Raw genomic sequence first — 55249 nt, 5'->3', positions numbered from 1 at the left:
TGCCCGCTGGCGGGGTAGCTACCGTGAATCCGCTGGTGACAGCACCGGTGGTCCGCCCCCGCCGCGGCGCCGACCGGTTCTTCGCAGCAGCCGTGGCAGTCGGCGATGAGGTGCGGGTTTGGTGTTGACGAGTGCGATGTCACCGCCGTAGAGGGCGAGCACCCTGTGGTCCATGACGGCACGCCAGAGCGGGGGAACGGCGGCGAGCAGGATCATGGAGGCGTAGCCGCCGGGGAGTTGTGGCGCCTGCTCGTAGCCACGCAGCGTCTGATAGCGGCGACCGGGGTTGATGTGGTGGTCGCTGTGTCGCTGGAGGTGGAACAGGAATACGTTCGTGACCAGGCGATCGCTGTTCCAGCTGTCGCGTGGTGAGCAGCGGGCGAACCGGCCGTCGGGTCGGCGTGGGCGCAGCAACCCGTAGTGCTCGATGTAGTTGACGGCTTCGACCAGCACGATCCCGATCAGCGCTTGCAGCAGGAGGAACGGGATGATCACGTAGCCGAAGGCCAGGATCATGGTCGCGAACAATGCGAAGGTCATCGACCAGGCCTGGAGGATGTGGTTGTCGGGGCTGAACCAGGGTTTGTCCTTGCGGGACAGGCGTTCGCGCTCCAGTGTCAGCGCCGAGCGCAAGCCTCCGAATATGGTGCGCGGCAAGAACTCCCACAGCGACTCGCCGAAGCGGCCGCTCGCCGGATCGGCGGGGGTCGCGACGCGGACGTGGTGTCCGCGGTTGTGTTCGACGAAGAAGTGGCCGTATCCGGATTGTGCCAAGGCCAGCTTCGCCATCCGGCGTTCGAGGTGTTCGGATCGGTGGCCGAGTTCGTGAGCGGCGTTGATACCGATACCCGAGACGACGCCCAGCGTCGCCGCCAACCCGATTTTGTCGAGCAGGTTCAGGCCGATGTCGGACCAGAGGTATCCCGCGACGATGAGACCGGTCAACTGGAGCGGCAGGAACAGATAGGTACACCACCTGTAGTACCGATCCTCGGACAGGGATTCATAGTCTTCGTCGCGCACGTTGCTGTGGTCCTCGCCTATCGCCAGATCCAGCAGCGGTATCAGCAGGAAGATGATGATCGGGCCGATCCACCAGAACAATTGCAAACCGGTGACGGTAACCAAAATAACTGGAAGCAGTGCGCAACCCGGAGCTATCGTGCCCATGATCCAGAGATAGCGCTTCGGGTCGCGAGAGTCCGAATCCTCGAAGACCATAACAGCCATCCATGTGAGTCGAATTACGTCCGTCGAAGTCTTTCCGCCGCCCGATCCGCTCACCGGCGACCTTCATGACGACCTGGTACTGGTGTCGTACCCGCTACGCGACCGGTCTTTTTCGTTGTCGACATTCGGCGGGTGGTTATTTCAGATGCCGAATGGACCGTCCTGCAACAATTTTAGTGTCCGCAAATGTACCCGGGTGCTCCGTAAACTGTCAATGAAGTATTCATTGAAGTAAACTGTTTCGAACCGCACCGGGCATGGTACGACCGCTCCGGGTCCGAGAAAAGCGGTGATGTCTCGATCGTAATGGGATCGATGATCGGGAACCGGTTTACCCGCGTCGAAACGGTGAAGCCCCAGGTTATGGGCGGGACAGCGTTCGAAGGAGAATTGTCATGCCGGATAGTGAAACGCAACGTACCCACGACCGGGGCGCGGCTCCCGAGGGTTATGTGAATTTCCCGGATCACGCGCGTACCTCGCGTAGCCACGCCGGTGAAGGCATCCAGGACGGTTACAACATTCCCGGGATCGTATTGTGGGCGATCGGGATCGTCGCTCTGGGGCTCACCCTGACCGCGGCAGCGTACGGCTTCAACGGGTGGGCGATCATCGCCGCGATCGTGTGCGCCGTCGGCATCCTGGGCGGTTCGGGCTGGCTGATCCTCGAGCACCGTCGGATCAAAGCCAAAGAGGGTCTCGCCCTGACCGATCAAGTAGGGCATTGACAGTGACGGTATGAACAAAAGTCATACGGTGTCGGTTCGAAGGCGCAGATCGTAGCGCCGTTCCGCGTAGGCCATATCGTCGCGCCACAGCCGAGTCGTCGCGTAGTTCATCAGGGGGCGCAGCAGCGGTAAGACCCTGCGCGCGTGCCGAAACCCCGGCCGGTCGGAGTCCGCGATCACCGCTTCGATCACCGCCGTACGTGCCCTGCCGTCGTGGCCGCGGCCGATCGGCGTGGCATGTGTTTCGACGACACTGCCCACACCTTCGCCGGAGAGAATGCGCATGACGATGGTGCGCGGGTCGGGGCAGCTGAACTCGGCTTCCACGGGCACCCCGTAGCGGCGCGTCACCCGGAAGGTCACCTCGACCACGAAGGGGTGGGTGTCGACGGTGATCCCCTTCCGTGGCGGAGTCCTGGTGACCCGTAGCCGGGCGAAGGAATAGGGGTGGAACCAGGCGCCGTGCCAGGGGTCGAGGCGGTTGGCGATGATGTCGCGCGGTTCGCACACGCCGACCACGCGCGTCACGGCGTGCACCGTCGTGTCCGATGGTCGAATGCCCAGAATCGGCGTTTCCGTCGGTGTTTCGCCGCCGAGCGCGTCCAACCGAACCCAGGCGAGGACGCCGTCGTCGAAGGCCGGGTACGGACACCAGCGGCTTGATTCGTCCGCACCGACGCGCATGCCGTGCCAGCGGCAGATCAACGCGGTGTCCTCGATCGCGGCGAGGGACAGCGGCGCGCCCAGATGCGGACACGCGCCCGGTCCGACACGGAGGGTACCCGCGGCGTCTCGCCACGCGACGATCTCGGTGCCGCCGACCTCCGTGCCGAAGGGACGGTCACCGCGGATCTCGGTGTCCGCGGCGAAGGCGAACCAGTTGCCGGAGGGGCGTTGCTGGGACCAGTGCAGCGCGGCCGCGATCAGAGCGGGGTCGGCGTCGCGATAGGTGGGCTCCTGCTTCGACCACCGCTCGGGGGAGAAACGCTGTAGTGGATTCGGACGTATCGGACGATCGCGACCGGGGCTCATCGGGGTCCACCCCCGCGGGTGGCCAATGTGCGCAACAGCGCCGAGCGACCGTCGGCGGGGACGGTCTGTACGGTGTGCTCGGCCGCGCCCCATTGCCGCAGCAGAGCATTGGCGGCGAGCCATCCGGTGGTGGCGGCGCGTTCCATGAGGGCGACGGGCAGGTCGACGCGAATGCCGTCGCCCGCCAGCATCAGCCGAGGATGCGGTGTCGCTATGCCGGGGCGTCGAGCGAAATCACCGGGGCCGAATCGTGGACAGTCCCGGCGCCATACCGAGCACTCTCCCACGATGTCGGCGTCGACGGTTTCGGGGTAGATCTCGTGCAAACGCGCCAAGAGACGGCCCCGCAGCGCGTCTCGTGCGCCGTCGGCCACGGCGTAGGCGTGCAACTCGACGACGCTTCCGCCATTGCGGCGCGCCCACGCGGCCGCCTGGTTCTCGTAGCGGTCGAGCACGCTGATGTTGTCGAGCGGTGCGAGGTCTCCGGTCGCCAGGAACGCGGGCCGGTCGGGGTGCACCGGCCGGTCGAGCCACAAACGCAGCACCGCGAAGGCGGGCGCGACTCCCGCTGCCGCGACACGCGAGCGCCAGTCGGCATCGCCGAGCGCCGGTGACGCGGAGACGATGTCACGTAGACCCGCGATGTCGGTGGCGATGACGACGGCGTCCGCGTCGAGAGCGGAGCCGTCGTCGACGCTCACCCGGAAGGTGTCGTCATCGCGGTTGTCGATACCCGTGACGCCGACGCCCGTACGGAATTCGACGCGCCCAGGCCGACCCGCCACGCCGGGGACGGTGAGATATTCCGCCAGCGGAATCCACAGACCGACATCGAAATTGTCCTGTGCCACATCGAATATCAGTCCCTCACTCGATCCGAGGAAGTAGATGTGGAACATCGTCGCGAGTTCGGCGGCCGACATCCGGTGTGGCTCGAGGAAGAAGCTGCGGGAGAAGACGTCGAAGGCGAGATGGCGCGCCGCGCGGGGGAAATTGATGTCGCGCAGGAATGTCTCGGCGTCGAGATGATCGAGTTGCTCGTAGATCCTGGGGACCGACACCGCGGCGAGAGGTGCGGCGGCACGCGCGTTCACGCGGATCAGATCACGCAACTGGAAGGTCGGGCTACGGAAGGCGAAGGCCAGCGCGTTCCACGGGGGTGTGCGAGGCAGATCGCGGAAGGTGTCGCGGCGCCCCTGCGAGTCGACGAGCGGATAGTCGCGCACGCGACGCAATCGGTTCAGTTCCGGATCGCTGCGCACCAACAACTTTCGGAGATTGTAGTACTGGGCGAAGAAGGCGTGGAAGCCGCGGTTCATCGCCACCTCGGTGCCGTCGGGCAGTCGCTCGGTCCAGCCGCCCACTCGTCCGCCGAGATATCGTTCGCGCTCGATCACCTCGACGTGGAAACCGCGTTCGGCGAGTCCGGTCGCGGCCGCCAGACCGGCGATCCCGGCTCCGATCACCACCGCGCGCGGCCGGACTCCGTCCACGGCCACGTCGGCGAGTCCGGGCGCACCCGGGTAGCGCACCCTCCGCTCGTCGGTGCCGTAGACGGTGGGTGCGGTCCTCACCGCATCGTCCCTGTTCCGGTCGACCGGGAATCCGCGTGAGATGTCGTGGAAGGACGGGGATCGCGCGCACCGTGGCGCGCCCACCATGCCCTCAGCAGCCCCTCGGCCCCGACTCTGACGCGCCGCCGGTTTCCGACGGTGGCGCGGCGTCCGAACACGTCGAAGTCGCGGTCCTCGATGCAGCCCAGGATGTCGGAGTACAGCAGCAGCGCCGTCGATACGCACGGCCGAGACCTCGGCGCGAGGCATCGGATGCCTTCGCGGGCGAATTCATATATGCGCCTTGTTGTCTCGTGCTGGGCGGCGAGCGCGCGACGAACCTTCGGGACTACTCTGCCGTTCGCTCGGCACCACCCGAGCAGTTCGCGATCCACACCGAAGGCGGCCAGTTCGTCGGCGGGCAGATAGACACGGTCGCGTGCCAGATCCTCGTCGATGTCGCGCAGGAAGTTCGTGAGCTGGAATGCTTTGCCCAGCGCCGCCGCGTACGGTGCCGCCTCGGACTCAGGGCAGGCCGTTCCCAGGATCGGCAGTAGTTGCAACCCGATCACCTCGGCCGATCCGTACACGTAGACATCGAGTGCGGCACGATCCGGATAGTCGGTGACCGAGAGGTCCATCCGCATCGAGGTCAGAAAGGCATCGAAGAGGTCGTCGCCGATGCGATAGCTCTCCGCGGTGTGCAGGACCGCCGCCAGCACCGGGTCGCCGTCCGCGTCGCCCTGTGCGAATTGTGCTGCGAGAGTGCCGAGCCGAGCGGCGCGATCGCCGGTGGTGAGCCGAGGATCGAATTCGTCGAGTATGTCGTCGGCACGGCGGGCGAAACCGTAGAGCGCGTGCACGGCGGGACGCTGATCCGGTGCGAGCAGCCGGGTCGCCAGGAAGAAGGTCTTGCCGTGGCGGGCATTGAGTTCGCGGCAGATTCGGTAGGAATCGCGGAGCGAGGGATCGGTGATCCCCGCCGCGTCGAGTTCGGTGCGCGTCATCTCGGCTCCGATCGGCTATAAGGGCGGATGGGTGAGTCAGGGACGGTGCGTACCGGGCCGGTGATACGGTCCGCTGCCAGGCGTCCGGAGATCAGTACCGGGGGGATTCCGACGCCGGGCACCGTGGAACCGCCGGCGAGTACGGCATTGTCGATGCCGCGAATCATGTTGGCGGGCCGGAACGGACCGGTCTGGGACAGCGTGTGCGCCAAGGCGAACGGACTGCCTGCCAGCATGTCCTGGGCGGCCCAATCGGCGGGGGTGACCACGCGCAGGATTTCGGGATCGGCGAGCGCGGCGGTTCCGAGGCGCTGCCCGACGGTGGCGAGAATCCGTTCGGCGTACTCGGCGGCGAAATTCGGCCAGTCGATCTCGCCTCGCTCGAGATTCGGGGCCGGGGCGAGTATGTAGAGGAGTTCGCGCCCCTCGGGGGCCAGCGTCGGATCGCTCGCGGTGGGGCGGGTGACGAGCAGCGAAGGATCGGACATGACCCGGCCGTCGCCGATGATCTCTCGGAAGGTCGATTCCCAGGCGGCGCCGAACAGCAGCGAGTGGTGGGGGAGGTCGAGCGAGCCGCGATCACACCCCACATGCAGCACCACCGCCGAGGGGGCGGCCCGAACCGGGATCGGGCGACGCGAACGATGGCCGAGCAGCGTGTGGGCGCGATGCCGCTCGGTGGTCAGCACCACGGCGTCGCAGTCGATTCGCTCGTCGTGATCGGTGTGCACGGCGCGGATACTCGATCCTTCGCGCACCAGGCCCGTCACGGTGGTGTCGTAGCGGAACCGCACCCCGGCGGCTTCGGCCGCGGCGGCGAGCGCGTCGGGTAACGCCCGCATCCCGCCACGCGGAAAGTACACACCCGCCATGGTGTCCATATAGGCGATGACCGCGTAGATCGCCAGCGCTTTGTCGGGGGCGACGCCGGCGTACAGCGATTGAAAGGTGAAGACGCGTCGTAGATCCGGTTCGGTGATGAACTCGGCGATGCGGCGATCCCAGCCGCGGAAGCCGCCCAGCGCTGTCAGTCGGGCGAGGTCGGGGGTCAGCATCGAGAGCGGTGAATCGAAATTGGCGGCGATGAAACGATCGAATTCGACGTGGTAGAGCCGGGTCAGCCAGTCGCGCAGCCGCCGATAGCCGTCCGCCTGGCCGGGACCGGCGAATTCGGCGACCGACCGCAGCATCGTGTCCCGGTCGCTGTGTACATCGAGGGTGCGCCCGTCGGCGTAGTGCGCGCGATAGGCGGGCGCGACCGGCATCAGTTCGAGGCGATCGGCGGTCCGTTCCCCGACCGCCAGGAAGACGTCATCGACCAGATCCGGCATGGTCAGCACGGTCGGGCCGGTATCGATCCGGTAGCCGTCCACGTCGAGGCGGCCCATGCGACCACCGGGCACCGAGGCTCGCTCCACCACCGTCACGGCCCGTCCGCGGCCTGCCAGGTGCATGGCGGCCGACAGTCCCGCCAACCCGGCGCCCACGACGACGACATGCTCCGCATTGCGTTCGACTACGCGCACAACCGGCTCCTCACTGCTGCCGTGCGGTGCACAGCAGCGCCATCTGTTCGAGTGCGGTCCGCCGCCCGGGGGCCAGCGGACCATCGTCGAGGGCGTGGAGCGCCTCGTCGACCCGATCGGTGATCATCGCCTCGACGCGTTCGGGCGCGCCCGAGGCGTCTATCAGGTCCCGGCAACGCTCGAGCGCGGCGTGGTCGAGAACGGGGCGGCCGACCAGTTCGGAGAGTTCTCGCTGAATCGCCGGGGTTGCCGCGTCGAGTGCCGCCACCACGACGGTGGTGGCCTTGTGCTGCCCGAGGTCGCTGTCCTCGGGCTTGCCCGTGACCGCGGCGGAACCGAATATCCCGAGCAGGTCGTCCCGTAGCTGGAACGCCTCGCCGATGCGAGTTCCGTAGCGGGTCAACATGTTCAGTACGTCATCGCCGCATCCGGCCATCGCCGCGCCGAGCTGCAACGGCCGCGCGACGGTGTAGTTGCCGGATTTCGCCCGCGCGATCGCCAGTACATCGTCCATCGTCGGGCGACGACGAACATCGTTGGTCAGATCCGTGTACTGACCGATCGCCAGTTCGATCCGCATGGCGTCGTAGCGCGGCCACACCCGTGCCGACGCGCTCGCCTCCAACCCGCTCTGCCGAAGCATCTGCTCGGACCACACCAGGCACATATCGCCGAGCAGGATCGCCGCGGATTCACCGAAACGCAGTGCGGCCGCGGCGTCGTCGTGCCGATAGCCGCGGGAGAAGCGGACGTGCGCCGCCGGTTCACCACGGCGCAGGACAGCGTCGTCCATGACGTCGTCCTGGAGCAGGGCGAAGGCGTGCACCAGTTCCAGACTGGCCGCGGCGCGCAGAGCGGCGACGTCCGGCTCGGCGCCGCACAGCCATCCCAGGTACATGAAGGTCGATCGCAGGCCCTTGCCGCCGGTGGCGTACTGCCGGAGTACGTCCTCGGCGCCGGGCCAGAGCGATCCATCGATCCGCACGCCGCGGAGGAAGTCGACGACTTCGCCGAGTACGCGGCCGCGCACCTCCGCGCGCCAATCGTCGAATCCGATAGCGTCGGAGGCGGCCACCGTGGGTGTCGGTGGCCACGCCGGGCCCGGAGGTGCGATGCTCACCGGAGTCTCTCTTTCCGTGTAGTCCGCTCACTTGTTCGCGGCCGCGCGGGCCGTGTCAGGGAGGCCAGAACATCCGAAATCGTCCGGAACGGCGTGTGTTCGGCCATTTCGTCGGCCATTCGCCGCGCCGGTGCGCGGAAGTCGTCGGTTGCCAGTACGCGATCGAGCGCCGCGGCGATTCTCGCGGCGCTCGGGCGCGCTGTTCCGAGATCGATCCCGACGCCGAAATACGCTGTTCTGGCGGCAGTTTCGGGTTTGTCGGCGGTATCTCCGGCGATGATGACGGGGATGCCGTGGCCGAGGGCCTGTTGTACACCGCCGTACCCACCGTTGGTGATCATGACGTCCACATGGGGCAACAGCCTCGCGTACGACACATAGTCGAGGACCAGTGTGTTCGACGGCACCGGGCCGAGCGGGGCCGACGACCCGCCGGTGGTGGCCACGACGACCAGATCGTCGCGTCCGCCGAGTGCCGACAGGGTGGGCCGGATCAGCCGACCGAAATCGTCGTTGTCCCACGTCCCCTGTGTCACGTGCACCACCGTCCGCCCGCTCGCGAACACCTCCCATCCCTCGGGCAGTGTCATCCCGGTGTCCGGCGGCGGGAGGGGGCCGGTGAACACCACCGAGGGCGGCAGATCGCGACGCGGATACTCGAAAGCGGGGGAGCCGAACTGTAGGAGACGGTCGGCGAGTACCGGCCAATCGAGAAAGAAGACCGGCGCGCGCCCCACCCCGAGCTCACCGAGGATCGTGTCCAGTCGCGCCTGCTCCGCACGGAAGAGCACCTCGTGCACGAATCTGTTCATCATCGTGTGATCGCGACCTCGGCGTGGCGACCACCCGACACCGAAGGGCGTCGTATCCACGCTGGACAACATCAGCGGCACGACACCGCATGCCAGCAGTGGCGGTCGTGGCCAGGCGGAGAGCAGCAGCGGAATCGCTCCGGTGAACATCACATCGACCAGGACGGCGTCGTAGCGATCGTGGTCGATCGCCGCGCTCAGCGCCCGGTACTGCGATGCGAGCGGTGCGAGGAAGGCCGCCCGCAATTCCGAACGGCCGATCAGCCAGCGGCGGACCATCCCGGGCAGCGGACCACGCCGGGACGACATCGGAGCGGGTTGCGCCGCCGAGGGTAGCGGGAGCGGCGTGACGCCGACCCGCGTCGCCGCCCGGTGGAATGCCGCGCCCGTGAGCAGCGCGACCTCGTGCCCGCGACGACGGAGGTCGGCGGCGACCGCGAGCATGGGCGTCACATGTCCGGGGACCGGGGTGGCGGCGAGCAGATACCGGGCCACGGCGTCAATCCCGCACTCGGCGGATCGGTCGATATTTCGCTGCCCGTGACATCCGCACCGCGGTCCGCGACGGCCCTGGTGAGGATGGCCGAGCGAGTCGGGCACGCGCGCGGAGATCTGTGCCGGTGCTGTTCACGACGACCCCTTTCCGAAGCGGATTCGTTCATCCTACGCGAAACGATGCAGTTTCGATGCAGCTGGCGAAGTGCGCGGAGATGGTGGTCGCTGTTGCCCGGGTCAGTCGGACAACAGGGACGTCGCATTCGAAGCCACGCGCTGATCCGCGGTGCCGACGATTGGCATCGCGCGTCGTCCGGCATCGGATGCCCGAGCGCCCTGGTGATCGCGCACCGGCTGTCCATCGTCGGCGCCGCCGACGTCGGCGCACCCTCCTCTGTGCGGTGAGGTGCGCTTTACCGCCGGTCGACCACTGTCGTCGGTCGGTCGGGCGATGGAGATCCGGTGGGATCTACGCGATGCCCTACCCGCAGGCAATGACCTCAAACACCTCGCCTCGGTGCTCGAGCGCGGCGATTCCGCAGGTCCGTGATTCGCCGACGGTGTGTGAGTGCCCGGTGTTATCGAGTGCGCGGTGGTCTCGAGTGCGTGGCAGCGGATCATGAGGAGGCTGTCGCGACTTCGCGGATTCGTCCTGCACGAAGAAGCGGCTCAGTGGAACAGTCGAATTCGAGGAGAGGCAGTCGTCCCGATCCATCACGCGGGCTTCATCGGAAACGGCGAGCGACAACTTCCGTGCTCGGTGACCGGGCGCCCCAAGGGTTTTGGGCGGACTCGGGGCGCGTGAGACGGAGATGCCGAACGGCTCTTGACTTGTCGATCGCTGGATCACGGTAGACGCAGCATATTTTCTGAATCTTCGCAGGCAGAACCATCGACCCGTGAGGTAACTAGGCATACGCTGAAGTGCGGCCATATGCAGTGTGGTCTAACTCCACATCGGGGTGTCACAGCTCGACCGACCTGGACCGGACCGGTGCCGCGGCAGTCGAACGAGCAAGGAGTGAACATGCAGGGTGGAACAAGAATCGCGATAGGGGTGGGCATCGGCTACGTCCTGGGTCGTACCCGCAAGATGCGTTTCGCGCTCGGTTTGGCCGGTGCGGCGATGGCGCGGCGGTCCTCGGGTACGAAGGGGGACCTGTTGGAGTTGGGGACGTCGCTGGTGAAATCGTCGCCTGAGTTGACCCAGCTCACCGACACAGTACGAGGGGAGTTGCTGGGGGCGATCCGGTCGGCCGCGGTCGCCGCCGCGAGCAACCGCATCGACGCGCTCAACCATCGGTTGCAGCAGGGGACGACGCTCGTCGCGGACGAGGACCGCGATGAATCGGAAGAAACCGAATCCGACGAAGACGACTACGACGAACAGCTCCGAGACGATGAGCGAGGCTCCGCCGAGGAGGACGAGGAATTCGACGACGAAGACGAGGAGGAGGCCGGACGGCCCGCCGCGAAGCGGAGGCCGGCTCGGCGGTCTGGAACTTCGACCGCTGGGAAATCCGGCTCGCGCACCTCGGCCCGCAGGGCAGGGCCCGCGGATCGGACGTCGTCCTCGGCCGCCCGCCGTCGTAGTCGTGCCGACGCCGACGAAGCGCCGGTACGACGCACGAGGAGGTGAGGGCGATGACGAAGACGTTGCGTGACACGGCAACTGGAGTCGGCAAGGTGGCGACCGAGACCGCGGGCCGGGCCACAGGAGCCGCTACCCGGGCCGGATCGACAGCCAAGAAGACCGCGGAGGCCGCCACCCCGACGAGCACATTGCAGCAGTCGGTGCAGAACCTCGCGGGCACACTGGCCGAGCGGGCGGTGTCGAAGCTGTCGGATCGAGTATCGAACACCGCCGGACGGCTGACGGAGTACTCCGACGGCGGCGAAGGGAATCTGCTGGCGGCGGTGACCGGTGCGGAGAAGTTGGCCGGAGGCGCCTCGCCTGTGAAGGCGGCAGTCAGCGGTGGTGTGAGCAAGCTCGGGCACTCGGTCCGCGAAAAGTTCGCGTCGGTGAAGGAATCGTTGACCGGCGGTAAGGGAAAGGGAAAAGGCGGCAAGAAGCTGAAGCTGACCAATATCGTCGAGTACATCGACGTGGGTGTCCCGCTCGAACTGGCTTATGACCAGTGGACCCAGTTCGGGGATTTCCCGAAGTTCACCAAGAAACTCGAACAGGTCGAACAGGTGTCCGACGAGAAGATGACCTGGACCGGCAAGGTGTTCTGGTCGAGACGGACGTGGGAATCCACGATCGTCGAGCAGGTGCCGTTCGAGCGGATCATCTGGCGTTCCAAAGGCGCCAAGGGCTATATCGACGGCGCGGTCACCTTCCACGAACTCACGCCGGGTCTCACCCGCATCCTCGTGGTGCTCGAGTACCACCCCCAGGGAGTGTTCGAGAAGACCGCCAATCTCTGGCGCGCTGCGGGTCGCCGGTGTCGTCTTGAACTCAAGCAGTTCCAGCGGCAGGTCATGACGGACGCGGTGCTGCACAGCGACGACATCGTGGGCTGGCACGGCGAGATCCACGACGGCGAAGTGGTCGAGGACGACGAAACAGCACGGCGTGCGGAAGAGGAAGACTCCGCCCACGAGCGTGCTGAGGAGAATGTCGACGACGAGCGTGCTGAGGAGAATGTCGACGACGAGCGTGCTGAGGAGAATGTCGACGACGAGCGTGCCGAGGAAGCGTCCGTGGAGGAAGAACCGGAGGACGACGAGCCGGACGAGACGGAGACCGACGAGACCGAGGACGGCGAGACCGACGAGCACGAGGCGGACCAGCCGGAGCCGGACGCGGAGGAAGAACCGGCACGGGCTCGCCGCCGACCGGCCGCGCGGCGGAAGAGCCCGGTGACCCGCCGCCCGAGCGAGAGTAGAGGTGCGAGCCGATGAGTATCGAACCCGCGGGAGGCGCAGGTGGTGGCGGGACCGGCACGATGGCGAAGCCGAACTCCTCCAGTCTGGCCGATGTCATCGACACCATTCTCGACAAGGGCCTGGTCATCGACGCGTACGCCCGCGTATCGCTGGTCGGCATCGAACTGGTGACCATCGACGCGCGTGTCGTGGTGGCAAGTGTCGACACGTATCTGCGTTTCGCCGAGGCGGTCAACCGGCTCGAGATATCGAGCAGTGAACCGAAGGGCCTGACCGATATCGTCGGCGGTGTCACCGAAGGCGCGGCAAAACACAAGACGAAAGGCGCGCTGGAAGCGGCCGGTGAGAAGGTCAGCGAATTCCTCGGCGACGTGCAGGACGAACGCCGAACCGCGCCGAGGCAATCCGGGCGTGGGGAACGATGATGGCGACCGACACGACCGGGGTGTATGTCTACGGCATCGTGCCCGCCGACGTCGAGCCCGAGCCGCACGCCACCGGCGTCGGTGATCCCCCGGGGGAAGTCGCGGTGGTCCGGCACGGCGAGGTCGCCGCGCTGATCAGCACGCTCACCTCCACCCGGCCTCTCGGCACGCCCGAGGACCTCACCGTCCACGCCGAATTGCTCGACGGGTCCGCCACCGTGGCACCGGTGCTGCCCCTGCGGTTCGGTGCGGTCATGACCGACACCGCGGCGGTGGAGAACGAATTACTCGAGGCGAACGAGACCGAATTCCAGGCAGCTCTTGCCCAACTCGAGGGCCGCGCGCAATTCGTGATCAGGGGCCGTTATGTCGAGGACACCGTCCTGCGGGAACTGCTCGACGAGAACGCCGAGGCGGCTCGACTCCGAGAGGAGATCCGAGACAAATCCGAGGACGCCACCCGCAACGCCCGGATCGCGTTGGGCGAGTTGATCAATCAGGCGATCGAGGCCAAACGAGCCGAGGACACCCGCAGGACGGTTTCCGAGCTGGAGAGGTTCGAACCGCTGATCAACTACCGCGAACCGAGCAGCGAGGAGGACGCCGTCCACATCGCGGTGCTGGTCGAGTTGTCCCGGCAACACGAGCTGGAGGAAACATTGCGCGGACTCGCCGATGACTGGGACGACCGCGTGGAGTTGGACCTGCTCGGACCGATGGCGGCCTACGACTTCGTGACCAAGCAAGAACCCGAGGGGTGAGGCTATGGGTCTGCTCTCATCGATATTGGGGTTGCCTCTCGCGCCGGTGCGCGGAGTGATCTGGCTCAGCGAAGTGATCCAGGACCAGGTCGAGCAGCAGATGCATGATCCCGCGGCGCTACGCGGCGAACTCGAGGAGATCGATCGCGCTGCCGCGGCCGGGCACATCTCCGATGCGGAGGCCAGGGATGCCCAGCAGGCGGTCCTGGAACGTATGACCGGAGCCGCGGATGACGTGACCGGCTTCGACCGGAAGGAGTGACTCGCGTGACCAACAAGAGCGCTTCCGACAATGCCGACGTCTCGGCATCCGAGGTACAGCCCGCCCTGACCGCGTCCCGAGCCGCCGCGGCGGCGTGCGAACGACTCGAGGAATTGACCTCGAAACCCATGCAAGGTGTGACCTGCATGGAGCCGACGGAGGACGGCTGGCTGGTGGAGATCGAGGTACTCGAAGATCGCCACATCCCCTCGTCGGCGGACATCCTGGCGCTCTACGAGGTGGAGATCGATCTCGACGGGAACCTGCTGGCCTATCGCCGGATCAACCGCTACAACCGCAGCAGCACCGACATCGGCGGGAGGGGGCGGCGATGACGGTGGTGGGAGGCGGATCCTCGGCGCCGCAGCCCTACGGCGGGGGGCATCAGTCGACGAATCTCGCCGACATCCTGGAGCGAGTTCTCGACAAGGGGTTGGTGATCGCGGGCGACATCCAGGTCAACTTGCTCGACATCGAACTGCTCACCATCAAACTGCGATTGGTGATCGCCTCCTTGGAGACAGCGAAGTCGGTGGGTATCGACTGGTGGGAGACCGATCCCTGGCTGAACAGCAACGCCCGCATGCTGGAGAAGCAGGATCGGGATCTCGAACTGGAGAATCGGGAACTGCGTGACCGGATCGCCCGACTGGAAGCGGCGACCGAACACAGCCGACTCATCGAACGCGGTCACGAACGCGAGGAGGAACGATCGTGACCGGCGGTCTCGGCGTCTGGCTCTACGCGGTCACATCCAGCCGTGATGCCGGGCAGGAACTACCCGGCGGGTTGACCGGCGTCGCGGGCGAGCCGGTGCGGACGGTGGTGTCCGACGACCTGACGGCAGTCGTCGGCTCGGTGCCGCTCGAGGTTTTCGGGGAGCAACCGCTGCGCGGGCACCTGGAGGATCTCGACTGGTTGGAGACCACGGCCCGGGCACACGACGCGGTTGTCTCCGTCCTGGTGCGGCGAGGTCCTACCGTTCCGTTGCGACTGGCCACCGTCTTCCACGACGAAGACCGGCTGTGCGAATCGCTCGAGGAGCGTCGCACGGATTTCGGTGCCGCATTGGCCCTGGTCAGCGGTCGCACCGAGTGGGGAGTCAAGGCCTACGGCGACCGTGCCGCGCTGACAGCCGCCGTGACCGAGGCCAGAACCGCGAAAACAGGTGGTACGACAGGAGCCGGCGCCGCGTACCTGGCCCGGCGTCGCGCGCAACTGTCCGCCCAGGAGACCATCGAGCGCGACGCCGCCGAGCGGGCCGAACAGATCCATACGAGGCTGGTGCGCCACGCGGCGGCGGGCCGACGCCAAGCGCTGACCGATCCCGCGGTGAGCGGCCGTCGGGACTGGATGGTGCTCAACGGAACCTACCTCGTCGACGATTCGAGCACCGAGGACTTCGCCGAGACGGTGAGCGGCCTCGGCGTCGAATTCCCCGGCATCAGACTGGAACTCACCGGTCCCTGGCCGCCGTACTCGTTCGCGGGCACCGAACGAGACCCGCCGTGAGCCGACCCGACCCGACGACCGACGGCGAGCGTCGCGTCGCTCTGGTCGATCTGCTCGACCGCGTGCTCGCCGGGGGTGTGGTGATCTCCGGTGACATCAAACTCGCCATCGCCGACGTCGACCTGGTTCAGATCTCGTTGCGCGCCCTCATCTCCTCCATCAGCGCACTGTCGGCGCCCCCGCGCGCCGTGGAGCCGAATCGGCGCGGCGATGACTGAATTCGGCGGCATCCCACCGCGTATCGACGCCGATCCGGAATCCGTCGAGCGCGGGTTGGTCACGCTCGTCCTCACCCTGGTGGAGCTGCTACGCCAGCTGATGGAGCGTCAAGCGCTGCGCCGCGTCGACGCGGGCGACCTGACAGACACCCAGATCGAACGCGTCGGCACCACCCTGATGCTGCTCGAACAGCGCATGGCAGAACTACGCGACCACTTCGGGCTCACTCCGCAAGACCTCAACATCGACCTCGGTCCGCTCGGCACCCTGCTGCCGCGTGACCCGACCGACTATTGAGGCTCGCGAACTCGCGACACTATGCCGGGGTCGGGGCTGATTCGCCGAGCTGTTCGGCTTCGCGGGCGTAGTCGTCGAGCAGCGAGCAGACCGTCCTCCGGGAATCGGCACCGATACCGGCTGCGGTGAGAAGCGGCACGAGCGCGCGACGGGATTGCCGGTAGCACTGACGGTTGTACTGCTGGTCGATGCCGTGGGCGATATTGTCGAAGGCGAGTGCGGCGTTCTGTACCGCGTTGAGCAGGTCGTGTTCGGTGGTCGCGTCGAGGTGCTCGGTCGGGCCGAGTACGACGCCGAGTTGCGCCGCGCGCGAGACCGCCATCCGGGTGACCCTTCGATGGTGGTGGTCGGCAGTGGCGTGATGGGTGGTGTCGGCGTGAATGGTCTCGTCGGAGCGAATGGTGGCGGTCATGGCGTCCTCGAATACAACAGAGCTGGCAGGCGGCAGAACCGTAGGCTGGGCGGCCACGGTAGCGGCGCCGTCGGCATACCCTGCCCCGCAGATTCGAAACCGATCCGGCTCGAGCATTCGGCAGCGGATGCCGGATGCCACCGATACCCGCTGCGCTGGAACGGATCTCGGGTCTCGTCGAGTGAACGTCTAGGGAGCCGGTGGCAGCGTCTCGGCCATCGATAGCCCTGTGGGACGTGACAGTGCGCTACCGGGAGGGACGGCACCCGCCCGCGACGACCGGCCGGAGCGCGCCACGGGTTCGATGACCCACCAGGCGATCGCTGTCCATATCGAGGACAGCAGGACCGCGCCGACGATGTCGGTCGGGTAGTGCGCACCCGCGTAGAGACGCTGCGCCGCCACGAGGACGGGAATCAGCATCGCCGCTGCGGCGACGAGCCGATAGGGCCATCGCCGGGTGGTCGCCCAGACGAGTGCGGCGGTGGCGGCGTAGAGCGTCAGGGAGGCGGCGACGTGCCCGGAAGGGAAACTCGAGGTGGGGGGAAGATCGGGGTTGAGGTGCGGGACCTGTGGTCGGGAACGGTCGACGATCGCCGCGGTGGTCAGAAATACGGTGATCTCACCGAGCAGTGCGACACCCAGGAACAGCACCGGTCGCAGGCTGCGGAGGACGGCCACCGCCAGTACGGCGACGACGAGCGCGGCGACGATGATCGCGGTGGTGTTGCCGAGTTCGCCGAACACATTCAGGACGGAAGTGAGTGCGGGGGTACGGTGTTCGGCGAGAGTCGCCACCGCGGTGTGATCCCACCGCAGCGCGGGGGTGTGGCCCTGCGGGCCGCGGACCAGCATGCCGAGACCGATGAGCGCTCCGACGAGCAGGACCCAGGCGACCGCGAGTTCACCCACCTCGCGCCACGGGTGGGCAGCCAGGGGTGGATGCCGATCGGGGACCGGCCGAAGGTCGTCTCGATCGGCGGGCGGCACGTCACCGGGCAGCGGACCGGCGCCTTCGACGTGGGCGTCACCACGCCATCGGTGGAACGCGACCGTGGCCAGCACGAGCCACAGCGTTCCGAGTAGCCAACCGGCGAGGACATCGGTGAGGTAGTGCACGCCGAGCGCGATCCGGCTGAGACCGACGGCGGTCACGATCAGGACCGCGAACCCGACCGTGACACGGCGGGTGTTCGTTCGCAGGGCGGGTGCGAAAACCAGCAGGACGATGCCGTAACACACCAGGGAACTCATGGCATGCCCGCTGGGAAAGCTCCAGCCGTCCGTGCGGTAGACGGGTGTCTCGACCACCGGACGCAGCCGCGCGACGAGCTCTTTGACGACCGGGTTGAGTATCAGGCCGCCCGTCGCCGTGAGTACGACGTAGGCGGCGAGGCGTGGTTGTCGGCGCAGCAGCAGCCAGAGTGTGCTGACAGCGAGCACCAGGACCAGCGTGCCTGTCGCTCCGAGATCGGTGACGCCGGAAAGGATCTCGCGGAGAATCGTGTTGCGTGCGACCATCGCGACCACCGAGTCGGTCACCGCCTGATCCGCGGACAACAGCGGCTCCCAGCGCGCCCTGACGAGTGCTGTCAGCACGCCGAACCCGATTCCGACGGCCGCGACACCCACCAGTGCGACGCCGCCGCGGGCCACGAACCGTTCGGCGGCGGCGACCTCACTCGGGTGCTCCGCGCTCGGCCGGTCGGCGTCGATCACGACATTCGGGTCGTGCCGGTCGACAGACAAATGCAATACCTCCTGCGTTCGCGTGACACCCGCCGTGCGGCCGAGACCGCAACGGGTCACCGGAGAACCGGGGCCGGATATCGTTCGTCGTCCACGATTGCCCACTATGAGCGGGCGCAATCAATCGAGGCGTTCGGCCCTTGGGAATCCGTACATCCAGCTGTGGTCGAGCGCGGACTGGTTCGCGGGAATTTCCGATCGCGGTCAGGCGATGAGCGCGGTACCGGGATCCTCGCCGTCGCACTGGTTTTCGGTATGCACCGTCGGTGCCACATTCGGCGACGGCAAGGCGGTAACGCTCTGTCGTTCGGTGACCCGTACCGTACCGCTCCATCCGCAGGGTTGTGCGCAGGTGGGGTGAAACAGCGTCACCACGCGTCCGCTGTCGTATCGGCGCACCGTCGATGTCGCCTGCGCCGCGTACCCGCACTGCGGGCACTTCTCGAAGAAGTCGAGGACATCGGTGACGCTGGAGGCGAGGCAACGGTCCGTCGGCTGTCGCTCGGTGGATCGGCCTGCGCGCGTGGTTGTTTCAGATCCGGGCGTGCTACTCATGCGAATGCGCTACCCGGTCCGTCGCGACTCAACCACGAAAACCATCGACACCGTCGGTGGGAGCTCTACCCGGTCGCTCAGCCGTCGATCATGGGGACCGGACCGCCCGAACCGCCCTGGTTCGGGTGGCGGGGACGGGGTAGTCGCCCGGCGAAGTCCCCACGACAGGAAGGGGAGACCCCCGATGACCGACGACCATGCCATGGATCCCGACCCGGCCCGCACGCCCGACCTGGAACACGGAGGCGGCGTGCCACCGGGCGCGACACCTCCCGATACAGCGCAGACCAGCGGTTTGTCCGCACCGGAGCCGCGGACGAGCAATCGGTTCCCGCCGACCGGAATCATCGCCACCCTGCTGGCGCTCGCCCTCGTGGCACTGTTCGCGGTCATCGCGATCGGGCTGATCGTGATGATCATCGACTGATCGAGCGGGAGCCGAACCGGATTACGCCGATCATTCGCGTTCGGCTTGCCGTCGAAGCTGGTCAAGCGTCCGAGAGAGGACGCGGGAGATGTGCATCTGGGAGACGTCGAGTTCGTCGGCGATCTGGCTCTGGGTGCGATCGTCGAAGAAACGCAGGTGCAGGACTCGGGCTTCGAAGGCAGGCAGTCGGGCGAGTAGCGGAGCGATCGCGAGCGCCTCGTCGGTGAGGTCGTAGGCGGGCTCGACACGGCCGAGTCGGGCGAGATGATCGGTCGCGCGTTGATCGTCGCTGTTCTCGCTCAGTGTGTCGATCGAGTCGGTGCGATAGCCGTTGTCGGCGATCAGAGCCTGGGTGACCTCGTTGAGGTCGACACCCAGCTCGGTGGCGATGTCCAAGGCCGTGGGGGCCCGGCCGAGGTCCTGATACAGCCGGTTGATGGTGGGACCGATGCTCTGCTGGAGTTCCTTGATCCGGCGCGGTACCCGCACCGCCCAGGTGTGGTCGCGGAAATGGCGCCGGATCTCGCCCATGATGGTGGGAATCGCGAAGGCCAGGAACGACGAGCCCTTGTCGGCGTCGAATCTGTCGATCGCCAGGACCAGTCCGAGCGAGGCGATCTGGTAGAGGTCATCGTGGCGTTCGCCGCGTCCGGTGAAGCGGCGCGCGATGTGATCGGCCAACGGCAGGCATCGTCGGACGATGTCCTCGCGCAATCGGCTCCGATCGGGAGACCGCGGTTCGAGCGCCGTCAAGCGTTGGAAGAGATCTTCGATGCCGTCATACGAGTCGGCGTGCTGTCCGCGACGTCGTGGATTGGCATCGGTGTGCGAGTATCGGCTGGTCATAGCAACCTCGAACGGCTCCTGTGGGGAGCGGACACGGAACGGGCTCTTGTGACTGAACCGGCTCCGTGCGCGAGCCGTCATACCAGTCTCGCACACTTGTGAACGACGGTGCCGGGCCGAAGTAGGATCTCGCCGCGATCCCGGCGGCCTGGTCCCCGCGTCAGTTCTGCTCCCCGCGGCCCTCCCTGCTGCCTTCGTAGGCGAACTCGCGAAGGCGGGTGACGACTCCGGGTTCGAGCGCGATATCGCCCGGATGGTTGAGTATCGGGTCGAAGAAGTCGGTCCGATGTTCATGGGGATGGGCGTGGTGCAACGTCAGCTCACCCACCGGTCGCGGTGCCGCGCCCAGACCGCTCGCGGTGATCTCGAATCGCACATCGTGGTCACGCAGATGCTCGCTCATGGCCTGCAACGAGGCGGAGCCGGGCTGCTGTACGACGGGTTCGGCGAACAGCCAGGTGAGCCCGGCATCGCCGAAGCGGTAGGGGAGCAGACTGCCGTAACGGGCGCTGGACCAGCCGCGCGCTGCGGTGATCACGAACCGCCCGACGGTACCGGTCCCCGTGGTCGCGAGTGCGAGATCCCAGGGGTTCTCGTCGCGATCCAGGACGCGGAAGGCGAGGCCCATGACATCAGGGAGGGCTCCCGGCGTTCCGATTCCTTTGGAGAGCCTGGCGATGACCGCACGTTCTCCCGTCCCGAACCAGGGCTCGAATTCGGTGTCGGCGTGGAAACGTCCCGACAGTTCGATGCCCCGAGGGTGGAAGACACGCGCGTGGCGAACCCGCGCGCCGGCGTCGAAGACGGATTTCACGAAGGTGGAGGTGAGATCGGTCAAGGTCTGCTCCTTCGGCGTGATCGAGGTAGATCCTCGGCCCGTTCACGCGGACGTGCCGAGGCGGCGATCGGTCGGTCGACGATTCTCGGCCTGCGACAAGCGCCCGCCGGGTTCGGTCGAGCCAGGCAGGACGACACCCGGGCGATCATGATGAATCCCCCGGAGCCGGTCGTTCTGCTGCACGGCACAAGACCGTTTCCATGTCGGCTGCCTACCCGTCGATGACGAGGCGAAACCGGGCGTGCCCGGCAGTGGGGCCGAGTCGCGGCGAAACGGGGGATCCCGGCCTGGTTCGAACCGGGTGAGGCGGGTAGCTGCACACCATGCAGAAGAAGGCAGCGGTCGATGAAGCAGTGGTCGCCGCCGCGCGCGAGACCATCGAGCAGGCCAAAGGTGTGGTGATGCTGGTGTACAGCGTGGACGCCGAGCAGGCGTTCACGATTCTGCGCGCGGCCTCCCAGGACACCAATGTGAAGGTTCGTGAGATCGCCACCTCGGTCGTAGCGGAACTTCCCGATCTCGGCATCACTCCGGACCTGGAATCCGTTCGAGAGGCGTTGGAGGACTTACTGTTCGGCACGCGGGCGGACACACCGCGAAAGTGACGGTCGGACCCGGCGGCCTCGACCACGAAGGCGCGGCCGGGTCGGCCGCGCCTTCGTGAGCGGTCTGTCGCGGTCCGCTCGATGGAAAGGGCTATCGGTCAGCCGTTTTCGGTCACTGTGGTATCCGGATGACGCCGACTGGTGTCGGGTTCGACGAAATGGCCGGTGATCGCCGAACGGTCTCTCCGATCGGTACCCTCGTGTGGTTCGTCCTCTCCGAGGGTCGTTCTGGGATTGTCGGCAGCCGTCTCCTCGGACACGTACTCACCGGTCTCGGCAGAGCGATAACTCTTCTCGGCCATGAAATCCTCCTACAGATGGTCCCGCGAGTCCCGAAGCGGTACCTCGCTGTTCTCCGAGTACCACGTGGTTCGCGGGCAAACCTGTGGGTGGCCCCGGCGTAGGCCCACGATCAGGCGACCGCGTCGGCTCGCGGATCGAGGAGGATCTTGACCGCGCCATCGGATTTCTCCTGGAACGTGCGATAGGCCTCGGGCGCGGAGGCCAGCGGAAGCCTGTGGGTCGCGAAATCGTCCACGCCCAGCGGATCGCCGTCGTCGAGCAGCGGCATGATGGGATCGATCCAGCGTTTGACGTTCGCCTGCCCCATACGCAATTGGATCTGCTTGTCGAAGAGCACGCGCATCGGGAGTGGATCGGCCATTCCGCCGTAGACCCCGATGACCGAGATGGTGCCACCGCGACGCACGATGTCGACGGCGGCCTCGAGCGCGGCGAGACGGTCGATTCCGGCGAAGTCCATGACGCGGTGCGCGACAGCGTCCGGCAACAGCGCCGCGGCGCGTTGAGCGAACGACGCCACCGGCGAGCCGTGCGCCTCCATCCCTACCGCGTCGATCACCGCGTCGGTGCCCCGACCGTCGGTCCGGTCACGGATGACGTCGCCCAGGCCGTTGCCGACGGCGCCGACATCGATCACCTCGATTCCCCGTCGCGCCACCCGATCGAGGCGCTCCGGCACCAGGTCGACCCCGATGACGCGGTAGCCGTGGTGGGCGGCGATCCGGCACGCCATATCCCCGATCGGGCCGAGCCCCAGCACCGTCAGCGAACCGCCGGGCGGGACCGCCGCGTACTCGACGGCCTGCCACGCGGTGGGCAGCACATCGGAGAGGTACACGAAACGGTCGTCGTCGGGGCCTTCTGGAACTTTGATGTGGGTGAAGTCGGCATGCGGCACCCGCAGGTATTCGGCTTGGCCGCCCGGCACCCGGCCGTACAGCTCGGAGTATCCGAAAAGTGCGGCACCACAGCCATATTCGCGAACCTGCGTGGTCTCGCACTGGGTGCTGAGGCCGTCGCGACACATGGCGCAGTCACCGCAGCTGATCTGGAACGGGATCACGACGCGGTCGCCGCGCGACAGATTGGTCACCGCCGAACCCGTCTCGACGATTCGTCCCATCGGCTCGTGGCCGAGCACGTCACCGGCGTGCATGTAGGGGCCGAGCACCTCGTACAGGTGCAGATCGGAACCGCAGATCCCCGTGGAAGTGACTTCGATGATCGCGTCGGTGGGTTTCTCGATGCGTGGATCCGGCACGGATTCCACCGCGACCTTACGTCTGCCCTGCCATGTCACAGCCTGCATGGGAACTCCTCCCTCGGATTTTCGACCGGCTGTGGCGCCCTACCCGTGAGCGGGTGGGCGAAACAGCCACCGCGTGCGCACCCCGGTTTCGGCATTCGGGGCCCGGGTAGGCGACAGGGGTCCGGGGCCCGGACCTCGCGACGAAACATGTGCACCGTCTACGAGGAGGAATGATGGCTGCCCGAGATCTGATCGCGCAATTGCACCAGGACATCACCACCGCAGACGACGCCGGTGACCGCGCGACCGCCGATCGTCTGCGCGCCGAACTGGCCGTCGCCGTCGAGAGCGACCAGGACCGGGAAACTCCCTACGTGACCGGTGTCGCGCCGCAGGCCCAGGATCCGGCCGACACGGACGCGGCGTTCGTCCGGCGCGGACCCGAGGATTTGGGTCCGGGCAGTTACGAACAGAGCGAGGGCATCGCCACCGATGTGCCCGGCGCGGTCGCGGGTCGCCCCGCGGAACCCCCCGACTGACCGGCGACGATTATCGCGCGGCTCCGTATTTGCCGAGTTCGATGCGCGCGACCACCCCGCGGTGGACTTCGTCGGGACCGTCGGCCAAGCGGATCGCGCGGGCGACCGTCCACGCGGACGCGAGCGGGAAATCACTGCTCAGACCGCCGCCGCCGTGGATCTGCATGGCGAAGTCGATGACCTGCTGCGCCATGTTCGGCACCGCGACCTTGATCTGGGAGACCTCCGAGAGCGCGTTGAGCGCACCGCCTTCGTCGAGTTTCCACGCGGCGTCGAGAACGAGCAGTCGCATGGCGTTGATCGCGATACGCGCGTCGGCGACCCGTTCCCGGTTGCCACCGAGGTTCATCAGCGGCTTGCCGAAGGCGGTGCGCTCGAGCCCGCGTCGACAGGCCAGTTCCAGGGCGTGCTCGGCCAGACCGATCAGCCGCATGCAGTGGTGCACGCGGCCGGGCCCGAGGCGGCCCTGCGCGATCTCGAACGCCCGGCCGGGGCCCGCGATGATGTTCTCGGCGGGAACCCTGACATCGGTGAAGTCGACCTCGCCGTGCCCGTACGGTTCGTCCTGCCACCCCATGGTGTCGAGCATCCGCTCCACCCGAACACCGGGAGTCTCGCGCGGCACCAGCACCATCGAGTGGCGGTGATACCGGTCGGCGTCGGGATCGCTCACGCCCATCACGATCAAGATCCGGCAATCGGGATGCCCGACACCCGTCGACCACCATTTGCGGCCGTTGAGGACGACCTCGTCGCCGTCGAGGATCGCGGTGAGTTCCATATTCGTGGCGTCGGAGGAAGCCACCGCAGGTTCGGTCATGCAGAACGCGCTGCGGATATCTCCCGCCAAGAGCGGGTCGAGCCACTGTCGCTGCTGCTGTTCCGACCCGTATTTCAGCAGCACTTCGGCGTTGCCCGTATCGGGGGCGTTGCAGTTGAACACGTACGGGGCCATCAACGATCGGCCCATCACCTCCGCGATCGGCGCGTAGTCGACATTGCTCAACCCGAAGCCGCCACGAGTGCCGTAACGCTCGGCATAGGGGCCCTCGTGCCCGACCGGCAGAAACAGATTCCACAGGCCCTCGGCCCGCGCCCGCGCACGCAATTCGCCCAGGATCGGCAGTGGCTGCCACGGGTCCGCGCCTTCGGCGCGCAGTCGGCTCACCCGATGGTGATAGTCCTCCTCGACCGGCGCGATGTGCTCGTCGATGAATGTGCGGACTGCTTCGGTGAGCTCGGCGGCTCGCGGTGACGCGGAAAACTCCATGCGACCACCCTACGAAGCGGACGGCTCGGATCGTCGCACAATCAGGCGCGGCCGCGATTCGTCACGCCATCAGATGGTGCGACGGAATTGCTCCTGCCATCGTGAATGACCCGTGTGGGAGCGGGTAGGCAGGCCGCCCCGGCGGTCGTTTGTGTCACCGCGTATCAGTGGGTGCGCCGTTCGGGTGTCGGCTGGTCGCGGGCCGTGGGCTCGAACCGAGATCACGGTGTGTCGCTGACATTTCGGTCGACACCCGAACGGCGGCCGGTCACAACTGCGGCACCATGCTCGTGGAGGACGCCAGTGCCGCAGGGCGTAGCCGAGCGAGGATGCCGTCGAGGTCCAGGGTGAACATATCGGGCCGGAAAGTGTGACCGCCGGGCAATTCGTGCCATTCGTGCGGGATATTCGCGTCGCGCAGGCGTGCCCGGAATTCTCGCTGGCCGGCGAGCACCTGGGTCTCGTTCACGCTGTCGAACCAGTTGACCGGATCCGGGCTGGTTCCCGCGGCCAGGAAGATCCGCTTGTTGCGGTAGCGTTCGATATTTTCGATCGGATTGTCCGCGCTGACTCTGGCTTGGTTCCAGAACGGTGCGCCGTAGATCGTGCCGCCCGCCAGGTCCATCGCCGCCGACGACAGGTTCGCCCAATGTGCGACCAGGCCGAAGTCGCGGCGCAGACTCGCCGGGCCGGAATGGCTACTGACCGAGGCGAAGTGGCCGTAGTACTTGGCGGTGTATTTCAGCGCGCCGAAGCCCCCCATGGAGAATCCGGCGACCGCGCGTCCGTCGTATTCGGCGTAGGTTCGGAAGTTCGCGTCGATCCAGGGGAGCAACTGGGCGATGTGGAATGTCTCCCAATTGCGCGGGCCGACGAACGAACTGACCGGGTTGGAGAACCAGCCCGCGTGTCCGCCGTCGGGCATCACGACGATGATCGGCTTACCGGCGGTCAGCTCGCGGATACCGAGTTGGTCGAAGGTGCGGAAGTCCTGGTCGCTGCCTCCGCCGTGGTGCAGGTAGAGGACGGGATAGGTGTCGGTGCTGGTGCGGTAGTCCTCCGGCAGCAGGACGTTGACTCCGGGATTCCAGCCGATCGCCGAGGTGTGGAAGCGGTAGTACCACAGGCGAGAATCGTTCTCGTTGCGGTCCACGATCGACAGCCCGAAACCGTCGCTGCGCCCGACGAATATGGCCAGTGTGTGGCCAGGTTCGATGTGGTCGGGGTCGGTGATGGCATTGGCGGTGGCGATCAGTGGTGAGAGTGCGGGGTCGCCGTAGTAGCGGAGTGCGATCTGCGACAACGTGTCTCCGGCGAGGACTTCGTATCTCGTGAGATCGGGAATGATCAGTTGTCGGCCCGCGTCGATGTGGTCGGGGTCGGGGATGCCGCTGGCGGTGGCGATCAGTGGTGAGAGTGCGGGGTCGCCGTAGTAGCGGAGTGCGATCTGCGACAACGTGTCTCCGGGCAGGACTTCGTACCTCGAGTAATCGGGAACGATCAGTTGTCGGCCCGCGCCCACACTGTCGGAGCCGGAGATCCCGCTGGCGGTGGCGATCAGGGTATGTAGTTCAGGGTCTCCGTAGAAGCGCAACGCCAACATCGGCAGTGTCTCCCCGGCGACCACGGTGTGTGTTCTGACCATTCGACTCACCCCTTTGATAGCAATTCGCTCTAGTGTCCGCCGCTGGGGATTCGTTGTCCAGTACTTCAGCCGACTGCGGGAGGTGAAAGTCGTTGCGGCGGAGTGTCGTCTCGCGCTCGATTCGGTCCGACCGGTCGGATACGATCGGTTCGGGGATACTTCGGCCGCCCGGTGTTGCGGTCGTCGGTGAGCACCAACTCGAAAGGGCCGCTCCGAGCGATCCCGCTCTGCGAATGGGCCCCTGCTCGCTGCACGACTCTTACGGGTCGACAACCGCTGAGTGAGCTGGCAGTACAGGAAAGGCGCCCCGGCATGCCGTGGCGGTCTCTGCTGCTGACCAGCTCTGCCGGATGCGACGGGTCGAGGCGTTTTGACACAGGCCGAGGTGTCGGCATGCAGGTGGGTGATCGCGACGGTGTCGATGCTGTTCAGGTCGACACCGTCGTACGGATCGACCTGTGCCTGACCGATTTCGCCGAAGACCATGTCCATGGCGACAGTGGACGTCGCGGGCGAAGTGCAGCGTTTCGACACCGATCAGCAGGTTTCAGATCTCCCCTTGGTCGACGACCTCTACTCGCGTGTCGCACCTGTCGGCCAGATAATGGTCACCGGCACACCGCCGGTTCGGGCCAGCTCCACAACCGAACCCGTGCCGCCTCCCCGGCCGGCTTCACCGTCCCACACCGCCACCAGTTCAGCGATGCTTCCCGGGACTGCTTCGTTGGCGGCTTCGTAGGCTCGGCGACCGGCATCGTCGAAGTCCATCACGCGTACCTCCGCCGCTCGGGCGATGAGATCGTCGAACTCCACGGCGTGGCCGGGCTTCACCTTCACGGCCCGGTAGTTCCGCGATGGCAACACCACCTCGAGTTGGCCTCCCACGTCGAGCACTGCCCGCGCGAACACGCTGTCGGCTCCGCGGGCGAGGCATGACACCCCTGTCAGCTCGTCGGCTCCGTAGGAGGTCACCAATTCGCGCACCGCCGCATACACCAGAACCGCCGTGGGATCAGTGATGTTCATGTGTCCGGTGACACCGATGCGCACCATGCTGTCTGCTCCTCTATGCCCTGGCTGCGACCAGTGGCCGCATTCTTTCCCTGAGTTCGGCGACCGCGGATATTTTGACGAAGTCGCCGGTGCGGTTGTACACCGTAGTGAGTTTCTTGGCGACGCGGTCGGAGGCGGTTTGCTCGGCGACAGTCAACGCGGCGTGCCCGATACGGCACGCTTCTACGGGTTCGCCTTGGATCAATCGGGCTTCGACCATGTTGAGTTGGTCCAGTGCGGCACTGCGTCGCCGGTCCGGGGGCCGCAGCGCGATGGCCTGGTCGATGTGCTCGGCCGCCTCGCCCGCGACGCTGGAGTCGCTGGTTCGGGTCGCTGCGGAAAGCCGTTCGTTCGCCCAATGCCGCTGCGGTCAGCGCAGCACAGCGAAGACCACCGTCGCGCAACAGGTTCGCCGCTCGGTCGACGGGGAGCTCGGATTCGATTGAGCCCGACCTACGCACGACAGACACCGGACTCTGGTGCACCCGGTCACCGGCCGATGCACTTGAGCACCGCAATCCCTGGGAGACCGGGGTCCCGCGTCTATGGATCCAGCTCACATCCGCCGCAGTTACAGCGAGCGTGGAACTTGCTGGTGCGGCCCCGCTCAACGGGGGTAGAGTTTCCGGCATCGGACGAGGGGATTCGACATGAAAACCGTTGGCGCAGTGCTGTCCACCGCTGCGGTGGCCGCAGTCATAGCTGGATGTGGCAGTGGTACCGAATCGAGCGCGCCGGCTACGACGCCGACCATCACCGCGACGGGGGCGCTCGCCTCCGGTATGAGTGTGAAGAAGCAGACATGCGAGGGCATGTTGGTGTTTCTCGAAGGCATGCGTGGGCTCGGCGCCGACGTCGACGCCGAGATCCAGAACGCGCTCGAGCAGATACCGCTGCGCCCGGAATGGGCGACCGCCAGCGAAGCCGAACGCACGGCGACCCTGGAAGGCATCCAAGACGCAGCCGACGGCCAATGCTCCTGAACGCGCTGTCGGTTCACTCAGCGTCCTCGCGCGAGGGGCAACACATCGCAAATGAGGCCGACCGTGTCCATGGTTATGAGCTCAGCCCGGTCGACGTTCCAGATTCGCCGACGCCCCGGTAAGCAGTCTTCGTGCGGCGTCGGCGCTGACCTCGGCGAAATCGTCTGCTGGGGAACACAGTTTGGCGAAACCCACATTCCACCACCCTCGACGATCAATCCCGCTACCCGCGCCCCGGTTGCATCCAAGAGGGGTGCGGATTGACACCGGGGCGCGTACTCTGCCATGTGGACTCTGCGGGAAGTCACGAGCCCGGGGGCGCACCGATGAAATCCTTTGCATTCGCAATGTTTAACCTGGCCATGGTGCTAGCACTGTGGGGTGGGATCGGGTTCTCGGTGATCGGCCTCGACGATCTGGCCTCCGATCCGAAAGCCACCCCGACATGCGACGGGAAGATTATGTCCCCGGGTGATTTCTGCCTTGTGACGGGCGCCAGCAGCTATACCTACAGCTCAAAACTGGTCGATCAGCGCGCCGCCAAAGACCGTGCGTACCAGACAATCGGTATCGGCGTGGTGCTGCTGGTCAGCGCCGTGCTTTGGTTCATCACCAAGGGCGCGCTGAAGCGCCGCGGCGTGGAATTGTAGCCAACCACGCCGTCGTCGTCGGCCGGTACGTGGCACGTGCCGAGCCCCAGGGCGGGGGCCGGGGTGCCGTTCAGCTGACCGCGCGGGCCGTGACGAAGGAACGCGGGCGACAACGTCGATCGCCCCGGGCGGGATCGCGATGCTGTGGTCCCGCCGCCAGTTCAGTTGCCGCCGGTCGCGGCGGTCGCGACGAGGTAGATAACCGCCCCTACGACCGCGATCAAGTAGGGGATGGAAGCCACAGTGGCCCAGATCTTCGTTTTGCGGGACGCGGCGGCGGCGCCCTCGAAATCGCCCGCCCTCCATTTCGGCAGGACCTGACTCGAGTACACGAGTGCCGCGGCGCCCGCGCCGATACTGATGGGGCTACAGAGGATGACGCCGAGGAATGTGACGATGTACGCCCACTCGACGTAGCGTGGCGGTGGCCCTTCCCCTGGAGGGGGTCGATACGCGCCGGCAGGCGGAGGCGGTGGTCCGTCATCGCGGGTTTGTCGATGGCCGCTCGGCGGCCGGCCCGCGCGGTTGTGCAGACTCGCCGCAAGAGCAGCCATGGCATCGGTGTTGCCCGCGTCGGCGGCGTTGCGGTACCAGGACTCGGCCGCGACGAACTCACCCCTTCCAGCGAGGATCCCAGCGAGGTCGTACATCGCATCGGCGATGCCCTCCGCGGCGGCCCTGCGGTACCAGAGCTCCGCGGCGAAGAGATGGTCTCGACCGGTGAGGATCACAGCCAGACGGTGCATGGCGTGAGGATCGCCCGCCTCAGCAGCTGCCCTGCAAAAGACTTCTGCCTCAGCGAGCTGGGGCGAACGGGTAACGGTTTCGAGCTCATCTCCACCGGAAGTGTGTTCGGCCGTTCCCCCTTGCGGCGCGCCCGGCGTCGGGCTCTGATCTCCCAGGAATCGGTACATCGAAACCACACCGTAGATCGAGAAGCCACCCTCGGCGGCGCGTGAGAACCGCACCGCACAGAAGCCCCCAGCGGTGAAAAACGACAGTTGTACTGCCTGCTGCTCCAGCGTCCGCACCTGGGCTCTGGTAACACCTTCGGCGAAAAATCCGCCGATGATCCTGCTCAGGGCATCCTGAAACTCGCTCGCGGAGATATAGCGCATACCAAGGCAGCCCCACACCTGGCGCACCTCGTCGTAGTCCCGCTGCTGCTCGGACCGCGACAGCGCCGGTAACAGCCCAGCACGGCGCATCGCGTCGTGCAACGTCGCGGAAATTCGCGGAGGTGCCATCTCGGACTGCGCCATCAACCTCTTGTACGCAACCGCAACGTCGCCGTTCACATCGTCATTGATGAGCGTGCCGCAGGCAGCGCAGTTGATCAGCGTCACGGTGAAATCGAGCGCGACACTGCGCCGCTCGTCGAGCCGCAATTCTGCTCGGGACGCCCCCTGCTGCGACAGCACACGCGAGGAACCGCAGACAGGACACGTTCGCTGCTCAGGTCGGATCGGCGTGTTCGATTGCACTTCGGAAGACGAACCGGAAGGGCGCTGCAACACACCACCCGGGGCGATCCGCCACACGACAGCCACGATGACCGGCCCTTTCACGGTCTCGAACGGCCGAGTACTCGTCCGGGCAAGCGCGTCGGCGCTCACCGTGCCATCGGACTCGAACTTGGCAACCACCGCATACGCCATAGATCCGGTCGGCTCAAGCACATGGCTCGAAGTAACCGGCACGTCAACGAAACCGGGGCCGATCGCGGCTTCGACGAGCTGAAGGAGCTCATTCGGGTCAGGTGCAACGTCCCGGTAGAGAACAAGGACTTGTTCCACACCCGCCGTGCCCGACCCGGCAACGATGGCCGAGGTCGCCGCTGCGGCGGTCTTCTTGATGAACACGAATCTTTCCTCCTGGGTAGAGGGTCCGGCGCGAGCCGACGAGTGGAACGACCGCGATCGCCGAACCCCACAACGCAGCAGGCCCTCGGGTCACTACCTCGCGTGGTTCACGCTGTCTGGCCCAGCGCGCTGGACAGCCCCGATTCGTGCGTGTCCTTGTCTCGGGTGTGCCGTCTTGTCGGTAGCGCACGCACCGGACAGTGACAGTGGCCCCAGCCTGCCGGTCGATATGCGACCAGCAGATTTTGTGACAGACGGGTTCTTGCGAGCGGTACAGCAGGCACAAGGCCAGGCCCCCGCCGAGCAAGGTCACGCCCAGCAGGATTGCGATCCTTGGCACGGGGGCAGCGATAGCCCCTTACGAGATCGCGCAATCGACACACCCCCAGGGCAATCCGGCCTCTTCCCTGGATACTGTAGCCCGGGGGCGCCTGGCGTCGCCAGGTCAGTTCCCACTGAAACATCATGCGCCACAGTCGGAACCAGCAACTACATCGATCAGCGGCTACCCACACGCTCGCCCGACTCCATCCCGCTACCACCGCTGCCATCCCGATTCCCCGACGAGAACTCGCTACGTGCGGTCACCACCAGCAACCGGACCTCCACGCGTGGACGGAATGTACAAAGCCGACGCCGCTGCTGTTTCCCGACACCGATACCGGCACCTCCACCGCCGCAGCGGCGCGGTTCCACCTCGAACACATCATCGAGGCCGCCAACGGCGTACTGCACCTGCTCACCGGCCGCCCCTGAACAGGGATCGGCGCGAAAGTTCCTCTCCGACTACAGCGAGGGCAGGACTTGGCATGATCACCGTCCAGGAACTACGCACATGGGCCGCCGGTCTGGACCTGGGGACCATCTCGTAATCCACAGTCCCCAGCAGTCCCATCTGATGTGTTTGATGTCGGCGGTGACACGCTGTGTCGCGCAGCTGGGTAGCGGCATCGCTACTCGCCCTGGGGGCATTGTTGTAGGAGCGTGGAGGTGAGTTCGGAGAGCCGTTGTGCCGCGGCGGGGTCGAACGGTTCGCCGTGTACCTCGATACGGTTGTCCTGCATGAATGCCGTGAGCGATTCGCGGGGCGGTGTGTCGAGGTGACGTCTGATCCGGGTGAGTGCGGCGTGGATCGGTTGACCGCGTTCTCGCATTCGGGCAACGGCTTCGGCGCTGGCGGTGTCGTATTCGCCGGTGAATCCGGTCGCGGTCAGACCGGGGTGTAGTAGGACGTAGCGGACCCGTGACTGAGGGTAGCGTTGGATGAAGGCCACAGCGAGCAGGTCGCTGAGTTTGCCGCACTGTGCCATCACTTGGCCGGGGTCGTAGGAGTGCTCGAACTGGATGTCGTCCCAGTGGATCGCTGACAGCGGACCTCCGGGGCCGGCCAGGTCGAGGATCACGGGTGTTTCGGCTCGATCCAGCTGTGCGACGAGCCCGTGTCCGAGCAGGTACCGGCTCAGATAGAACAGCGCGAAGGTGGCTTCGAAGCCTTCCATGGTGACGAATCGGCGCGCACGGAAGAAGCGCGCACCGAGGACGAGCACGTCCACCACCGAGTAGAGCGAGGTGATGTGTTCGATTACTCGCCGGGTCTCGGTCACCAGGCTCAGATCCGCCTGGATGAAATCGACACGTTCGCCCGCACCGAATTTCGTTGCGGCGTCGAGTACCGACTGTGCTTTGCGTGTGTCGGTGCCGATGATGACTACCTGCTCGCCGCGTTCCAGGTACGACAACGCGAGTGCTTTGCCCATCCCATCGGTTCCGCCGGTGATGACCACGGTGCCCACAGCTACCTCCCAAATTGCAAGTCATATGAGTCTACGAAATTGGACTCATCAGTCTAAGCAGACTGATGAGTCCAAGTAAACAGGACCATGAACTCAGACTGGCGGACCGGCGGTAACATGGGCCGATGACAGCGGCCCGGAAGTCGTCTCCGCCTGGTGCGGTCGTGTATCGCGGGCGTATCGACAAGCAGCGGGCCGTGCTGGCCGCGGCGTTCACCGTGTTCGCTCGCGCGGGATACGCACAGGCTCGGATGGACGAGATCGCAGCGGAGGCCGAGGTGGCCAAGGCGACCGTGTACAACCACTTCGGTGACAAGGAGACGGTGTTCCGTCAAGTGGTGCAAGCTCTTTCGGAGTCTGCGCTCGCAGCCAACCTGGCCGCGGTCGAACTGCTCGTGCACGACAGCGACGATCTCGAATACACGTTCGGGCAGGTGGGTCGACACTTGGTCGACTGCTACTGCGGCGAGGAATCCCGTGCGCTGCGTCGACTGCTCTGTGCTGAGGCGGCGCAGTTCCCTGATCTGCTCGACCTCGTCGATGAGGTCTCGCGCCGTGTCACCCGTACCCTCGCGGACCGACTGGCCAGACTGGCATTGGCCGGACGGCTGCGCATCGGTGACCCGGAAACGGCGGCTATCCAGTTCGCCGCATTGCTTGCGGGCAGTGTCGACATACGATCTCGGCTCGGCACCCGGTCGATCTCGGACACGGAACGTCAGGCCATCGCCGATGCCGCTGCCGCCACATTCTCGAGAGCCTTCGGCGTCGAACCGTTTCAGCCCGGGGTGCCCCGAGCAACCTGATCCTCGAACGTATCGAGGCAGACCTGGATCTGTGCGATATCCCCGTGGTCGTGCCAACCGTCTCCTCGGCCGACGAACCGGTCGGGACCGGCGGCGGGACCCACGAGTCGGGACGGTGAGCTCCTTCGGATCGAATCGATTCGGCGCCGATCCCAGTAGGCCACCTCGTCGACACGAGGGTCCGTCGAGTTATGGCCGTTGCAGCATCTCCGGTCGCCGCGAAAGCTCCCCAGGTCGTGCGCATCTGCGCCGACAGCTCGCGGGCCTCGGCGGGCGGCTCGAAACCGAGCAGGAGCGGGCCCAGATGTCTGTCGTAGGTGCCGAACAGCAGTGGCGCTTCGAAACCGTGACATGCGCCGAGCGCACCGCCGTTGTTCGGCGAGTTCCAGGTCAGTCAGTACATGTGCACCCGGCCGCTGCCGGCCGCCCGGGCGTCGGCGAGATGCAGCGCGGGCATGTGGAACATCTGATCGAACTGCACCAGCTCGCACAGCCGCGTCGGGGGAGGCGTCGGGGAAGGCCGCGCGGTAGGCGCCCTCGCTGTCCGGGCCGGGCCCGAACACTTCCAGATCTGCGCTCGCACGGCGTCGTCGATCGTCGCCAGCGTTCCGCTGAGCGCGAGGAACAGTCGGCATTCGTCTCGGTTGCGCCCGATGAGTACGGCGATATCGCGCGCCGCTCCCGCCCGCACCGCATGCCACGGTGTCGTCGGCAGCCCCTCGCCGTCGACCACAGGGGCGAAGGGGGCGAACAGGTGGGCACCGACTCCGACTCACCAGGTTCGGGTGTATCGGCGCATCTCGGCGTTGAGTGTGACACCAGCTTCCGGCAGCCGACGCGGATCCACACAGTTCTGCGACCGTGGGCCGCAGGCCGATTGTCGCGGTGATCGCTCCTGCGACGTCGGCAGCCAGCTCGTCGGAGTGATACTTGCCGGGCATACTCTGGACGATCGCTCGCTGGAAAAGTCTTGCGGGCCAGGCATTACCAGCAGTGCTGCCACAGATCCGGCACCGGCGGGACTCGCCGCAGACGGCGACTCGGTCGGTGTCGCCGCCGAAGGCCGCGATGTTCTCCCGCACTCAGTGCAGTGCCGCGATCTGATCGAGCAGACCTCGGTTCGCCAGCGCCCCATCGATCCGGGTGAATCCCCTCACGCCGACTCGATAGTTCAACGTGACGACGACATCGCTGTCGCGGCGATCCGGAACGCGTCGTAACCGGGGCTGCCCGCGAAGCCCAGTTTGTACGCGCCGCCGTAGATCCACACCAGGACGGCCCGCTTCGCAGCCGAATCCGGTTCGGGCGTCCAGGCATTCACGGTGAGCCAGTCGTCACGATCGCAAATGTCCGTCATGCCGGTCAGCCCGGCGATCCCCGGATCCTGCGGTGGCTGTGTTCCGAACTCGAGAGCGGTTTGGACACCGTCCCAGGAGTGGGGCGGGCGCGGTGCCAGGAAGCGGGCCGCACCCACCGGTGGCCGCGCGAAGGGAATTCCGCGGAAGACGGCCACGCCTGCTGATAGATCCCTTCGTCGCGCGGCGACTCGGCGGTGCGGAACAGTCGATCACCTCTCTGGATGAAGGTGATCGGAACAGCGGGTCGTATGGTGCCTCAGGTCGTAGTGGGCGCCGCACTCGAATCGCTGGGCGCCGGGCGGAGGTCGTCATCCAGGTCGAGTTCGAAAGATCGCGACATTCTGGCGAGCCCGTCGTAGGCGGTGACGGTAAAGAGGATGTCGAGAATCTGCTGAGTATCGAAGTCGGCTCGGAGTCCGTCCCAGGTGTTCTGACCGATGGCACCGTCGCTGATCAGGTCGTCGACGGCCTGCAACAGCGCCGCGTCGAGGTCACTCCAGAATGGCGCTTCGGGGCCGAAAGCGATACGTGCGATCTCCTCGTCGGTCAGACCCGCATCGTGTGCCATGCAAAGGTGCTGTGCCCATTCATAATTGGAGGTGCGAACCGCGGCGACGCGCAGCACGATCATTTCGCGTTGCCGCTCGGTGAGCGTGGTCGCTCTGAGTATATGGCCGTTGAAAGTGAAGAACGCGCGTGCCAGTGCGGGATGATGGGCGAAAGTGCCGAGTATGTTTCGGGCCGCGGGACGGTTCTCCTGTACCGGCTGCGGATAGCGAGGTTCCGGGGGAACCATGGCTGCCATCGCCGCGCGCATCGTTTTCGGCCACTCGGCCAAGGGGAGGGGCTCGATTCGGGCCATGTCAGATCGGATTCCTTCTGTGAAATATGGCGCCTGCGCGGCGACTCGCCATGCTCGACGTCGCGACGATGGCCGGAGTCAGATGAGCAGACCGCTTACATCGACATTCAGGGGAATGCCTGTGACATAGGCGGATTCGTTCGACGCCAGGAAGACGACGGCGTCGCTGATGGCGGGTACGCAGTTCCAGCCGACGAGCATCCTGTTCACCGACTGAGTGATCGCTTCGAGGTCGGCAGAGTCAGGATCGCCCAGATCCGGACGGGATGTCGACTCGGCTTCGTCGTCTGCGAAGATCGGAGCGCCCGGGTCGGCCGGATGGATCGAATTGCAGCGGATGGAGTGTGGCGCCAACTCGATCGCGAAACTCCGCATCATCCTGACCATGCCGGGCTTGGAGGCGCTGTACAGGCCCGTGTCCGAGCGTGCCGCGAGTCCGTTCAACGGGCTGGTGAGCACGATGCTGCCTTTTCCGGTCGCGAGCAGTTGGGGGACAGCGGCTTTCAGCGTCTTCCATACCCCCGAGCGGTTGAGGTCGATCCGGGGTGGTGGTTTCCCGTTCTGTCGACTGCGCTCGTCAGCGGTTCGGCTGCCATTCCCTATACCGGCGTTGGCCACGACGATGTCGAGCCCGCCCAGCTCTTTCACAGCGCCGTCCACCGCACGCTCGAGCGCGTCGCCGTCGCGGATATCGACCTGCACGGTCACGACGCGCCGTCCGTGCTGCTTCACGAACTCGGCAGTGGCTGCCAGGTCTGCGGGCGTGGAAGGCATTGAGGCGCCAGCGGTTTCTTCGGCCTGACCGCAGATGTCGATGGCGATGATGTCTGCGCCCTCCTTCGCCAGTCGCACCGCGTGAGTGCGTCCTTGTCCCCGCGCCGCGCCCGTGATCAAAGCGACCTTGCCGTCAACCCGTCCACTCATGGATTACCTCGTTCGATTCGATGGCACGCATAGATACTCACTCTCGATCAACACGAAACTGATCGATCGATCAAACCTTCACATATCGAGGTGGTCGTGTCAACGGTCACATCGCAGTGGCATCGTCCGGATCCGTATTCGGGGCCGACAGGCGGAACTGCGCGATCATGCCCTCCATGAAGGCGCGCAACTCTTCGTGTCCTTGCCGCATTCCCACCGCGCCCTCGTTGCAGATGATGCGCGCCGCTCCGGTCAGGAGCATGGACATCACGACCGGTGGGAATCGGTGCGGATCCAGCCCGTGAGAGCGCATCACGAGGGCGACCGCCGTCGTCTCGATGTCGCGGACCCTCTCGGCGTAGGACTTCAATTCCTCGGCGATCACTTTGCGATGGTTGGCCAAGGCCATGAACTCGGTATTGAGCGCGGTGTATCGGGCATCGGTATTGATCAGCCACAATGCCTGCAGGGGATCGTCATCGGTGATCGCTTGACGCATGCGGGCGAGTGAAAGTTCCGCGCCGTTTCGCATCACCGCGACGAGCAGGTCTTCCAGCGTTGGGTAGTAGTAGTACAACAGCGCGGAGCGCACCCCCACCTCCGTGGCGATCCGTCGCGTGGTGACGGCGGCGTACCCCTCGGTGCGCATGATCTCGGCGGTCGCCTCCATGAGACGCTGGCGTGTGTCGGCTTTGACGCCCTTGGGGGTGCTCTGGTCGGTCATATGTCACACCGATCGTCGGCGACGACGCTGGGCTGCGCGACACGCGAGGGGGAGTGCCATCCGACAGAAGTCATGAGCCACTCTAACATTGATCGAATGATCAAAATGGCAGCGACGGCAAGTGCGGTTCGGACAGTGGTCGCATCGCGGTCGATGCCGAACTTGCAGGGTAACTCATCTGATGTCGAGGACCGCGGGTTGTGGGTCGGTTCGGGACCGCGTCGTCGAGTTCGTTGTCCAGAAATCCTCGGTCGAATCTGAGGTCGCGTCCAAATCGCCGGTGACCACGAGGGCGCATTTTCGTCGAAGACGAGGCGCGAACAGCCAAATGTCGGAGCCGGATTGCGGCGGGGGAGAAAGTCGGTCGGGTCCCCGCGATGCTTCGTACTCGGCATCCGCTATCGGGATCCGGCTGTTGCTTCGTAGCCGGTGGTCAACCAGTACACGGCGCGGTCGACGGCGGGCACTATCGCTCGCGCTTCGATCTCCCCGCGTGCGACACGTCCGAAAAGCCCGTAGACCAGGCTGGTCAGGATCGTGTCCAGGTCCTGGATGAATTCGACATCGACGTCGACCAGTACTGTCATCGCGGCGGGAACGACTGCGTCTAGTCCGTGGCTGACCAGTGTTTCGCCGCCCGTCGCGGATCGTGCGCGAAAGTAGGCGGCCAACAAGCCGGGGTGGTCTTCCCAGGGTTCGAAGATCGGGCGCAGCACTCGCATGAGGGCGGTGTGCAGAGAATCTCCAGGGCCCGGTGTCGATGTGGGTAGCCCCGCGTAACGATTCTCCTTCGTCCACCAGTCCAGCGCGGCGAGGATGAGTTCGTCGCGGGTGCCGTACAGCTTGTAGATCTTGGCCAGCGACACGCGAGCACGCCGGGCGACCACTCGCACCTGCACCGCGTCGTATCCCTCGGTCTCGAGTATGTCGATGACCGATTCGCGAATGCGCTGTTCGCCTTCCCCGACGGCAGACTCCATGACCGCGTCGTAGCGTTCACTCAATCCGACCGATTCCTTCCCTCCGGGCGGCGGACCTGCTAGTCTCGCTGCTGGTATCCAAGATACCACAGGTCAAGCGCAGATTTGCGTTCAATGTTGTCGCGTTCTCCTCGTGAATCAACCGGGGTGACGCGAATCTACTCGGCACCGAAACGAGGAACGATGGGTTCGTTAGATGGCAAAGTCGCCTTCATCACCGGAGTAGCGCGAGGGCAGGGCAGAAGCCACGCCGTTCGCCTCGCCGGTGAGGGAGCCGACATCATCGGTGTGGACATCTGCGCCGATATCGCGTCCAACAGCTACCCCATGGCTAGCCGTGAGGAGCTCGATGAGACGATCGCGCTCGTCGAGGGACAGGGACGCAAGATGATCGGCACGGTCGCCGATGTACGCGACTTCCTCCAGATCCGCGACGCGCTGAACGCCGGAGTGGCCCAGCTCGGTCGTCTCGACATCGTGTGCGCGAACGCGGGCATCGCGCCGCTGTCGCTCGAGGAAGTTCCGATCGAGACCGAACTCGCGCAGTGGGCCGATGTGGTGGGTGTGAACATGACCGGCGCGTTCAACACCGCTCGCGCCGCCATCCCGCACCTCATCGCGGGTGGCCGCGGCGGTTCGATCACCTTCACCAGCTCGACGGCAGGCCTGGTGGGCATGGGCGGCATGGACGGGGGCGGCCTCGGTTACGCCGCCTCCAAGCACGGCATGGTCGGGATCATGCGCTGTTTGGCGAATGGTCTGGCGCAGTACAGCATTCGCGTCAACACCGTCCACCCGACGGCGGTGAACACCATGATGGCGGTCAATCCGCAGATGATGGAATGGGCGGCGAACAACCCCGACGGCGGTCCGCATCTGATGAACCCGATGCCCGTCGCGATGCTCGAACCGCAGGACATCAGTTCGGCGATCGCATTCCTGGCTTCCGACGAAGCCAAATACATCACCGGTGTGACCCTGCCGGTCGACGCCGGCTTCACCAACAAGCTCTGAGGACGCGATGACCGAGAACACGCGACCGCCCGGACGTGTGGCGGGCAAACGCGTCCTGATCACCGGCGCCGCCCGTGGAATGGGCCGCAGCCATGCCGTCCGGCTCGCCGAACAGGGCGCCGACGTGATCCTGATCGATATCTGCCGGTCGCTCCCGGAACTCGAATATCCGCTGGCCACACCGGAGGATCTCGCCGAAACAGCGCAGCTGGTGGAGAAACACGGGCGTCGGGCGGTCACCGCGCAGGTCGACATCCGTGACGCCGAGGCGCTGATGAGCGCCGTCGACGCAGGGGTCGCTCAGCTCGGCGGGTTGGACGCGGTCGTGTCCAACGCGGGGGTACTGACGGCGGGGACCTGGGACATGACGACGTCGCAACAGTGGCGCACGGTTGTCGACATCAATCTCATCGGCACCTGGAACACCTGTGCCGCCGCGCTTCCGTATCTGGTCGATCACGGTGGCAGCATTGTCAACATCAGCTCGGCGGCGGGTCTGAAAGGCACGCCGCTGCACACTCCGTACACGGCCTCCAAACACGGCGTCGTCGGGTTGAGTCGTGCGTTGGCCAATGAGCTTGCCGCGCAGAGTGTTCGGGTCAATACCGTGCATCCGACCGGGGTGCCGACCGGCATGTCACCGGAATCGCTGTTCGGTCTGCTCTCGCAGGTGCGCCCGGACCTGGCGCCTCTGTTCGGCAACGCGCTGCCGGTCGTGATGACCGAGGCCATCGATATCAGCAACGCCGTGCTCTATTTGATCTCCGACGAGGCCCGGCACGTAACCGGGATGGAGTTCAAGGTCGACGCCGGGGTCACGCTCAAATGAAAGCGAATGATATGGGAACCATCGATACTGCCGCGGCAGACGCCGCGCAGCGTTCGGAACGAGGACGACGTGAGTTCGCCGACGTCATGACCTTCGAGCCGCCGACGGATTCGAGTCCGACGGCGACCAGCGGCCTGATCGATTTCGTCTTCGCCGAGGTGTGGACTCGTCCGGTGCTCAGCCGCCGCGATCGCCGGTTCATCACGCTGTCGTGCGTGGCCGATTCCGACTCCGAACAGGACCTGGTCGACCACGTCTACGCCGCGCTGAACAGCGGTGACATCACGATCACCGAAATGCGGGAAACAGTACTGCATTTCGCGGTCTACGCGGGATGGCCGAAGGCCTCACGGTTCAACATCGTCGTCGACATCCAGTGGGACCGGATCCATCGCGAGCGTGGCCTACCCCTGCCCCCACCGGAGCCGCTACTGCCGCTGGTCACTCCGAGTGACCCGGAGGAGCGCCTGGTGCGGGGCACGGCAACCTTCAAGGACATCAACTGCATGCCCTTCGCGCCCGACCGGGACAACCCCTACCAGGGGGCGGGCATTCTCAATTTCGTCTTCGGTGAGATGTGGGTTCGGCCGGGACTGGATATGAGAGCGCGCCGCTTGATCACCGTGGCGTGCGTGGGATTCCAGGACGCGCCACTGCCGATCCTGTCCCATGTCTACGCGGCGCTGAAGAGCCGCGACATCTCCTTCGAGGAGATGGACGAACTCGCTCTGCAATTCGGCGCGTACTCCGGATTGCCCAAGGCGGCCTATCTCGGTCATGTGATCGGTGAGCAGAAAGCCCGGGTCCTCCGGGAGTGGCGTGATGAAGCCGCAACGACTTCCTAGGAGCAGACGTGGTCTCCACCACTGACAATCATCAGCCCGCACCGTCGCTGCCGGGCGGGCTGTTCATCGGCGGCGATCGGATCGATCGATCCTCCGGTGGCACCCACGAGCACATCTTCCCCGGCACCGGCCGCTCGAACGGGACGATTGCGCTGGCCGGATCCGAGGAGATCGACCTGGCGGTCGCGTCCGGTAAACATGCTCAGCGGGAATGGATGTCGTTCACCGCCGACCGTCGTCGCGACCTGCTGATCGATCTCGCCGATGCCGTTCGCGACCACATGGGCGAATTCTCCCAGCTCAATGTGCACGACTACGGTGTCCCGGTGTCGCTGGCGATCAATACGATTCTTGTCGAACGTTTTCTGCGCCACTTCGCCGGATATGTCGACAAGCCGCACGGTCTCAGCAGTCCGGTGGCCGGGTCGTTCGATCTCAACCTGATCGAACGCGAACCCTACGGCGTCGTCGGCGTCATCGCCCCGTGGAACGGTTCGATGGTCGTCGCGGCCGCCTGCGTGGCACCGGCGTTGGCCGCGGGAAACGCCGTTGTCTTCAAGCCGTCGGCGCTGGCGCCGTTCGCGGCGCTGCGCTTCGGTGAGTTGTGCGTCGAGGTGGGATTGCCCGTGGGGCTGGTGAACATCGTGCCCGCGCGCACCGAGGGCGGCGACGCGCTCGTGCGGCATCGCGGGATCAGCAAGATCCACTTCACCGGTGGGGGAGAGACCGCGCGCAAAATCTTGACCGCCGCCGCGCAGAACCTCACTCCGGTGGTCGCCGAACTCGGGGGCAAATCCGCCAATATCGTGTTCGCCGACGCGGACCTCGACGCCGCGGCGCAGTTGTCGGCGTACCAGGGCCCCATTGTCCAGTCCGGACAGAGTTGTGCCAGTGCGAGCCGCGTCTTGGTCCAGGAATCGGTGTACGACGCATTCCTGGAGAAGTTCGTCGGGGCCGTCGAGGCCGCAAGGGTCGGAGACCCCTTCGACCCGAGCGTCGTCTTCGGTCCGGTGGTGAGCCAGCACGACACCGACCGCATCCTGGGCGTGATCGACGAAGCTGTCGCCAGCCGCTCGGGCGAACTGGTCACCGGCGGAAAACGGATCGGTGGCGATCTGGCCGAGGGCTTCTACATCGAGCCGACCGTATTCGCCGACGTCGACAACCGGTCGGCGCTGGCCCAGGTCGAAACCTTCGGACCGGTGGTGTCTGTCATCAAGTTCACCGACGAAGCCGACGCGATTCGGATCGCCAACGACAGCCCCTACGGTCTGAACGCCTTCATCCAAACCACCAACCTCACTCGTGCGCACCGTGTCTCGAGGCAGTTGGAAGCGGGGTCGATCTGGATCAATCAGATCAGCGACATCTCACCACAGGGCCCGTACGGCGGCTACAAGCAGAGCGGTTTCGGCCGCACCGGCGGACTCGACGGCCTGAACGAATTCTTGCAGGTGAAGAACATTCGGATCGGAATGGGCTGACACGCATACAACTGAGAAGGTGGTTGGGCTACTGCCCGCACGCGGTGACACACCGTGTGTGGGCCTCAGGCCGCACAGTGTGGGCGACCTCGACCCGGTGATCATGTGATGCCCCGATCAGCTTCGGGGCGCGCCTCGCCATCGACGCAGCGACAGCCACCAGCAGCGTGCGTATATTCTCACACTTCGAAAGGGGCCCGGTGTGCCTGCCGACTGGTCCGATCTGCTCCACTGCCTCGAATTGCGTTCCGTGTCCGCGCACTCGATGGAACCAGGCAATGAGACAACGATTTTCGAGGCCGACAGCCAACATCTCGACATCGACCGGCTTTTCGGTGGCCAGGTACTCGCGCAGTTCGTTCGCGTCGCCGCGGCGACGTGTCCCGACAAGGCAGTGAAATCGCTGCACGTGCAATTCATTCGGGAAGGCAAGGGGCACAAAGCTGTTCGCTACGTGGCGCGCCGCGTACGTATCGGGAGGTCCTTCGCCACGCTGGCGATCGTCGCGCAGCAGGACGGCGAGGTACTCGCCACGGCATCGGTGAGTCTGCACGTCATCGAGGGCGGGCCGGAGAACCAAGCGGTCACTTCCGTGCCGTCGGTGCTGTCGCCCGAGTTCCGGATCGGCCACGGTCTGCTGCCCTGGGAGGCCCGCTCGGCAGACGATCTGAACTTGCTCACCGCGCAGGCACCCGACTACGACCTCTGGATGCGCACTCCCGCGGTTGATCCGGCAATTGCGGAGGCCCTGGTCGCCTACGCCTCCGATATGAACCTCATCGGCACCGCGCTGCGCCCGTTCGTCGGCTACAACCATCACGGCAACGGCAGTGTCTGGACCGCGGCCACCACGTCACACACGGTGTGGTTCCACCGCCCGTTCCGCACCGACGACTGGCTGCTACTCCGCCATCACAGCCCGTTGGCCGCTCACGCCCGTTGCTTCGGGCGTGGCGATGTCTTCACCGAGAACGGCACACTGGTCGCCTCGTTCGCGCAAGAAGGGTTGCTCAGGTTCCGCTCGTGACGGATCGGCCGAGTACGACCGATCCGTCACGATCGTCAGCGCAGCGACTCCATCAGTTCCAACGTCGCCTCGGCGGCGGTGACGACTGCGCCGCGCTGGGCCGCGGCACGGTCGGCGAGATCGCCGATGAGCCCGACATCCTTGCGCAGCAGACCGCTGGCATGGGCGGCGAGGACCTCGAGACTGCCGCCCAACGGGGCGATCGTGCTCAGCGCGAAACTGTTCGCGGTGCCCTCGGACAGGAATTCGCCCAGCCGCTGCGGATCGATGCCCAACTCCTTGCCGAGTGTGAAAGTCGTTGCCGCGGTGGCGAGATTCGCGGTGAACAGCAGATTGTTGAGCAGTTTGGCGACTTGGCCCGCGCCGAGATCGCCCAGATGTACGACTCGCCCGGCATAGGAGTCGAAGACCGGCCTGCACCGTTCTACAGTGTCGGTCTCGCCGCCGACCATCACCAGCAGCCGACCTTCGGCGGCGGCGTAACCGCCTCCGCTCACCGGTGCGTCGATGACCCGAACACCCTTGTCCGCAGCGATTTTCGCGATTTCGCGACAGGTGTCAGGATGAATCGTGCTGTGCACCGCGATGACGCCGTCGCGTGCCAATCCGCTCAGTACGCCGTCGGCCCCCTCGACGACCTGGGTGACGTCGGCATCGCCGACCACGCACAGACAGACCAGGTCACTGGCTGCGGCGAGTTCGGCCGGGGATGTCGCTACCGTGGCATCGGTATCGGCGAAGGCGGCCAGCGTCTCGGGCCGGCGCGCCCACAATGTGGTCGGGTGTCCCGCCTCGACGATCCGCCGCGCCATGGGAGCGCCCTGGCTGCCGAGTCCGATAAAACCTACGCGCACGATATTTCTCCAATAGTGGTTGGTTGTGGTGGATCTTCTCCCCCCGATGTGTGCCGTGCACCTGCTCATCCGACGGCCGGACGGGGGACAGATCGACTGATCACGTCGTTACCCGGCTCGTCGGAGTCTTCGATGGACTCGCAGTTTCGGCCGGTGCCGCCCCCTGCTGCGATACCCACAACATCCGCCGGTCGCCATAACCGGACCGGTGCCCTATTTCAGGGTGCTGCCCGCGTCGACGGTCAGGGGAAGGCCGGTGACGTAGCGGGCTTCGTCCGAGGCCAGGAACAGCACCGCGTTGCTGATGTCGACCGGCTCGACCCAGCCGACGGGCAGCACATGCATGAATTGGGCGACGGGACGGAAGTCGTCCACGGTCGGATTCTCCAGATCCGGACGGAACATTTTCATCGTCCCCTCGTTCATGAACATCGGGGTGTTGACGTTGGTCGGATGCACCGAGTTGACCCGGATCGAATGCTGACCCAGTTCGACCGCGAAGGTCCTCATCAGGCCGACCACGCCATGCTTGGCGGCGATGTAGTGACCGGTGTTCGGGTAGGCCTTCAGCCCGCCGACCGAACTCGTCAGGATGATCGATCCGCCTGTGCCCTGCGACAACAGGTGGGGTACAGCGGCTTTCACCGTCTTCCAGACGCCGGAGAGGTTGATATCGATCATGACCTCCCAGTCCTGCTCGTCGAGCTGATCCAGGGTCTGCCCGCCGTTGCCGATGCCCGCGTTGGCCACGATGATGTCCAGGCGGCCCAGTTGCTCGACGCCGTCGTCCACCGCGGCCTTCACCCCGTCGAAGTCGCGAACGTCGACTTCGGTGGCGATGATTCGCCTACCGAGTCGCTTCACCTGTTCGACGGTGTCGGCCAGGTCGTCCGGGGTGGACGCGGGAATCAGATCTGTGCCGCTGACCGGCTTGCATACGTCGATGGCAATGATGTCGGCGCCTTCCTGCGCCAGTCGCAGTGCGTGGCTGCGTCCCTGACCACGCGCCGCACCCGTGATGAAGGCCACCTTGCCTTCGACCCGCCCAACCATGGAAAACCCCGTTCCTTGCAGATGTGCCGCTCGCGCAGCCTGACGTGTATGACCAATCGCGGTACTGATCGGACGATCAAATGTGACATCGAGAACACTCTGCTGTCAACGGTTGATCGACCTGTAGTTCGTTGACCGGCGCGGGAAGGGGGTGCCGAGTCATCGGTGTTCCGCACCGGCGATCTTGCCGCGCACGACACGCTAAGTCGCAGCTAGAGCGCATGCGAGGCGTGCTGTTCGATGGGCTGTCGCGCAGTGTCGAACCGCAGGTCGTTCTCGATCCGGGGCAATACCCTTGACCGTGCGCTGGACTGCATGGTACTCATACTCAACTCAATTAGATTTGATCGATCGATAAATTGCGATCGGATTGAACGCAAGACTGTCCGTGCTGAGCACCCACCGAGGCGATGTCGTCAGCTGTCCTGCGCGACGCTGACGCAGCGTTGACTCGGTCGCCGATCAATACCCATCAACCGTCCGATCGAAATGTCCTCGGCCGGTGGCCACAGCTCCTGTTCGAAAGGCTGACAATGACCGACTTGGCGTCTGTCGACTACTTCTCCGACGCATCGATCGCGCAAGATCCGTACAAATATCTGCACTACCTACGTAGCCAGAATCCGGTCTTTCGTGAGCCCAACCACGGCGTCGTCGCCGTCACCGGATATCAGGAAGCCAATGAGGCATTCCGCAATACCGACGCGTTCTCGGCCTGCATCTCGATCGGTGGGCCCTTCCCGCCGCTGCCGTTCGTGCCCGAGGGAGACGACATCACCGCGCAGATCGAGGCCCACCGGCACCAGCTCCCGCTCTTCGAGCACATGGTGACCATGGATCCCCCGGACCATACGAAGACCCGTACCCTGCTGAGTCGGCTGCTGACGCCCAAGCGCCTCAAGGAGAACGAGGACTACATGTGGCGTCTGGCTGATCGCCAGTTCGACGAGATCGTCGCGGGCGGTCGTTGCGAGTTCCTCGACGACTACGCCAAGCCCTTCGCCACGCTGGTGATCGCCGACCTGCTCGGTGTGCCCGAGTCCGACCGCCACGAGTTCCGCACGCGCCTGGCCGGTCACAAGGATCCAGGCACCAGGGTCGGCGCGCTGGATCACGAACCGGTGGCCTCCAACCCGCTGCAGTGGCTGGAAGACACCTTCAGCGAGTACATCACCGACCGTCGCAATGCGCCGCATGAGGACATCCTGGGAGTCCTCGCGGCCACGAACTATCCCGACGGATCCGTGCCCGAGGTCATCGATATCGTGCGACCGGCGACCTTCCTGTTCGCGGCCGGACAGGAAACAGTCACCAAGCTACTCAGCTCGGCTGTGCGTGTTCTCGCCGAACAGCCGCAACTGCAGCAGCGCGTGCGCGAGGACCGCAGCCTGATCGGTGCGTTCATCGAGGAATCGCTGCGTTTCGAAAGCCCGACCAAGGTCGACTTCCGGTTGGCGCGCAAGACCGCCGTACTGGGCGGGGTCGAGATCAAGGCGGGCACCGTGCTGATGTTGTGCATCGGCGCCGCCAATCGGGATCCGCGCAAATTCGAGAATCCCGACGAGTTCCAGCTCGACCGTCGTAACTCGCGCGAGCACATCGCCTTCGGTCGCGGCATCCACACCTGCGCGGGCGCGCCACTGGCCCGCACCGAAGGCCAGGTCACCCTCAATCGTTTGCTGGACCGTCTGACCGATATCTCGATCGACGAGAGCGCGCACGGCGCCGCGGGCCACCGCAACTACAGCTACGAACCGACCTTCCTGTTGCGCGGCCTGCGCGACCTGAACATCACCTACTCGAAGGCGTAATGAGCTGGGCAGCAATATATTCGGATGGTGCGACCCACGCCCGCCGTGATAGCGAAGGGACAACTTCGATGTCGAACAACAATCAGACGCTCTCGCAGCCCTCGGCGCGCACACCCGCGATGATCGGTGGTCTTCGATGAAGGTCTGGGTCGACTCCGACCGATGCCGCGGACACGGTGTGTGCGTGGCCATATGCCCCGACGTCTTCGAACTCAACGACGACGGCTATGCCGAGGCTCGAATTCCTGAGGTACCGAACGAATATGACGATGCGGTCATCGACGCGGTAGACGCCTGTCCCGAACACGCCATCGTGACGGAGTAGCCGCTAGACGCGGTAGGTCACCCACCGAAGCGGAAGGCCGCCTCTCGACATCAGGAGCTTCGTACCCGCTGTCGCAGAGGGCCTTTCGAGATCTATTGACAACACCAAAGCAACCTCCGCGGGTGTAGCTCGATGACGACACGGTCGCCGGCTGGTCAACGGGGTCCAGTTGAGGAGAAACCTTGAAATCGCAACGAATAGTCATCGCCGTGGTGGCGATGGCACTGTTGGCCGCCGGATGTGGGCGCAGCGGAACCGGTGAGGAAGAAGGCGCCGCGCCCACCGCGCAGGCCACGTCGTCGGGAAACTTCGGCGACCTGTCCGGTATCTGCAAGGGCGGATCGCCCAGCGGAACTCCGGCCCAGGGAGTGACGGCCACCGAGATCAAAGTCGGTGTCTTCAGCGACGTCGGCTTCACCAAGCAGCCCGAATTCGTCGACGCCGCCAGGGCATTCACCTCGTGGTGCAACGCGGCGGGCGGCATCAACGGCAGGAAGTTGGTGTACGAGGTTCGCGATACCAATCTGCTCGAGGTTCGCCCCCGGATGCTCGACGCGTGCCGGGAGGATTTCGCCCTCGTCGGCGGCGGTGCGGCGCTGGACGGGCTCGGTGTCAAGGACCGTCTCTCGTGCCTGCTGCCGGAGTTCCCCGCGCAGGTCTCGCAGTCGCAGAATTTGCAGTCGGATTTGCAGGTCAGCGCGTTGACCAGTACGTACGCGCACTATGAGCCCTACTTCGGGTTCCGGAAATGGCTGCTGAACGAGGCCTACCCGGAATCCGCGGGAGCGGTCGGCATCATCAACGGTGACTCGCCGGTGACCAAAGTGCTCGGCGACAAAGCCGTCGAGGCTATCAAGGCTGCCGGAGGGTCGGTGACCTACAGCGAGCTCTACCCCGCCTCGGGTGTGTCGGACTGGACCCCGTACGCGCAGGCCATCAAGAACAAGAACGTCAAGGGCCTGGTGTTCTACGGCGACTTCCGACAGCTGGGCAAGCTCGAGGATGTCCTGTCGGGGATGAACTACAAACTCGATTGGATCGACCCGACCAACAACGCCTACAACCCCCAATTCCTCCAGGCCGCCGCGCAGTCGGTGGGCGTGCAGAACAATGTCGTCGATCTGACCGGCGCGGTCCCGATCGAGGCATCGGCATCCTCACCCGCGATGGCACAACTGCACGACATCTTCGAAAAGTACGCATCCGGAGCTGAATTGGCCCTGGGCTCGGTGCGAGCGCTGTCCTCCTGGCTGCTGTTCGCCAAGGCCGCCTCCAGTTGTGGTGACCAGCTGACTCGCCGATGCGTGCTCGAGGCGGCGACCAAGCAGACGGCCTGGACCGGCGCCGGTTTGCACACCGCGCGCGATCTTTCGAACAAGGACGCGGCACCGGACTGCTTCAACGTCATGCAGGCGACCACAGCGGGATGGAAGCAGGCCGACTTCAAACCAGACCGCGGTCTGTTCCGCTGCGACGTGACCCCCTACCGCTACACCGCGGAATACGGCGCGGCCACCACCCTCGCCGATGTCGGCAAGAGCCTCAACGACGTCAAATAGCAAAAGCCGCGATCACTTCGCGATCGTCTGCCTGACTGCGGCCCGGGCATGAGGGTCTCAGGCGGTGTCCCAGCCGCGCGTACTCCACGGCGAGCAGCGCGCGGCCCGGTCCCACAGCGGGCTGCGAATTCGAAAACCGAAGGAGAGAAAACATGGGAAAGCTTGACGGCAAAGTCGCTTTCATCACCGGAGCCGCGCGCGGCCAAGGGCGCAGCCACGCTATCCGGCTGGCAGAGGAAGGCGCCGATATCATCGCCGTCGACATCTGCGCGCAACTGGGAACAGTGCAGTACCCGATGGGTACCCGGGACGAACTCAACGAGACTGTCGCGGAGGTCGAGAAGCTGGGGCGGCGGATTGTGGCCAGGCAGGCCGACGTCCGTGACGTTTCTCAGTTGCGCGAAGCCTTCGAAGCGGGCACCGCAGAGCTGGGCCCCGTCGACATCGTCCTGGCCAACGCCGGTATCGGCGCGGGTGGTGCGGTAGCGCCGGACGAGCAGGAGTGGGAAGAAGTCATCGGTGTCAACTTGACCGGTGTATGGAACACCGGTCGCGTGGCGATCCCGTCGATGGTCGAGCGCGGCCAGGGCGGATCGATCGTGCTCACCAGTTCCACCGGCGGGCTGATCGGCGTCGGTATCCCGACGGCGGGATTCCTCGGCTATACCGCCGCCAAACACGGTGTCGTCGGGCTGATGCGGTCCTGGGCCAATTATCTCGCGCCGCACAGCATCCGGGTGAATAGTGTCGCTCCGACCGCGGTTCGTACGCCGATGGCTCGTGACGGGAACCTGGAGGGCATCATGGAACGCAACCCGGCCCTGGCCCAGGCGCTGTCCAACGCCATGCCCGTCGACCTGGTCGAACCGCTCGACGTCTCCAATGCCATCGCCTGGCTGGTCTCCGACGATGCCCGTTACATCACCGGCTCGGTCGTCCCCGTCGACGCGGGGCAACTGAACAAGCGATAGCCACAGGTCTAGGCGAGGAGTGCGCGGGAACCGGTAGCCATCCGGTCCGGCGCACCTTTCGGGCGCATTCTCGGCTTCGCCACAGGAATTCCCATGCCGCCGACAACGACTGCGTCGGCGTTCGAGCGACCAGAAGGAGATTTATGCCCATCCCCGATGTTTCGAGCAAACCACTCGCCGACCTTGTTTCGCTACGTGGTCGACGCGCAGTCGTCACCGGCGGCGGGCGCGGACTCGGCAAGGCGATCGCGTTCCGCTTGGCCGAATCCGGCGCGGACCTATTGATCGGCGATATCGATCACGATCAAGCTGTCACCGCCGCCGAGGAACTCGCCGAACGCCACGGGGTGAACGCCGTCGGCGTCGCGATGGATGTCGCCGACGGCGCGTCTGTCGCGACGGCGGCCGACCGTGCCGTCGCGGAACTGGGCGGTCTCGACATCTGGATCAACAACGCCGGAGTCTTCCCTGCCGTGTCGGTGCTGGAGATGAGCGAGGAGACCTGGGATCAAGTCTTCAGTGTGAACGCTCGAGGTGTATTCCTCGGCGCACGTGAGGCGGCCCGGCGCATCGCAGACGCCGGTACCGGTGGCGTCATCGTCAACATCATCTCCACCGCCGGGTTCCGCGGCAGCGCCCCGGGTCTGGCAGCCTACGTCGGATCGAAACACGCCGCCCGTGGCCTCACGCGCGAACTGGCCCTCGAACTCGCTCCGCTCGGCATCCGGGTGCTCGGTGTCGCGCCGAGCTATGTCCCGACAGAGGGCAATACCTTTGCTTCGGCGGCTGCAGTGGATGGGCCTGACCCGACGTCGGCCCAACTCATGTTCACAAGCCCGATCGGCCGCCCCGGTGTCCCCGATGACATCGCCCGCGTCGTCCTGTTCTGCGCCTCGGATATGTCGGCTTTCATGACCGGCAGCACATTGCTCGCAGACGGCGGCAGTACCGCCTGATTCCCCGCCCTCGGCGAGTTCGCCGGTGCGGTCGAGTGCTCGACCAGCGGTGCAGGCCGTGGATGAACGCGAATTCGGCGAGCGGTTGCGCCGCCGAACCCGCGCTTTCGGCGACTTGCAGCGCGGCCGCGAGTGAGTCGCCTACCGGTTCGCGTGCGGCTTCGGGCAATGCCGAAGGTGACCAGGAATTGCACCGTGACGATCGCGGTGCCGCTGCCGAAACCTCGGTCGGCGAAGAGTTTGATATCGATCAGCGGATGCGCGACCCGTTTCTCGACGAGCACGAACGCGACGGCCGCGAGGACGCCGGTGACGGCCGCGAGGAGCACCAGCGGGTCGAGCCAGCCGCGGGCGGGTACCTCGATCGCGGCGATCACGATCGCGCCGACCGCGAGGGCTCCGGTGATCGCGCCGAGCGGGTCCATCGCGGGCCGCGAGTTGTCCACCGATTCCGCCACGGTGAACGCCGCGATGGACAGGATGACGCCCGCGACGGTCATGCCGAGGAAAATCGAGAGCCAGGACCAGTATTCGATCAGGATGCCCGATCCGAGGATGCCGAGGATCGCGCCCGCGCCCGCGACGCCGGCCCACAGTCCGATCGCGCTGCCGCGCCGTTCCTCGGGGAATCCGGCGGTCAGCAGCGACAGCGTCGATGGCATCACCAGCGCCGCGCCGACTCCGGCGAGACCGCGTGCGGCGATCAGCCAGGTCGGGCTGTCGAGTGCGAGGGGGATCGCCGAGGCCAGCGAGAAGATGATCAGGCCGACGATGAGGACCGCGCGCCTGCCGTATCTGTCGCCCAACGCGCCCGCGGGCAGGACCAGGCAGGCCAGCGCGAGGGTGTAACCGTCGACGATCCAGGTGAGTTCGGCCTGGCTGGCCCCGGTCGCGGCCGCGATCTCGGGCAACGCTGTATACAGTGCCGCCATCGAGGCGATGACGAGAACCACCGCGAGACACGACAGTGTCAGCAGCCAGCGCTGGGCGGCGGACAGTCCGGCGCGTTCGGTGGATTCCATCGGGCCTCCGCAACTATTGGTATCGCGACTCCGGCCCCGCGATGCTGAGCCACAGTAATATACTGCACAGTATCTGAGTGTCCTGATAGACTCTGGAATCCTGATCGGATAGCGAATTGGCTGGAGCGGAACATGCCTCGCGCGGGAATTCAGTCCCCCTCTGTCTCGAGCCGAGCCGCGAGGGCGTTACGAAGCTCGACCGCAAGAGTTTTCGTGAGTCACGTTCGCGTCGGAAGCAGACGATCGGGCCTGTCGAAAGGACGCAGAAGTGAGTTCGAACCACCGGTCGATGGAGCCCCATCGTGAGCGGAGCCGCTACCAGTTCGACCGCCACAAACCCGAATACCGTTTTCGGTTCGAGGCGATCACCGAGGAAATGCACGCGAAGTGTCCGATAGCGTGGAGCGATACCCACGATGGACACTGGGTCGCCGCGGGCAATCGTGAAGTGTTCGAACTCGCCCGCTGCCCACACGTTTCCAACGATCGGGACTACAAGAACGAGCGTCGCGGCTATCTGGGGATCACGATCCCGTACAGCGCGCCGGTTATCCCCCTGCGCAACGGGATCCTCGAGATGGACGACCCAGAACATCGCGTCTTTCGTGCCGTACTCAACCCGTACCTGTCTCCGAGTGCGGTGGCTCGGTGGGAGCCCTTCATCGATGAGATAGTGCGAGCCTGCCTGGATGAAAAGATCGAATCCGGACGGATCGACTTCGTCGACGACCTAGCGAATATCGTTCCGGCAATCCTCACCCTCGCCATGCTCGGCATACCGCTGAGGAAGTGGGCGGTCTACAACGAGCCGGCGCACGCCGCAGTCTACACCCCTCCGGATTCACCTGACCGTGAACGAGTCCAGAACCTCAACTTGGAGATGGGGATGGACCTGATGGCCAATCTGCACGAGATACGCAACGATCCACGCCCAGGGCTGATCGACGCCTTGGCTCGCATGGAGATCGACGGCCACAAGCCCGAGGAGATCGACCTGCTCGGCATCCTCGGATTACTCATCGGCGGGGGATTCGACACGACAACAGCGCTGACCGCCCACTCGCTGGAATGGCTGTCGCAGCACCCCGAGGACCGTGAAACTCTCAGTCGGGAACGCGAGATGCTACTGAACTCGGCAACCGAGGAGTTCCTGCGATACTTCACTCCTGCGCCGGGGGACGGCCGCACCATCGCCGAAGATTGCGAGGTCGCCGGGCAACAGTTCAAGGAAGGCGAGCGACTATGGCTGTCCTGGGCGATGGCCAATCGTGATGCCACCGTCTTTTCGTCCCCGAACGAGGTCGTGCTGGATCGGAAAGGTAACCGGCATCTGAGTTTCGGGCTCGGTATCCACCGATGCATCGGGTCCAACGTGGCACGAACTGTTTTCAAACGGATGTTGGTCGCAGTCCTCGATCGCATGCCCGACTTCCACTGCGACCCCGATGGTGCGGTCCACTATGAAACCATCGGCCTGATCCAAGGTATGCGCAAACTTCCCGCGACCTTCACCCCCGGGCCGCGATTGGGAGCCGGATTGGACGACACCATCGACGAACTGCAGCGATCAGTGCACGAGCAACGGCTCGCGGCACCGATCACGGGCGCGGTGAGAGGGACTTGATGACTGAAACTCTTCATTTGCGCGTCGGTGAGCTGGTTTTCGAGGTACGCCGCTGGATCGGTTCCGGCAATGGGGTGAGTGTGCTTCTACTGCACGGTTTCCCTCAAAGTGCCGCCTCCTGGGAAGGCGTTGCCGATTGCCTGTCTGCGCAAGGCGTGTCGATGTGGGCGCCGAATCAGCGCGGCTACTCGTGCGGCGCGCGACCTGCCGGAGTCGAAAACTATCGTTTGGCTGAACTGGTCGGCGATGTCGTGGCCTTCTGTGACGAGTTGTCCCTGGACAGGGTGCATTTGGTCGGCCATGACTGGGGTGCGGTCGTCGCGTGGGCGGCCGCGGCTCGGCACCCGGAACGGATCGCCTCGGTCACCGCGCTGTCGGTGCCGCATCCGGCGGCCTTCGCGCGTGCGATCGCTGACGACCCCGAGCAACAGGAGAAATCCACCTATATCGAGTTCCTCAAGCAGTCGGGTTCCGAGGACCTATTGGTTGCCGACGGTGGAGCGGCTCTACGACTGGCCTTCGGCGACGCCATCGCTCCCGCGATCGTGGATCGCCATCTCGCCCCACTTCTGGAGCCCGGCGCAATGACGTGTGCACTGAATTGGTATCGGGCAATCGGCGACGATTGGAAAACGCTTCCGCCGGTGAGCGTTCCATCGACGCTGGTGTGGGGAACCGAAGACGTGGCCGTCGCACGTGCGGGGGTCGATCTGTGCGCGGAGTATGTGCACGCCGACCTTGACGTGGTGATCCTGCAAGACCGGGGGCACTGGTTACCCGAGGAAGTGCCGGAGGAGGTCGCGGCAGCTATCTGCTCGCGGATCGGCATCGTCCGCGACGTGCCCGAGGCAGACTCGACAAGTTGGGTTCTACCGACGCGTGGGAGGTGATCCAGCTAGGTAAGCGCGGTGGACAGCATATTCGTCAATCTCTCGACGAAAATGTCTTGCGGTACCCGGTTCTCGTCCAGGATCCAGCATTCGAGTCCGCTGAAGATCATCGCGAGTAGCGGGGTGATTCCGATCTCGGCAGGTGTGTCCTCGATCCCGAGGATTTTCGAAATCGGCGGTGCCAGTGTGGTGAACAAAGGTTGATTCGCCAGCGTGTGTCTGTCTACGAGAAACCGATACACATCCACATTGTGCACTACCGCGGTCGCGATCCCATTGATGGCCTGTGTCAGCCGGACCGGCAATTCTTCGGTCGAGCCGGCAGTCGAAGAAAGCATGTCGCCGAAGACATAAGCGACCAAAGCGGCCGAGAAACCGGATTTCGATCCGCACAGCGTGTAGATGAGCGGTTTGCTCATGCCGGCCGCTTTCGCGATATCGTCCATGGACGTCGACGGGCCGTGGACTGCGATCGTCTCCAAGGCGATTCGAAGGAGTGCGGTGCGTTGCCGCTCGCGAACGAGCACTGACTTTCGTGGTCGTCCTCGATCGGCGAGGATCGTCGGTGTATATGCGATTCGAGCGGTCATGAAAATATCTCAGCCCCGTTGTTGTAGAAGTAAGCCCAGCGTGCGAGGCGAATCACCGGGGGACCGGGGCGTGGGGTCCGCCGTAGGGGGT

Annotated in this window: 62 protein-coding genes and 1 pseudogene; 32 read left to right on the top strand and 31 right to left on the bottom strand. The window is 65.4% G+C overall.

The genetic code is table 11. From position 1 onward, the window contains the following. Window positions 1-18 precede the first annotated feature (18 nt). A complete protein-coding gene (locus JZ792_RS20465; protein ID WP_216912312.1) occupies window positions 19-1230 on the bottom strand; it encodes an alkane 1-monooxygenase in 1212 nt (403 codons plus the stop codon). A gap of 395 nt (window positions 1231-1625) precedes the next feature. On the opposite strand from JZ792_RS20465, the gene JZ792_RS20460 reads away from it, so the two are divergent. After that, window positions 1626-1958 (top strand): hypothetical protein, encoded by a 333-nt coding sequence (locus JZ792_RS20460; RefSeq protein WP_254190092.1) that lies wholly within the window; start codon window positions 1626-1628, stop codon window positions 1956-1958. A gap of 21 nt (window positions 1959-1979) precedes the next feature. Here the strand turns inward: JZ792_RS20460 and JZ792_RS20455 are convergent, their stop codons facing one another. From JZ792_RS20455 to JZ792_RS20430, 6 genes are read right to left on the bottom strand one after another with little or no spacing between them, the layout of a single operon-like run. After that, window positions 1980-2990 (bottom strand): Rieske (2Fe-2S) protein, encoded by a 1011-nt coding sequence (locus JZ792_RS20455; protein WP_216912311.1) that lies wholly within the window; start codon window positions 2988-2990, stop codon window positions 1980-1982. Further along, window positions 2987-4564 (bottom strand): FAD-dependent oxidoreductase, encoded by a 1578-nt coding sequence (locus JZ792_RS20450; RefSeq protein WP_438804353.1) that lies wholly within the window; start codon window positions 4562-4564, stop codon window positions 2987-2989. The genes JZ792_RS20455 and JZ792_RS20450 overlap by 4 nt, the downstream gene beginning before the upstream one ends. Then, window positions 4561-5550 carry a phytoene/squalene synthase family protein gene (locus JZ792_RS20445; protein WP_216912309.1) on the bottom strand — a complete coding sequence of 330 codons (990 nt, stop codon included), beginning with the start codon at window positions 5548-5550 and terminating at the stop codon, window positions 4561-4563. Before JZ792_RS20445 ends, JZ792_RS20450 begins: the two co-directional genes overlap by 4 nt. Next, on the bottom strand, window positions 5547-7076 hold the full coding sequence (gene crtI / locus JZ792_RS20440; protein WP_308165369.1) for a phytoene desaturase family protein: 1530 nt from the start codon (window positions 7074-7076) through the stop codon (window positions 5547-5549). Before crtI ends, JZ792_RS20445 begins: the two co-directional genes overlap by 4 nt. A gap of 10 nt (window positions 7077-7086) precedes the next feature. Continuing rightward, the gene (locus tag JZ792_RS20435; RefSeq protein WP_216912307.1) at window positions 7087-8196 is read right to left on the bottom strand and encodes a polyprenyl synthetase family protein; all 1110 of its coding nucleotides are present in this window, start codon (window positions 8194-8196) and stop codon (window positions 7087-7089) included. Then, window positions 8193-9503, bottom strand: coding sequence for a glycosyltransferase (locus JZ792_RS20430; RefSeq protein WP_216912305.1), 1311 nt, complete (start codon window positions 9501-9503; stop codon window positions 8193-8195). Before JZ792_RS20430 ends, JZ792_RS20435 begins: the two co-directional genes overlap by 4 nt. 228 nt (window positions 9504-9731) lie before the next feature. Here JZ792_RS20430 and JZ792_RS20425 point away from each other — a divergent pair, with 228 nt between their 5' ends. The 11 genes from JZ792_RS20425 to JZ792_RS20375 all read left to right on the top strand — a co-directional run bounded on the left by JZ792_RS20425 (window position 9732) and on the right by JZ792_RS20375 (window position 15871). Continuing rightward, window positions 9732-9908: a hypothetical protein gene (locus tag JZ792_RS20425; RefSeq protein WP_216912303.1), complete on the top strand. Its 177-nt coding sequence runs from the start codon at window positions 9732-9734 to the stop codon at window positions 9906-9908. Between the two features lie 622 nt (window positions 9909-10530). After that, entirely contained in the window at window positions 10531-11142 is a 612-nt protein-coding gene (locus JZ792_RS20420) for a hypothetical protein (RefSeq protein WP_216912301.1), read from the top strand. Between the two features lie 5 nt (window positions 11143-11147). Beyond that, on the top strand, window positions 11148-12410 hold the full coding sequence (locus tag JZ792_RS20415) for an SRPBCC family protein (protein WP_216912299.1): 1263 nt from the start codon (window positions 11148-11150) through the stop codon (window positions 12408-12410). Then, window positions 12407-12820, top strand: a complete 414-nt coding sequence (gene gvpJ / locus JZ792_RS20410; RefSeq protein WP_216912297.1) for a gas vesicle protein GvpJ — start codon at window positions 12407-12409, stop codon at window positions 12818-12820. The genes JZ792_RS20415 and gvpJ (JZ792_RS20410) overlap by 4 nt, the downstream gene beginning before the upstream one ends. Then, window positions 12820-13581, top strand: a complete 762-nt coding sequence (locus tag JZ792_RS20405) for a GvpL/GvpF family gas vesicle protein (RefSeq protein WP_254190091.1) — start codon at window positions 12820-12822, stop codon at window positions 13579-13581. The genes gvpJ (JZ792_RS20410) and JZ792_RS20405 overlap by 1 nt, the downstream gene beginning before the upstream one ends. A gap of 4 nt (window positions 13582-13585) precedes the next feature. Beyond that, a complete protein-coding gene (locus tag JZ792_RS20400) occupies window positions 13586-13843 on the top strand; it encodes a gas vesicle protein GvpG (RefSeq protein ID WP_216912293.1) in 258 nt (85 codons plus the stop codon). Window positions 13844-13848: 5 nt separating this feature from the next. After that, window positions 13849-14178 carry a gas vesicle protein GvpO gene (gvpO, locus tag JZ792_RS20395; RefSeq protein WP_216912291.1) on the top strand — a complete coding sequence of 110 codons (330 nt, stop codon included), beginning with the start codon at window positions 13849-13851 and terminating at the stop codon, window positions 14176-14178. Then, window positions 14175-14561: a gas vesicle protein GvpJ gene (gene gvpJ / locus JZ792_RS20390; protein WP_216912289.1), complete on the top strand. Its 387-nt coding sequence runs from the start codon at window positions 14175-14177 to the stop codon at window positions 14559-14561. The genes gvpO and gvpJ (JZ792_RS20390) overlap by 4 nt, the downstream gene beginning before the upstream one ends. After that, entirely contained in the window at window positions 14558-15355 is a 798-nt protein-coding gene (locus JZ792_RS20385; RefSeq protein ID WP_216912287.1) for a GvpL/GvpF family gas vesicle protein, read from the top strand. Before gvpJ (JZ792_RS20390) ends, JZ792_RS20385 begins: the two co-directional genes overlap by 4 nt. Then, entirely contained in the window at window positions 15352-15573 is a 222-nt protein-coding gene (locus JZ792_RS20380) for a gas vesicle protein (RefSeq protein ID WP_216912285.1), read from the top strand. The genes JZ792_RS20385 and JZ792_RS20380 overlap by 4 nt, the downstream gene beginning before the upstream one ends. Further along, on the top strand, window positions 15566-15871 hold the full coding sequence (locus JZ792_RS20375) for a gas vesicle protein K (RefSeq protein ID WP_216912283.1): 306 nt from the start codon (window positions 15566-15568) through the stop codon (window positions 15869-15871). The genes JZ792_RS20380 and JZ792_RS20375 overlap by 8 nt, the downstream gene beginning before the upstream one ends. 19 nt (window positions 15872-15890) lie before the next feature. Here JZ792_RS20375 and JZ792_RS20370 read toward each other — a convergent pair whose 3' ends face one another. The 3 genes from JZ792_RS20370 to JZ792_RS20360 all read right to left on the bottom strand — a co-directional run bounded on the left by JZ792_RS20370 (window position 15891) and on the right by JZ792_RS20360 (window position 18587). Then, the gene (locus JZ792_RS20370) at window positions 15891-16283 is read right to left on the bottom strand and encodes a hypothetical protein (RefSeq protein WP_216912282.1); all 393 of its coding nucleotides are present in this window, start codon (window positions 16281-16283) and stop codon (window positions 15891-15893) included. 189 nt (window positions 16284-16472) lie between these two features. Continuing rightward, entirely contained in the window at window positions 16473-18032 is a 1560-nt protein-coding gene (locus tag JZ792_RS20365; RefSeq protein WP_216912281.1) for a phosphatase PAP2 family protein, read from the bottom strand. 204 nt (window positions 18033-18236) lie between these two features. Then, entirely contained in the window at window positions 18237-18587 is a 351-nt protein-coding gene (locus JZ792_RS20360; protein ID WP_216912280.1) for a hypothetical protein, read from the bottom strand. Window positions 18588-18771: 184 nt separating this feature from the next. Here JZ792_RS20360 and JZ792_RS20355 point away from each other — a divergent pair, with 184 nt between their 5' ends. Further along, window positions 18772-19014 carry a DUF6480 family protein gene (locus tag JZ792_RS20355; RefSeq protein WP_216912279.1) on the top strand — a complete coding sequence of 81 codons (243 nt, stop codon included), beginning with the start codon at window positions 18772-18774 and terminating at the stop codon, window positions 19012-19014. 30 nt (window positions 19015-19044) lie between these two features. Here the strand turns inward: JZ792_RS20355 and JZ792_RS20350 are convergent, their stop codons facing one another. Continuing rightward, entirely contained in the window at window positions 19045-19860 is an 816-nt protein-coding gene (locus tag JZ792_RS20350; RefSeq protein WP_216912278.1) for a SigB/SigF/SigG family RNA polymerase sigma factor, read from the bottom strand. A 160-nt stretch (window positions 19861-20020) separates the two neighbouring features. Beyond that, entirely contained in the window at window positions 20021-20698 is a 678-nt protein-coding gene (locus JZ792_RS20345; RefSeq protein WP_254190090.1) for a phosphodiesterase, read from the bottom strand. A gap of 323 nt (window positions 20699-21021) precedes the next feature. On the opposite strand from JZ792_RS20345, the gene JZ792_RS20340 reads away from it, so the two are divergent. Further along, the gene (locus JZ792_RS20340; RefSeq protein ID WP_216912277.1) at window positions 21022-21303 is read left to right on the top strand and encodes an ANTAR domain-containing protein; all 282 of its coding nucleotides are present in this window, start codon (window positions 21022-21024) and stop codon (window positions 21301-21303) included. 98 nt (window positions 21304-21401) lie between these two features. On the opposite strand, the gene JZ792_RS20335 is transcribed toward JZ792_RS20340, so the two are convergent. Both JZ792_RS20335 and JZ792_RS20330 read right to left on the bottom strand, forming a co-directional pair. Then, on the bottom strand, window positions 21402-21605 hold the full coding sequence (locus JZ792_RS20335) for a hypothetical protein (RefSeq protein ID WP_216912276.1): 204 nt from the start codon (window positions 21603-21605) through the stop codon (window positions 21402-21404). A 110-nt stretch (window positions 21606-21715) separates the two neighbouring features. After that, on the bottom strand, window positions 21716-22915 hold the full coding sequence (locus tag JZ792_RS20330; protein WP_216912275.1) for an alcohol dehydrogenase catalytic domain-containing protein: 1200 nt from the start codon (window positions 22913-22915) through the stop codon (window positions 21716-21718). A gap of 173 nt (window positions 22916-23088) precedes the next feature. On the opposite strand from JZ792_RS20330, the gene JZ792_RS20325 reads away from it, so the two are divergent. Further along, entirely contained in the window at window positions 23089-23394 is a 306-nt protein-coding gene (locus JZ792_RS20325; protein ID WP_216912274.1) for a hypothetical protein, read from the top strand. Window positions 23395-23404: 10 nt separating this feature from the next. Here JZ792_RS20325 and JZ792_RS20320 read toward each other — a convergent pair whose 3' ends face one another. The 4 genes from JZ792_RS20320 to JZ792_RS20305 form a co-directional block, all read right to left on the bottom strand. Next, a complete protein-coding gene (locus tag JZ792_RS20320) occupies window positions 23405-24664 on the bottom strand; it encodes an acyl-CoA dehydrogenase family protein (protein ID WP_216912272.1) in 1260 nt (419 codons plus the stop codon). A 268-nt stretch (window positions 24665-24932) separates the two neighbouring features. After that, window positions 24933-26309 carry an alpha/beta hydrolase-fold protein gene (locus JZ792_RS20315; protein WP_216912271.1) on the bottom strand — a complete coding sequence of 459 codons (1377 nt, stop codon included), beginning with the start codon at window positions 26307-26309 and terminating at the stop codon, window positions 24933-24935. A gap of 573 nt (window positions 26310-26882) precedes the next feature. Then, the gene (locus JZ792_RS20310) at window positions 26883-27362 is read right to left on the bottom strand and encodes a hypothetical protein (RefSeq protein ID WP_216912269.1); all 480 of its coding nucleotides are present in this window, start codon (window positions 27360-27362) and stop codon (window positions 26883-26885) included. A gap of 13 nt (window positions 27363-27375) precedes the next feature. Further along, window positions 27376-27582 carry a hypothetical protein gene (locus JZ792_RS20305; protein WP_216912267.1) on the bottom strand — a complete coding sequence of 69 codons (207 nt, stop codon included), beginning with the start codon at window positions 27580-27582 and terminating at the stop codon, window positions 27376-27378. Here JZ792_RS20305 and JZ792_RS20300 point away from each other — a divergent pair. The 3 genes from JZ792_RS20300 to JZ792_RS20290 all read left to right on the top strand — a co-directional run bounded on the left by JZ792_RS20300 (window position 27581) and on the right by JZ792_RS20290 (window position 28995). Continuing rightward, window positions 27581-27808 (top strand): hypothetical protein, encoded by a 228-nt coding sequence (locus JZ792_RS20300; protein WP_216912266.1) that lies wholly within the window; start codon window positions 27581-27583, stop codon window positions 27806-27808. The genes JZ792_RS20305 and JZ792_RS20300 overlap by 2 nt on opposite strands. 342 nt (window positions 27809-28150) lie before the next feature. After that, complete coding sequence (locus tag JZ792_RS20295; protein ID WP_216912265.1) at window positions 28151-28345, top strand: hypothetical protein; 195 nt, start codon at window positions 28151-28153, stop codon at window positions 28343-28345. A gap of 326 nt (window positions 28346-28671) precedes the next feature. After that, on the top strand, window positions 28672-28995 hold the full coding sequence (locus JZ792_RS20290) for a hypothetical protein (protein WP_216912264.1): 324 nt from the start codon (window positions 28672-28674) through the stop codon (window positions 28993-28995). Between the two features lie 161 nt (window positions 28996-29156). Here JZ792_RS20290 and JZ792_RS42990 read toward each other — a convergent pair whose 3' ends face one another. After that, the gene (locus JZ792_RS42990; protein ID WP_216912263.1) at window positions 29157-30857 is read right to left on the bottom strand and encodes a CD225/dispanin family protein; all 1701 of its coding nucleotides are present in this window, start codon (window positions 30855-30857) and stop codon (window positions 29157-29159) included. A gap of 465 nt (window positions 30858-31322) precedes the next feature. On the opposite strand from JZ792_RS42990, the gene JZ792_RS20280 reads away from it, so the two are divergent. After that, complete coding sequence (locus JZ792_RS20280; protein WP_216912262.1) at window positions 31323-31613, top strand: hypothetical protein; 291 nt, start codon at window positions 31323-31325, stop codon at window positions 31611-31613. A 197-nt stretch (window positions 31614-31810) separates the two neighbouring features. Here the strand turns inward: JZ792_RS20280 and JZ792_RS20275 are convergent, their stop codons facing one another. Beyond that, window positions 31811-32650: an SDR family NAD(P)-dependent oxidoreductase gene (locus JZ792_RS20275; protein WP_216912261.1), complete on the bottom strand. Its 840-nt coding sequence runs from the start codon at window positions 32648-32650 to the stop codon at window positions 31811-31813. A 125-nt stretch (window positions 32651-32775) separates the two neighbouring features. Here JZ792_RS20275 and JZ792_RS20270 point away from each other — a divergent pair, with 125 nt between their 5' ends. After that, window positions 32776-33456, top strand: coding sequence for a TetR/AcrR family transcriptional regulator (locus JZ792_RS20270; protein ID WP_216912260.1), 681 nt, complete (start codon window positions 32776-32778; stop codon window positions 33454-33456). A 394-nt stretch (window positions 33457-33850) separates the two neighbouring features. On the opposite strand, the gene JZ792_RS20265 is transcribed toward JZ792_RS20270, so the two are convergent. From JZ792_RS20265 to JZ792_RS20235, 7 genes are all read right to left on the bottom strand, one after another. Beyond that, window positions 33851-34189 (bottom strand): carboxylesterase/lipase family protein, encoded by a 339-nt coding sequence (locus tag JZ792_RS20265; protein WP_216912258.1) that lies wholly within the window; start codon window positions 34187-34189, stop codon window positions 33851-33853. A gap of 349 nt (window positions 34190-34538) precedes the next feature. After that, the gene (locus tag JZ792_RS43225; RefSeq protein WP_368858161.1) at window positions 34539-34613 is read right to left on the bottom strand and encodes a hypothetical protein; all 75 of its coding nucleotides are present in this window, start codon (window positions 34611-34613) and stop codon (window positions 34539-34541) included. Window positions 34614-34627: 14 nt separating this feature from the next. Further along, window positions 34628-34969, bottom strand: coding sequence for a carboxylesterase family protein (locus JZ792_RS20255; protein ID WP_216912255.1), 342 nt, complete (start codon window positions 34967-34969; stop codon window positions 34628-34630). A 101-nt stretch (window positions 34970-35070) separates the two neighbouring features. Then, complete coding sequence (locus JZ792_RS20250) at window positions 35071-35676, bottom strand: carboxymuconolactone decarboxylase family protein (RefSeq protein ID WP_216912254.1); 606 nt, start codon at window positions 35674-35676, stop codon at window positions 35071-35073. Window positions 35677-35754: 78 nt separating this feature from the next. Next, the gene (locus JZ792_RS20245; protein WP_216912253.1) at window positions 35755-36600 is read right to left on the bottom strand and encodes an SDR family NAD(P)-dependent oxidoreductase; all 846 of its coding nucleotides are present in this window, start codon (window positions 36598-36600) and stop codon (window positions 35755-35757) included. 106 nt (window positions 36601-36706) lie between these two features. Further along, window positions 36707-37324: a TetR/AcrR family transcriptional regulator gene (locus tag JZ792_RS20240; protein WP_216912252.1), complete on the bottom strand. Its 618-nt coding sequence runs from the start codon at window positions 37322-37324 to the stop codon at window positions 36707-36709. Between the two features lie 398 nt (window positions 37325-37722). Continuing rightward, the gene (locus JZ792_RS20235; protein WP_216912336.1) at window positions 37723-38304 is read right to left on the bottom strand and encodes a TetR family transcriptional regulator; all 582 of its coding nucleotides are present in this window, start codon (window positions 38302-38304) and stop codon (window positions 37723-37725) included. Window positions 38305-38487: 183 nt separating this feature from the next. Between JZ792_RS20235 and JZ792_RS20230 the strand changes: the two genes are divergently transcribed. The 5 genes from JZ792_RS20230 (at window position 38488) to JZ792_RS20210 (ending at window position 43503) form a co-directional block, all read left to right on the top strand. Then, the gene (locus JZ792_RS20230) at window positions 38488-39318 is read left to right on the top strand and encodes a mycofactocin-coupled SDR family oxidoreductase (protein ID WP_216912251.1); all 831 of its coding nucleotides are present in this window, start codon (window positions 38488-38490) and stop codon (window positions 39316-39318) included. Between the two features lie 7 nt (window positions 39319-39325). Next, window positions 39326-40147, top strand: a complete 822-nt coding sequence (locus tag JZ792_RS20225; protein ID WP_216912250.1) for a mycofactocin-coupled SDR family oxidoreductase — start codon at window positions 39326-39328, stop codon at window positions 40145-40147. Between the two features lie 11 nt (window positions 40148-40158). Next, window positions 40159-40992, top strand: coding sequence for a carboxymuconolactone decarboxylase family protein (locus JZ792_RS20220; protein WP_216912248.1), 834 nt, complete (start codon window positions 40159-40161; stop codon window positions 40990-40992). Between the two features lie 8 nt (window positions 40993-41000). Next, complete coding sequence (locus JZ792_RS20215; protein WP_216912246.1) at window positions 41001-42476, top strand: aldehyde dehydrogenase family protein; 1476 nt, start codon at window positions 41001-41003, stop codon at window positions 42474-42476. 202 nt (window positions 42477-42678) lie between these two features. Continuing rightward, the gene (locus tag JZ792_RS20210; RefSeq protein WP_216912244.1) at window positions 42679-43503 is read left to right on the top strand and encodes an acyl-CoA thioesterase; all 825 of its coding nucleotides are present in this window, start codon (window positions 42679-42681) and stop codon (window positions 43501-43503) included. 35 nt (window positions 43504-43538) lie between these two features. Here the strand turns inward: JZ792_RS20210 and JZ792_RS20205 are convergent, their stop codons facing one another. Together JZ792_RS20205 and JZ792_RS20200 are read right to left on the bottom strand one after the other, a co-directional pair. After that, window positions 43539-44357 carry an NAD(P)-dependent oxidoreductase gene (locus JZ792_RS20205; RefSeq protein ID WP_216912242.1) on the bottom strand — a complete coding sequence of 273 codons (819 nt, stop codon included), beginning with the start codon at window positions 44355-44357 and terminating at the stop codon, window positions 43539-43541. Window positions 44358-44570: 213 nt separating this feature from the next. Beyond that, window positions 44571-45410, bottom strand: coding sequence for a mycofactocin-coupled SDR family oxidoreductase (locus tag JZ792_RS20200; protein WP_216912240.1), 840 nt, complete (start codon window positions 45408-45410; stop codon window positions 44571-44573). Window positions 45411-45943: 533 nt separating this feature from the next. On the opposite strand from JZ792_RS20200, the gene JZ792_RS20195 reads away from it, so the two are divergent. The 5 genes from JZ792_RS20195 (at window position 45944) to JZ792_RS20175 (ending at window position 51032) form a co-directional block, all read left to right on the top strand. After that, entirely contained in the window at window positions 45944-47221 is a 1278-nt protein-coding gene (locus JZ792_RS20195; protein WP_216912238.1) for a cytochrome P450, read from the top strand. Between the two features lie 136 nt (window positions 47222-47357). Beyond that, window positions 47358-47546, top strand: coding sequence for a ferredoxin (locus JZ792_RS20190; protein WP_216912236.1), 189 nt, complete (start codon window positions 47358-47360; stop codon window positions 47544-47546). 182 nt (window positions 47547-47728) lie between these two features. Then, complete coding sequence (locus tag JZ792_RS20185) at window positions 47729-49105, top strand: ABC transporter substrate-binding protein (RefSeq protein WP_254190089.1); 1377 nt, start codon at window positions 47729-47731, stop codon at window positions 49103-49105. A 152-nt stretch (window positions 49106-49257) separates the two neighbouring features. Next, on the top strand, window positions 49258-50076 hold the full coding sequence (locus JZ792_RS20180; RefSeq protein ID WP_216912234.1) for a mycofactocin-coupled SDR family oxidoreductase: 819 nt from the start codon (window positions 49258-49260) through the stop codon (window positions 50074-50076). 143 nt (window positions 50077-50219) lie between these two features. Next, entirely contained in the window at window positions 50220-51032 is an 813-nt protein-coding gene (locus JZ792_RS20175) for an SDR family NAD(P)-dependent oxidoreductase (RefSeq protein ID WP_216912232.1), read from the top strand. Window positions 51033-51199: 167 nt separating this feature from the next. Here JZ792_RS20175 and JZ792_RS20170 read toward each other — a convergent pair. Continuing rightward, window positions 51200-52054: pseudogene (locus JZ792_RS20170) on the bottom strand (MFS transporter); the annotation flags it as partial. A 268-nt stretch (window positions 52055-52322) separates the two neighbouring features. Here JZ792_RS20170 and JZ792_RS20165 point away from each other — a divergent pair. Then, a complete protein-coding gene (locus JZ792_RS20165; RefSeq protein WP_438804352.1) occupies window positions 52323-53678 on the top strand; it encodes a cytochrome P450 in 1356 nt (451 codons plus the stop codon). Continuing rightward, window positions 53678-54568: an alpha/beta fold hydrolase gene (locus tag JZ792_RS20160; RefSeq protein WP_216912230.1), complete on the top strand. Its 891-nt coding sequence runs from the start codon at window positions 53678-53680 to the stop codon at window positions 54566-54568. The genes JZ792_RS20165 and JZ792_RS20160 overlap by 1 nt, the downstream gene beginning before the upstream one ends. Before the next feature lie 5 nt (window positions 54569-54573). Here the strand turns inward: JZ792_RS20160 and JZ792_RS20155 are convergent, their stop codons facing one another. Then, window positions 54574-55158 (bottom strand): TetR/AcrR family transcriptional regulator, encoded by a 585-nt coding sequence (locus JZ792_RS20155; RefSeq protein ID WP_216912228.1) that lies wholly within the window; start codon window positions 55156-55158, stop codon window positions 54574-54576. Window positions 55159-55249: the final 91 nt, after the last annotated feature.

The sequence above is a fragment of the Nocardia noduli genome (genome assembly GCF_019038455.1).
GTDB classification, from domain to species: Bacteria; Actinomycetota; Actinomycetes; order Mycobacteriales; family Mycobacteriaceae; genus Nocardia; species Nocardia noduli.
This window is presented reverse-complemented; position numbering and strand designations above follow the sequence as displayed.

What these genes read in the sequence shown, in the direction of transcription:
- JZ792_RS20465 (WP_216912312.1), bottom strand. Translation starts at nt 1,230, where the DNA reads ATGGCTGTTATGGTCTTCGAGGATTCGGACTCTCGCGACCCGAAGCGC.
- JZ792_RS20460 (WP_254190092.1), top strand. Translation starts at nt 1,626, where the DNA reads ATGCCGGATAGTGAAACGCAACGTACCCACGACCGGGGCGCGGCTCCC.
- JZ792_RS20455 (WP_216912311.1), bottom strand. Translation starts at nt 2,990, where the DNA reads ATGAGCCCCGGTCGCGATCGTCCGATACGTCCGAATCCACTACAGCGT.
- JZ792_RS20445 (WP_216912309.1), bottom strand. Translation starts at nt 5,550, where the DNA reads ATGACGCGCACCGAACTCGACGCGGCGGGGATCACCGATCCCTCGCTC.
- JZ792_RS20420 (WP_216912301.1), top strand. Translation starts at nt 10,531, where the DNA reads ATGCAGGGTGGAACAAGAATCGCGATAGGGGTGGGCATCGGCTACGTC.
- JZ792_RS20415 (WP_216912299.1), top strand. Translation starts at nt 11,148, where the DNA reads ATGACGAAGACGTTGCGTGACACGGCAACTGGAGTCGGCAAGGTGGCG.
- gvpJ (WP_216912297.1), top strand. Translation starts at nt 12,407, where the DNA reads ATGAGTATCGAACCCGCGGGAGGCGCAGGTGGTGGCGGGACCGGCACG.
- JZ792_RS20405 (WP_254190091.1), top strand. Translation starts at nt 12,820, where the DNA reads ATGGCGACCGACACGACCGGGGTGTATGTCTACGGCATCGTGCCCGCC.
- JZ792_RS20400 (WP_216912293.1), top strand. Translation starts at nt 13,586, where the DNA reads ATGGGTCTGCTCTCATCGATATTGGGGTTGCCTCTCGCGCCGGTGCGC.
- gvpJ (WP_216912289.1), top strand. Translation starts at nt 14,175, where the DNA reads ATGACGGTGGTGGGAGGCGGATCCTCGGCGCCGCAGCCCTACGGCGGG.
- JZ792_RS20375 (WP_216912283.1), top strand. Translation starts at nt 15,566, where the DNA reads ATGACTGAATTCGGCGGCATCCCACCGCGTATCGACGCCGATCCGGAA.
- JZ792_RS20370 (WP_216912282.1), bottom strand. Translation starts at nt 16,283, where the DNA reads ATGACCGCCACCATTCGCTCCGACGAGACCATTCACGCCGACACCACC.
- JZ792_RS20360 (WP_216912280.1), bottom strand. Translation starts at nt 18,587, where the DNA reads ATGAGTAGCACGCCCGGATCTGAAACAACCACGCGCGCAGGCCGATCC.
- JZ792_RS20355 (WP_216912279.1), top strand. Translation starts at nt 18,772, where the DNA reads ATGACCGACGACCATGCCATGGATCCCGACCCGGCCCGCACGCCCGAC.
- JZ792_RS20350 (WP_216912278.1), bottom strand. Translation starts at nt 19,860, where the DNA reads ATGACCAGCCGATACTCGCACACCGATGCCAATCCACGACGTCGCGGA.
- JZ792_RS20340 (WP_216912277.1), top strand. Translation starts at nt 21,022, where the DNA reads ATGCAGAAGAAGGCAGCGGTCGATGAAGCAGTGGTCGCCGCCGCGCGC.
- JZ792_RS20335 (WP_216912276.1), bottom strand. Translation starts at nt 21,605, where the DNA reads ATGGCCGAGAAGAGTTATCGCTCTGCCGAGACCGGTGAGTACGTGTCC.
- JZ792_RS20330 (WP_216912275.1), bottom strand. Translation starts at nt 22,915, where the DNA reads ATGCAGGCTGTGACATGGCAGGGCAGACGTAAGGTCGCGGTGGAATCC.
- JZ792_RS20325 (WP_216912274.1), top strand. Translation starts at nt 23,089, where the DNA reads ATGGCTGCCCGAGATCTGATCGCGCAATTGCACCAGGACATCACCACC.
- JZ792_RS20320 (WP_216912272.1), bottom strand. Translation starts at nt 24,664, where the DNA reads ATGGAGTTTTCCGCGTCACCGCGAGCCGCCGAGCTCACCGAAGCAGTC.
- JZ792_RS20315 (WP_216912271.1), bottom strand. Translation starts at nt 26,309, where the DNA reads ATGGTCAGAACACACACCGTGGTCGCCGGGGAGACACTGCCGATGTTG.
- JZ792_RS20310 (WP_216912269.1), bottom strand. Translation starts at nt 27,362, where the DNA reads ATGGTGCGCATCGGTGTCACCGGACACATGAACATCACTGATCCCACG.
- JZ792_RS20300 (WP_216912266.1), top strand. Translation starts at nt 27,581, where the DNA reads ATGTTGAGTTGGTCCAGTGCGGCACTGCGTCGCCGGTCCGGGGGCCGC.
- JZ792_RS20305 (WP_216912267.1), bottom strand. Translation starts at nt 27,582, where the DNA reads ATGGTCGAAGCCCGATTGATCCAAGGCGAACCCGTAGAAGCGTGCCGT.
- JZ792_RS20290 (WP_216912264.1), top strand. Translation starts at nt 28,672, where the DNA reads ATGAAATCCTTTGCATTCGCAATGTTTAACCTGGCCATGGTGCTAGCA.
- JZ792_RS20280 (WP_216912262.1), top strand. Translation starts at nt 31,323, where the DNA reads ATGCGCCACAGTCGGAACCAGCAACTACATCGATCAGCGGCTACCCAC.
- JZ792_RS20270 (WP_216912260.1), top strand. Translation starts at nt 32,776, where the DNA reads ATGACAGCGGCCCGGAAGTCGTCTCCGCCTGGTGCGGTCGTGTATCGC.
- JZ792_RS20250 (WP_216912254.1), bottom strand. Translation starts at nt 35,676, where the DNA reads ATGGCCCGAATCGAGCCCCTCCCCTTGGCCGAGTGGCCGAAAACGATG.
- JZ792_RS20245 (WP_216912253.1), bottom strand. Translation starts at nt 36,600, where the DNA reads ATGAGTGGACGGGTTGACGGCAAGGTCGCTTTGATCACGGGCGCGGCG.
- JZ792_RS20240 (WP_216912252.1), bottom strand. Translation starts at nt 37,324, where the DNA reads ATGACCGACCAGAGCACCCCCAAGGGCGTCAAAGCCGACACACGCCAG.
- JZ792_RS20235 (WP_216912336.1), bottom strand. Translation starts at nt 38,304, where the DNA reads ATGGAGTCTGCCGTCGGGGAAGGCGAACAGCGCATTCGCGAATCGGTC.
- JZ792_RS20230 (WP_216912251.1), top strand. Translation starts at nt 38,488, where the DNA reads ATGGGTTCGTTAGATGGCAAAGTCGCCTTCATCACCGGAGTAGCGCGA.
- JZ792_RS20225 (WP_216912250.1), top strand. Translation starts at nt 39,326, where the DNA reads ATGACCGAGAACACGCGACCGCCCGGACGTGTGGCGGGCAAACGCGTC.
- JZ792_RS20220 (WP_216912248.1), top strand. Translation starts at nt 40,159, where the DNA reads ATGGGAACCATCGATACTGCCGCGGCAGACGCCGCGCAGCGTTCGGAA.
- JZ792_RS20200 (WP_216912240.1), bottom strand. Translation starts at nt 45,410, where the DNA reads ATGGTTGGGCGGGTCGAAGGCAAGGTGGCCTTCATCACGGGTGCGGCG.
- JZ792_RS20195 (WP_216912238.1), top strand. Translation starts at nt 45,944, where the DNA reads ATGACCGACTTGGCGTCTGTCGACTACTTCTCCGACGCATCGATCGCG.
- JZ792_RS20190 (WP_216912236.1), top strand. Translation starts at nt 47,358, where the DNA reads ATGAAGGTCTGGGTCGACTCCGACCGATGCCGCGGACACGGTGTGTGC.
- JZ792_RS20180 (WP_216912234.1), top strand. Translation starts at nt 49,258, where the DNA reads ATGGGAAAGCTTGACGGCAAAGTCGCTTTCATCACCGGAGCCGCGCGC.
- JZ792_RS20175 (WP_216912232.1), top strand. Translation starts at nt 50,220, where the DNA reads ATGCCCATCCCCGATGTTTCGAGCAAACCACTCGCCGACCTTGTTTCG.
- JZ792_RS20160 (WP_216912230.1), top strand. Translation starts at nt 53,678, where the DNA reads ATGACTGAAACTCTTCATTTGCGCGTCGGTGAGCTGGTTTTCGAGGTA.
- JZ792_RS20155 (WP_216912228.1), bottom strand. Translation starts at nt 55,158, where the DNA reads ATGACCGCTCGAATCGCATATACACCGACGATCCTCGCCGATCGAGGA.